This is a genomic window from Oscillospiraceae bacterium (assembly GCA_015065085.1).
GTDB lineage: Bacteria > Bacillota > Clostridia > Oscillospirales > SIG627 > SIG627.
Genome location: SVQW01000004.1, coordinates 57672 through 115342 on the forward strand (window position 1 = coordinate 57672; position 57671 = coordinate 115342).

A 57671-nucleotide genomic window follows, 5' to 3' on the forward strand; every position below is an offset into this window, starting at 1 on the left:
TTCGGACGGCGAAGAATTTCTCAAAAGAGCGTTAAATGCATCCGCACAAAAAGCCGGTGAAATAATGGCGGATTGCAATAATAAAATCAAGAACATTTCCGATCTCTCGCAAAAGTCCGTATCACAAAAAGTACAGGACTTAAAAAACACCACCAAAGATAAAATCCCCGAGGCGGTAAAATATATTATTGAAAGCATTATCTGACACTGCCTGTACGGATTGGAGTTGATAAACTTAGATGGCAATACTCAAAATGAAAAAGCTGTCTCTGATTGTTCCGCGTGAGGATACATCAAAGGTAATAAAAGAACTGATGTGGCTTCAATGCGTGGAAATAATTCAGCAGGAACCTGACGGACAGCTGAGTGCCCCTCCTCCGGACGAGGGTGCCTCATACACAGTGCGCCGCATGGACAAGCTCAAAACGGCGTTGGATACAATAGGAAAATACAGAAGCAAAAAAGGTCTTTTTTCTGCAGGAGAGGAAATTACCCGCAACCGGTTTGAAGATATAGGACAAAAAGCGGACGAAATATACGATTCGGCAAATAAAGTGCTTGACGTAAAAGACAAAACCGCAAAAACAAAAAATGAGATTAACACGCTGTATTCCTATATTTATCAACTTGAGCCGTGGAAAAATCACGATTTACGTCTTGATACGGTGCATACAGCTTCAGCGGAAATACTACGTGGCACGCTACCTCTTTCGTACCCGCTCGAAAAGCTGACCGAGCTTGAGGATTCAGACTTGTTTTTCGCAGAACAGGTCAGCCGTGACCGTGAACAGCAATATATTGTTGTCTACCATTTAAAGAAGGACATTGAAAAGGTAAATAACATTCTTAATTCGTCCGGGTTTGCAAAAACAGTGTTTCCCGTTACCGACGGAACGGCAGTTGAAATTTCAGACAGAATTGAAAAGAGAATTTCAGCTCTGAAAACAGAGCTTGAAGCTATGGACAGCCGTTTAAAAGAGCTTGCCGCACACGCAGAGGATTTTGAAAAGCTTTACGACTATGAAAATTCTCATCTGAATATTTACACTACTGCCGACCATTCGCTTTCAACTGCTTCCACCTCCGTCATCAGCGGATGGATACCCGAGGAAAGTGTTGAAAAATTTAAAAAGGCGCTCGAAAAATACACCTGTTATTATGAGCTTGATGACCCTTCCGAGGACGAAAAACCCCCGGTGGAACTGAAAAACGGAAAATTCGCCTCAGCTTTCGAGGGGCTGATAGGTCTTTACTCCTATCCTGATTATTACGGTTATGACCCATTGAAATACATGTCGGTATTTTACTGCATAATTTTCGGTATGATGCTGGCGGACTTTGTATACGGTGTTCTTCTTACGGTGGGATGCCTTGCCGCTATCAAGCTCATGAAACCGGGAAAGTCTATGAAAGCATTCCTTACAATGTTTGCCTGGAGCGGTGTTTCGACAGCCATCGCAGGGCTTTTGTTCGGAAGCATAATGGGTGATTTACCCTCTTCATTCTCGACCAACATGCTGGGGGGTCCTGCCATAAACACAGCTATCTGGTTTGACCCGACAAAAAATCCCATGGCGCTTTTGTATGTTTCGTTTGCTCTGGGCGGTATACATCTGCTGTGGGGTATGGGCCTCAAAGCGTATATGCTGTTCAGGAACGGCAAATGGGTGGATGCGGTATGTGATATTTTCACGTGGTATCTGTTATTTGCGGGTATAGGAGTATTCGCCGCAGGTGCACTGCTTTCAATACCTATTGTTTTCGAGGCAGGAAAATGGATGACTATACTTGGTGTTGCTTCCATTATACTGACCCAAGGCAGAGCGGAAAAGAACATAATCATGAAGCTTCTCAAGGGGATTATGGGGCTTTATGACATAGTAAATTACGTTTCCGACCTGTTGTCATACTCGCGCATACTGGCTCTGGGTCTTGCCACTGCGGTGGTTTCCAGCGTTATAAACATTATGGCGACCCTTGCGGGACCGTCAGTTATAGGCTTTATAATGTTTGTCCTTATACTGGCGCTCGGTCACGCACTGAACATTGCTCTCAATGTACTGGGAAGCTTTGTTCACGCAAGCAGACTGCAGTATATTGAATTTTTCGGCAAATTCTACGAAGACGGAGGAAAACATTTTTCTCCCCTCAGCGTAGGTGCAAAATACACAAGAATTAATACGGAGGAAAACTAAATGAACTTTTTTGAACAATTTTTAACAGGAACGAACCTGGCAATTCTCGGTGCGGCGCTCGCTGCGCTTATGGGCGGTATGGGCTCTGCAAAAGGTGTCGGTCTCGTGGGTGAAGCTTCCGCCGGCGTTATCACCGAGGATCCTTCCAAATTCGGTAAAGCACTGCTTCTGCAGGCACTTCCCGGCACACAGGGAATTTATGGACTTATAACCGCTTTTATGGTTATCTTCAATCTCGGAATTCTCAGCGGTACTCCCGCACAGCTTACGGTAGTTCAGGGCGGATATTATCTGTTTGCATGCCTTCCCATCGCGTTTGTCGGATATTTTTCCGCCATAAAGCAGGGTAAGGTTGCCGTTGCGGGCGTTCACATACTGGCGAAGCGTCCCGATGAATTTCTCAAGGGCGTTATCTCTTCCGCACTGGTTGAAACATATGCCATTTTCGCACTGCTTGTATCTCTGCTTCTTATCATGTTCGCACCCAAATAAACCAAGGTGATTGTAATGAACGATATAAAAAACATTACTGACAGAATTATTTCCGATGCAAAAGCGTATGCCGACGAAGTGATAAATTCGGCAAAAGCTCAGGCAGAGGAAATACTTGACGAATATAAGAAAAAATCAGATAAGCTTGTAACCTCCGAGCATCTCAAGGCTCAGCATACTGCCGCAGATATGGTTTCCCGCACCGAAAGCGCACAGAAAATGCTTGAGCGCAACGCACTGCTTAATGCAAAGTGCGAAATAATCGACGAGGTTTTTGAGCGTGCCCTCAAAGAGCTGACACAACTCAGCGCCGAAAAATATACCGTACTGTTGACAAGCATTTTTGAAAAAGCGGATATTTCGGAAAGCTGTGTTATTTGCATGAATCAAAAGGACCTTGGCACCGTTGGAAATTCTTTTTTGGAAAAAGCCAAGGAAATAATGCTTGGAAAGTATGCCGACAGCAGTGTAATACTGTCCGATGTACCTGCGAAAATAAGCGGAGGCTTCATTGTCAAGAGCGGTAATATTGAATACAACTGTTCTCTGGAAAACTGTCTTGCCGATTTCCGCAAGAGCCATGAGAACGACATACTGAAGCTTTTATTCAACTAAAACACGAAAGGCGTGGAACATTTGAATACAAAAAAAACGGCGGATACCGATTACCTGTACGCCGCCGCGCGCATACGTGCTGTTGAAGCGGCGGATGTGCTGGGCGAAAAAAACGAAAAGATGCTCAATGCTTCGGATTTTTCCGAGGCTTGCGAAATTTTCCGTTCAGGCAACACACAGGATATAAATTCAGGAAACTATCAGCTCATGCTTGACGAGGAATTGGTAAAAACCTATGATTTTGTAACCTCAATGATTGGTGACACCCCAATCGTTTCAATATTCAAGTACCCTTACGACTGCAACAATCTGAAGCTGGCAATCAAAGGTGAAATGTGCTCACGTGATTGCTCCGATTTATATTATTCCTTCGGAACCGTGAGTGTACAGGAGCTTTTAAAAGCCATAAGAGAACGCGACTTTTCCGTTTTTCCGGAAAGCATGGCTCGAGCAGCATTTGAAGCAATCGAAATTATCCCGAAAAATCCCGACCCCCAGATAATAGACATTTTACTTGACAAGGCATGCCTTGAAGATATGACGGAGTCAGCGCGTGAATTCGGATGTGAGTATCTCACCGACATTATAAAAACAAAAACCGATTCGTACAATATCCTCAGCTTTATACGATGTTCACGCATGAAAAAAAGTGCACTGTTCTACAAAAAGCTGACGGTAGACGGCGGAAAAACGTCTTCTGAATCACTTCATGATGCATATGACGGCGGTCTTGCGGCACTGGCAGATGTTTTGAAAATGACACCCTATTCCGATATTTCCGAATGCATTGAACGGCATCTCAGCCAGCCCGAGCCGGGATTCTTTGCATCCATCGAGCGGAGCATGGAGAACCTTTATACCTCGCGTGTGGATGAAGTGAAGTTTATTTCCTTTGGTCCCGAAATACCAATAAGCTACATCATCAACTGCGAAAAAAACATTAAAAACGCAGGTATAATCCTTGCCGGAAAAAGTGCCGGTCTTGACGCCAATACCATACGCGGGAGGCTGAGAATATGAGTGAAAAATTGTCCTGTGCCGTAATCGGTGCAAAAAGCAGTGTTTTCGGCTTTACCGCAGTAGGCTTCGAGGTGTTTTACGCCGACGACGCACACAGCTGTGAAAAGACACTGAATCAGTTGGTTTCTTCACAGGCATACGCAGTAATTTATATAACCGAAACTCTGGCAGAAAAAATCAGTGCAAAGCTGGAAGACTACTCTTCCCTGCCGCTTCCTGCCATAATCCCTATTCCCGATAAGGGCGCAAATGGATTCGGCATAAAGAATATCAAAAAATCCGTTGAGCGTGCCGTAGGCTCGGATATATTGTTCAAAGACAAATAAGGAGAACATATAAATGCAGAAAATTACAGGAAAGATCGTCAAGGTTTCCGGACCTCTCGTTGTTGCGGAAAACATGCGTAACGCAAATATGTTTGACGTAGTTCGTGTAGGTGACAAGGAACTCATCGGCGAAATAATAGAAATGCGCGGCGACAAAGCTTCAATTCAGGTCTATGAAGAAACCGCCGGCATAGGTCCGGGCGACACGGTGTATTCCACAGGTGCACCTCTGTCGGTAGAGTTGGGTCCCGGACTTCTTACCAACATTTACGACGGAATACAGCGTCCGTTGGAAACAATACGCATCAAGGCAGGTTCAAACCTTCCGAGAGGTGTGGACGAGCCAGCTCTTTCAAGAGAAAGTGTATGGCACTTTGTTCCATCTGTGAAACCGGGTGACAAAGTGAATGAGGGCGATATAATCGGTACGGTTCAGGAAACCGAAATTATTTCACATCGCATAATGATGCCCTTCAAATCAAGCGGCACTATCAAAGAAATTGCAGAGGGTGACTATACCGTTGATAAACCCGTCGGCAAGTATATAACCGCAGAGGGTACGGAAGAAAGCCTTTATATAATGCAGAAATGGCCGGTAAGACGTCCCAGACCTTACGCTGAAAAGCTTCCGCCTGCCGAACCTATGATAACAGGTCAGCGCATCATTGACGCTTTATTCCCTATTGCAAAAGGCGGAACAGCTTGCGTTCCAGGTCCTTTCGGAAGCGGAAAAACCGTAATTCAGCATCAGCTTGCAAAGTGGAGCAACGTCGATATAGTTATCTACATCGGATGTGGTGAGCGCGGAAACGAAATGACCGACGTTCTCCGCGAATTTCCCGAACTGGTTGACCCCCACACAGGTCATTCCCTTATGAAGCGTACTATTCTCATCGCCAACACATCGGATATGCCCGTCGCAGCGAGAGAAGCTTCCATATACACAGGTATAACCATTGCAGAATATTTCCGCGATATGGGTTATTCCGTAGCAGTAATCGCAGACTCCACCTCACGTTGGGCTGAAGCTCTCCGTGAAATGTCGGGAAGACTTGAGGAAATGCCGGGAGAAGAAGGCTACCCCGCATATCTTACCTCACGTCTTGCACAGTTCTATGAACGTGCGGGCATGGTGGTATGTAAAGCAAGTCAGCGCCGTGTGGGCACTCTCACGGCAATTGGTGCTGTTTCTCCGCAGGGCGGTGACATTTCCGAGCCGGTTACTCAGGCAACACTTCGTATAGTTAAGGTGTTTTGGGGTCTGGAAGCCTCACTTGCTTACCGCAGGCACTTCCCCGCTATAAACTGGTTGGTTTCTTACTCACTTTATAAAGACAGACTTGATCCCTGGTTCTCTGAAAATGTTGACAAGGAGTGGACAGCTACATCGGGTGAAGCGCTAAGAATCCTTCAGCTTGAAAGCGAGCTTGAAGAGATTGTAAAGCTTGTAGGTGTAGATGCACTTTCCGATTCCGACCGTCTCACACTTGAAGTAGCGCGCTCGGTGCGCGAGGACTTTTTACAGCAAAATGCATTCTCCGAGGAGGACGCGTTCACCTCACTGAAAAAGCAGTTTTTCATGCTTAAGCTTATTCTCGAATTCAAGGCACGCGCAGAAAAAGCCATTGAAAACGGTGCGGATATAGACAAAATAGTTGCAATCCCTGCGGCAGAACGCATAGGACGTATCAAGAACGTCGGGGAGGAAGCATTTGATGCTGAATACGCATCTATAATCAAGGACATAGATTTACAGCTTGAAGCTCTTACAGACAAGGAGGCTCTGATATGATAAAGGAATACCGTACAATACGTGAAGTCGCAGGTCCTCTTATGCTGGTTGAGCAGGTTGAAAACGTAAAATATGATGAGCTGGGCGAAATAGAGCTGCCCGGCGGTGAAATTCGTCGCTGCAAGGTCCTGGAAGTAAACGGAACAAATGCTCTGGTACAGCTTTTTGAAAGTTCTCAGGGGCTCAATCTTGCAGACAGCAAAGTGAGATTTCTGGGTCATGGAGTCGAATTGGCGTTATCCGAGGATATTCTGGGACGTGTATTCAGCGGTATGGGCACTCCCATTGACGGTGGTCCAAAGATAATTCCCGAAATGACAATGGACATCAACGGAACACCTATCAACCCCGCCGCAAGAAACTATCCCGACGAGTTTATTCAGACAGGTGTCAGCGCTATTGACGGCCTTAACACACTGGTACGCGGTCAGAAACTTCCGATTTTCTCCGGTTCCGGTCTGCCGCATGCCAACCTTGCGGCACAGATTGCACGCCAGGCAAAGGTGCTGGACGGCGACAGTAATTTCGCTGTTGTATTTGCCGCAATCGGCATCACCTTTGAAGAAGCGGACTTCTTTATTTCCGATTTCAAAAAAACAGGTGCTATCGACAGAACCGTACTGTTTATAAATCTTGCCTCTGACCCTGCAATCGAGCGTATATCCACGCCTCGTATGGCGCTTACCGCCGCAGAATACCTGGCGTTTGAAAAAGGAATGCATGTGCTTGTAATTCTTACAGATATTACAAACTATGCCGAGGCTCTGCGTGAAATTTCCGCCGCACGAAAGGAAGTGCCCGGACGACGCGGATATCCGGGATATCTTTACACCGACCTTGCGGGTATGTATGAACGTGCAGGACGAAAACTGGATTGCGACGGAAGTATTACAATGATACCAATACTTTCCATGCCGGAGGATGACAAAACACATCCCATTCCTGACCTTACAGGATATATTACAGAGGGTCAGATAATTCTTTCCCGCGATATTTACAGAAAAGGTTATCTTCCCCCCATCGACGTTCTACCCTCTCTTTCACGTCTTAAAGATAAGGGTATCGGTACAGGAAAGACACGTGAGGATCACGCCAATACCATGAACCAGCTATTTGCATGCTATGCTCGCGGAAAGGAAGCGCAGGAGCTGATGATAGTGTTGGGCGAAGCGGCACTCACACCTATTGACAGGCTATATGCAAAATTTGCAGACGAATTTGAAAAGAAATATATAAACCAGGGCTTCAACGAAAACCGTTCCATCGAAGAAACTCTCAATATCGGCTGGGAACTGCTTTCCATTTTCCCAAATTCCGAGCTCAAGCGAATTAAGCCCGAATTTATAGAAAAATACCGACCCAAAAATGACGGCGAATAAGGAGGGATAATTTTTGGCGCAAGCACGTATAAATCCCACCAGAATGGAGCTTACCAAGCTCAAAAAACGCCTCAAAACCGCGCGCAGAGGTCACAAGCTGTTAAAAGACAAATGTGACGAACTGATGAAGCAGTTCCTTGAAATCGTTAAAAAGAATATGGAGCTTCGCGTCAAGGTGGAGGAAAGTCTGAAAAAGCTGAGCAACGGCTTTGATGCCGCTTCTGCCGTCATGTCATCCCGTGTTATAGAGGAGTCACTTATGCTACCGAAGCTTTCGGCGGAAATATCGGTGGATTACAAAAACATTATGAGCGTAAACACTCCGGTGTTTGACATAACCACCCACGGCGATGCAAGCGATATATATTCCTATGGATTTGCCTTTACATCGGGCGAACTTGATTCATCCGTTGAATATCTGTCCGAAATACTGCCGGATATGCTGAAGCTTGCGGAATACGAAAAAACCTCTCAGCTTTTGGCGGATGAAATCGAAAAAACACGCCGACGCGTAAATGCGCTGGAGTATATAATGATTCCCGGGCTTATGACAAACATAAAAAACATCACAATGAAGCTTGAAGAAAATGAGCGCGGTAATATTACGCGTCTTATGAAGGTCAAGGATATGATGATACAGCAACAGCTTGAAATGAAATAACAAAAGTGACTGAGTCAATGACTCAGTCACTTTGTTTTTTATTGCAAGTAATCACAGCACAATATACAGCGCACCAAATGCCGCCGCCGCGGCAGGGACGGAAACTGCAACTCCGTATTTTATAAAGTCCCAATATCCGAATTTTACACCGTGGTTTTTCAGAATCATTGTCCAAATTATACCTGCAAGAGCGCCGATGGGTGTAACAAGCGCGCCCAGATTAGAACCCACAACAGCCGCATACACTGCACCCGTCCGGCATGTCGCGGAGGTGAACTCTATAACAGAACAAAACAATACACTCATGGGAATATTATTTATAACATTGGCACTAAGCATTGAAACAATACCGTATTTCCACACGGTTGCACCGTTTCCGAGAGCATTGCTTATCCACTGTGTTACACCATGCTCGGCTAATGCCAATATTAAAATGAACATTGAAACGACAAAGGGAACAAGCTGCCACGGAGCACGTCGCAGACAAGATACAAGCTGTGACGGATATCTGTGTCTGAAAGCAGATATAACGGAAGTAAATACAAAAAGTGAAACTGCCGACAAAAGCGATATAACCCACATTTGTGCGCCAATGTACGAACCTACTGCCAATGTTACCGTACACACGGACAAATGGATAATACCTACCGTGAGAAGTAATTTATCCTTTATTTTAATAACAGCAACATGCGGTACCAGCGGCAAAGACAGCTTTTTACGAAATATAAGCCACAGCACAACAAATGCCACTGTTCCGGCCGCAAATGTCGGAAACGCCATGATGCGCAGATACGACACAAAATCAACATCGTAAGCTGTGGCAAGGTATATATTGGTAGGATTTCCTATAACAAGCATCATACTCCAGGTATTAGCCGCCACAAACTGCGCTACCAGGTACGGAATCGGGCTTATCTCCGCATTTTTGGCAAAGTAACATATAAAGGGGGTAAAAGTCAGTATGATTATATCGTTGGATGTAAATACGGTAAGTACCGAAACGGTAATATAAAGTATCAAAAACAGTCTGAACTGGCTCTTCCCTGCCAGTGTCAACGCTTTATTTGCAAGATATGCAAAAAAGCCAAGTTCATCCAGGAATATAGAAAGTATGGTCATTGACACAAACAGTACAAGGATTTTCAACGGATTTATTGCCGTGTCGGCCAAAAGCGAACTTATCACAGCGGAAATATCTATCTGACCGTTTATTATCATTATTGCTGCGCCTGCCGAAACTATCAGCCAGTATGTGTCAACTCCCCATCTGCCGATACGCACACGGGGAAAAAACAAAATGCTGAGAATCATACATATGCAAGAAAGTCCGCATATTGTCAGTGAAGCTGTCATTATATATCTCCTATTATTACCTGAATAAAAACGGCAAAAAACAAAAGCGCTTTTGCGCTTTTGTTTTTTATTTCAGTTATTTGAGCCAATCGTTAAGCGCATTCTTGGAATCGTCATCATCCAGAAGCGTTCCAAGCAAGCCAAGCATACCGCTTGCGAGAAGAACATCTTCAATTTCATACTTGATAATCTCAACGGTAGGAGTTGTGTAATTCTTTTTCATTGTTGTATGTCCTCCTCTCAATTATTTCATGCTCACAGCATCTGCGGTTGCAAGCTTACGTGCGATGGGGTCGGAATAAGCGGTAACGGTTTCGCCTGTTGTCTTATCCTTATAGGTGATATAGGATTTAGCGGTAATGTACATATCCTCGGGGAGACCGGTGATAACGCCGGTGTATGTCATTTCTTTGTCGTTCAAGGTCTGATGACCGGTAGCGGGGATTTTGAGGGCGCCTTCGGTTTCAAGAGTGAGAACCTTGTCCTCGAGAAGCTCGGAGGGATAACATACAACACCGGCTTCGAGAATTTCTGCATCGTTATCAAAATATTCATCGCCCAGGAAGTAAACAGAGCCGAAACGAAGTGCGCCGTCTGCCTTCTTCATACCGCCTATAATGTCAAACTTAGGACCTGTGTAGTCGGGGTTGTAGTAGTATACGGGAGCTTCAATCTGGGGATAAAGGTCGTTTTTATTTGCATCGTCAACCTTTGTGAAATCAAGGTTAAGCTTTGTTCTGTACCAGTTGTTGTTTGTTGAATCGGTTTCGGTAAATGTCCAACGTGCGATTTCAACACCAAAAACACTATTCAAGTTAGATGCTTGTGCGGCAACCGCAGTGGTCATGCCGTCTTTAGAGCTGTTATTATAAAAATCAAGTTGCTTCTGTTTCTCCGTAGAAGTTGTCGCACGAAGATATTCAGCATAAGCAGCATTAGTTTCATACTGCACACCGTCTATCATAACATCGTATCCCGAAGCAGCAACAAGAGTCTGAACCGTATCACCGTTAACATATATAGTTTCATATGTCTGATCTTCAAGGGGAACCAGTTCAACAACCTCGGGGTTGAAGAAAAGACGAAGCTCGTATCCTGCGACAAACTCAGCCGGGTATCTGAACAAAGCTTTAACGTCAAACGCATCGGAAGGAATAGCAAAAGCTTTATCAACTTTAGCTACATTCTGCATAACAGATGGTTCAAAAGCTAATTTAGCGGTGTAAACATTTCCAGATGCATCAGAATACTGGCGCAGAATAGATTTTTCAACAAAATCAATACCCAACAAACCATTAGTGTACGTATACTCGGGAGAAGCCTTGGAAACAAATTCCGCAGCAGTAAGAGGAGCATTAAACGCCATTGCGGAAACCGCAAGCGTTGCAACAAGCAATAGGGTAATAAGTATTTTTTTCATATTCATTTCCTTTCCAAATAGTAAAATCAATCCAAATTAACGGCATTTCTTGCCGCAAGATACTGTGCTATACGTATCGCATCTGAAACATTCACAGCACCGTCACGGGCTGTGTCTGCGACAATCTCTGCAGTATTGCCAAGGTTGATACTGGAACTTGCAAGATACTGCAACAGATATATGGAGTCGGAAACGTTCACGCTTCCATCACCGTTGACGTCACCCTTAAGTGCAAATGGAACATCATTTTCGTTCATGTATGCCAGTGCGGCGGTTGCTTCCTGTTGGAGATATACCGTGAGAAGATCGCATCCCCAAAAAGCACTGTTGCCTATCTGACTGAGATTCTTATACATGAAAACGCTTTCAAGTGAGGAGCATCCGCTGAACACCGACTTACCAAGTGTCAGAACATTGATGGGTAAGGTTACGGTGGTCAGTGAAGTACAGCTGTTGAATGCCGAGTCATCGACATACGAAACACTGTCGGGAATAACAACGGTTTCAAGATTGTCACTGCAGGCAAACAGTCTGTTACCAAGCTTCTCCACTCCGGCGGGAATAGCGGCGGATGTCATTGTCTTGCAGGAATAAAATGCTGAATATCCGATGTTATTTACGCTTTGAGGAATGGTTACATTCTCCAGATTCACACATCCCGCGAAAGCGGAAGCACCGATGGATTCAAGCCCTTCGGAAAGAGTTACGCTTTCAAGATTGACACAATCAAAGAAAGCACAGTTTGAAATAGTTTTAACGCTTGACGGAACGGCAACCGATTTCAGTGCATTGCAACGCTTGAATGCGTAATATCCGATTTCGGTAACGTTGTAAATTTTTCCGTCTTTTTCGACTGTGGACGGAATAACAACATCGCCTGCGGAAGCCTTGTAGCCCGAATTATTATATGTGCCGGAGCCATCGCCCACCATTGCGGTAAGGGCCGTGTCATTCAGTGTATAAAGTACGCCCTGCAAATCCCTGCAGTTACTGTCCAGTGCGGCAGCAGAGGCCGTTATCACCATCAAAAGTGCAAGCATTGCCATAATGGATGCCAAAAGCAATTTTTTTAACATTTTATCCCCCTTCGTACAATGCGGATATTGAATGTCACAAATCAATATCATATATGTATATATTATATCACATAAATGTTTTTGTTGTCAAGAGCAAATGAGACAAAACAGCCTAATATTTTCAATTTGTGCAATCAAAACAACAGATACAGAATTTATTGTTCATTTTAACAGTGCCGCACATACACGTTTTGACATATTATTCATGAAAGCTGTGATAAAATCCACCTATAAGTTAAACAGAAAGGAATAATAAATATGGACAGAACAAAAGAATTATCTCTGGAAAAAATGAAGGTACTTTCCCAGCTCCGGACACTGTTGGGAGGTATGGCTTACGGGGTATTTGGATTTATAATTGCCGTCGCCGTGTTTCCTTTGTCTGTGCATCCGCTTGGTGTGGCACTGATATCGTTTATACCGAAAAAAACACACAGGTTCAAGCTGTACGGTGATTTTTCGTTTTATATGCTTTGCGGCGGGTGCATACTTTCCACACTTACATATCCCAAAAACGGTATTATATATTTCACCATGTATTGTGCACTGTTCTTTATAAGGCTGGCTCTTACAAGCGGGAAGTTCAATGAAAACCGCGTTACGAAAATGGCGTTGGCGCTGGCTTCATCCCTGTGCATAGGGCTGGTGGGCGGTGCCATAAAAGGTATTGGAATATGGGAAATACTGGGTATACTTATACTGTCGCTGTGTGCACCTGTTTTTGCATTTTTGTTCGATGGTATTTCAGACAGCGAAAAATCGCCGGTTTTTATTGATGCAGCTTCGGGTGCACTGCTCTTCGCGGTATTATACGGCATAAAATCCGTACACATACTGTCGTTCTCTCTGCCCATGGTAATTTCCGCTTTTATCACATTGGTTGCAGCAAGAAAAAGAGGCGCATTGTACGGTGCACTTACCGGTCTGGTATGCGGTATTGCTTCTGAAAGCTTCATCATGCCGCCCGTATTCGGTATACTTGGCTTTTGCGCCGGTATATTCTTTGAATACTCCGATGTATTTGCCATACTTATCGCCTATGTAGGTGCGGTCTGCTACGGAATATATTGCTCCGGGTTTGATGCGGTGGGATATCTTGCACCGGAATTTCTGATAGCGTGCGCTGCATTTTTTCCCGTAAAAGGTTTTATACCCTTATCCCCCACTGTCCCTCCGATGAATGACAACGGAGAATGGGAAACGGAAGAAACTCATAACGACACTGCGCAGCTTATAAAAATGTCGGACGCCTTCAGTGCCCTTTCACAGCTTGCCGTGAGCTCGGAAAAGCATGATCTTCCCGACAAAAATGAATGTGCCCATTTTGTAAACCGCGCTTTTGAGGATGTATGCGGGAAATGCGTAATGCAAGGCATATGCCTCATGAGCGAGCCTGCGGCGAACACACAGATACAGAAAAAACTGAGCGAAAAGCTGTACAACACCTCACTGAGTCATGACACCCTTCCCGAAGAGATGTCAACAAAATGCAGATACAGCGAAAAAATTATATCCTCCTGCCTCAAGCATTACCGCAATGCGGCGGGCAGACGCGGTATTTCCGGTCAAAGCCGAACACTTTCAGGTGAATACAACACGGTTTCCAAGCTTTTAAAAAATGCCGCTAAACCCGCAGAGTCTTACGATACACTTCCTCAGAGCTTCAAAATAAAGCGTGCGCTTGACAACTTGGGAATCACACATAAAACCTTCAGAATAAAAGGTTCACGACGTACGGTCATAGATGTTATGGGAATATGTGTTTCCGATATAGAAGTATCAGCCGAAAGAATCCGTGCGGAATTTGAAAAGGAATGTGGCTTTTCCGTTGCTGTTCCCGAGTTTTTTGTAAAAGGAAGCTCTGAAGTGATGCGTATAACACGCTGCCCGGCAATTTCACTGGAATTCGCCAAAGCTGCATGTGCAAAAAGCGGAGAGTCCAAAAACGGAGATTGTATATCGGTGTTTGAGGATGACAATGACTGCTTTTATTCGCTGATTTGCGACGGAATGGGCAGCGGACGGGATGCGGCAGAGGTATCGGGAATAGCCAGCGGATTCATGCAAAAGCTTATTATGTCAAGCTCTCCAAAGGATATTTCCATCGAAATGCTTAACAACTTTCTTATTTCAAAGGACAACGAATGCTTCTCCACCATTGACCTTGTGGAGATAGATAAAATGGACGCTACCGCTTCCTTTATCAAGGCGGGAGCTGCACCCGCTTTTGTTGTAAGAAAGGGAAAACTCCACAAAATCTCCTCCAACACACCGCCGGCAGGAATTCTTTACAATATGACAGCCGAAAAGACCACCATGAAGCTTGAAAAGAATGATATTATCGTAATGCTTTCCGACGGAGTAATTGAAAACGGCGAGCTTGCACCCGACATGATGGAGCTCATGAGCTACGGTCTGGAGGGTGATACACAAAACATAGCGGACAAAATAATTTCCGCCGCCTGCGAAAAAAGCGGACGTCCGGACGACATGAGTGTTGCAGTGATGCGTATAGCATAGTGGGAATTATCGCAAAACTTAACAGCGGCAAAAGGCGTTGTGGAGGATTTCTTTTGCCGCTTAACTGATATTTTGCCTAAAATGAAAAAGTTTTTATTATATTTTACCAAAATCTATTGACTTTTTGAAAATAAATGTTATAATGTATCTCAGACGATTGATAGAATAGGATGTGGCTATGCAGGACTACCGCGATTACGAAAATATTGCCGCGCTTATCGAAAAAACACGCCATACCGACAAAGAGGCGTTTAAGCACATATTGGTAATATATTCAGATATGCTGCACAGCATCATACATTCCTTTGATGCGCCCGGCTGTGACCACGACGATCTTTATCAGGAAGCGCAGATGGGGCTTTATAAGGCTGTTATGACCTTTGACAGCCGCTATTCGTCTTTTTCCACTTATGCGTATGTATGCATAAAATCCTCTGTTCTGTCCTTTTTGCGCAAGTACAGTGCAAAGGGAACTATTCCGCCGGGCCTTATATATTCCCTGTCGGATGAGGATTTTGATGTTATCAGCATTTTTGACAATCCCGAAAACGAAATAATCGACAGAGAGAGTCTTGAAATGCTGGTTGAAAAAATTAACGGTTTGCTTTCTCCGTTGGAAAAAAAGGTGCTTTCTCTGTATCTGTCCGACACATCTTACGCAAATATTGCGAAGTTGTCGGGAAAAACCGAGAAAGCAGTTGACAACGCAATTCAGCGCATACGGCGCAAACTCAGAACATTGGTGGATTGACAGCGTTATATATTTTATTTAATATATATTTTTCACTGAATTATGCCCATGTAGCTTAATTTAAGAGCGTTTGTACATTGTACTTAGGTATCGGTGTGACTCCGATCAAGGGCAAATAAAATTTTTTTTAAACCAAGCGAGGTAAATCATGTACGAAGACAAGACTCTAGTATGCAAAGACTGCGGCAACGAATTCGTTTTCACCGCAGGCGAACAGGAATTCTACGCAGAAAAAGGTTTCCAGAACGAGCCCCAGAGATGCAAGGCTTGCAGAGATGCAAGAAAAGCAGCAGGTAAGGCCCAGAAGGAACTGTTCACCACCACTTGCGCACAGTGCGGAAAAGAAGCTAAGGTTCCTTTCCAGCCGAGCGACGACCGTCCGGTATACTGCAGCGAGTGCTTTGCTGCTATGAAGCAACAGTAATATTGTAAAAAATAATTACTAAAAGAATGGGCGTTCTCACGGGAGAACGCCCATTCTGATTTTCGGACGCCAAAAACAGCCCGAGTGCATATCAATCATGGCACTCGGGCTGTTTTTGGCAATTATTACTTAAGTGTCTTGAACTGAGGCAGATACGCCTTGTTCTGCTCCATCATTTCATCTACCATCTGCTTGATTTCATCAAGCGAAAGAACAGCAGAGGTAAGCGGGTCAAACGCACATGCATAAAACACCTTTCTGGGATCGCCTTCCAGTGCAGCCTGAACAGCGAGCTCTTCTATTCTGGCGGTAGTGTTGATAAGACATGCCAACTGATCCGGCAGTGCACCTACCGCAACAGATTCCAGCTTGTTCCGACTCGCCACAACAGGCACCTCTACACAGCATCCGTACGGAAGGTTGTCAATGAGGTTAAAGTTACGCACGTTACCGTTGAATTTATAAATAGTGTTGTCTCCAAATACAGCATTAAAGATATATGCGGCATATTCGTTACCTCTGTTGAGATCGATTTCTTCGGAATTGAGGAATTCGTGTATGGAATCTCTCCATGTATCTTTACGCTTTGTATACGAATCGAGAATATATGCATGCTTTCCCGGATTCCAGTTTGTACCGTCAGTGCAATACTTTTCTATAAGGTCAGCACGCTTGCGGTACCACGCAACATATTCACTGTTATGGCCGCTGGATTCGGTAACATAGTAATCCAGATTGAGGAACATATTATTTCTTACCTGTTCGGCATTGAGTATTTCAGGCTTTTTCAGAGCTTCACGAATCATGGGATACATATCCTTGCCGTTCCACTTAAGGTCGAGATAAAACGCCTGATGGTTGACACCCGCACAGGTGTATGTGACTTCATTCGGGTCTGCGCCCACCCAGCCGGCAAGCATATTTGCTGTGCCCTGAACGCTGTGGCAAAGACCGGTTATCTTAAGCTTGGGGAATTTCTCCTGCATAGCTCTGCAAAGCATAGCCATTGGGTTGGTATAGTTAAGGAACACTGCATCGGGGCAATATTTTTCGATGTCAGCACAAATATCCAGCATAACAGGGATAGTTCTGAGTGCACGGAATATTCCGGATGGACCTCTTGTATCACCTACGTTAATATCAACTCCATATTTCTTTGGAATAGTGATATCGTACTGCCATACATCAACATCACCCGCAAGAATGGTGCAAAGTACACCGTCTGCACCCTTAAGTGCTTCCACTCTGTCGGTAGTGGCAGTGATTTTAGCGGGATAATTGCCTTTTTCGACAATTTTTTCGCAAGCACGTTTTATGTAGTCAAGTCTTTCGGGATCGATATCCATAAGAGCTATTTCGGCATCGCGGAAAGCAGGAAATGTGAGAATATCCCTTACAAGTGTACGGGTAAAGCCAAAGCTTCCGCCGCCGATAAATGCAAACTTTTTCATAATCACGTTCTCCTTTTATATTTTATGTTACAGTTATAATATCACCGTTTTAACAAAAAGTACATTGTTTTTTGTCACAACAATATGGTATAATGTCTTATAAAATACATTTATCAAATCAATTTCGGTTGAGGTAAAAAATGGAAAAATGCTTTGATACTTGCAATGTAAACTTTGAGATCGAGAAAAAAAACCGTCAATCCCTACGCCCTCTTTCCGCCGGAGAACAGCACTGTCCGCCGAAGCATACCTGGGGCGCAGGTGTAAGGTCATATATGGTAGTACACTACATAATTTCCGGGAAAGGCACATTTTACTGCGGAACAAACAAATTCTCCCTGGGCGCGGGAGATATGTTTTTCATATTTCCCAACACAATAGTGAAGTACCAGGCGGACAAAGAAGATCCATGGCACTATGCATGGATCAACTTTTCAGGCGACGATTCACAGGAAATTCTTTCGCATATAGGTGTGTCGGTACGAAATCCCGTTCTGAAATTCGGCGAGGGGTCTTCACTTCTCCCCATCATGCGCGCCATGCCGCGAGACCGCAGCGACAACCGTGCTGAGAACCTGCACTTTGCGTCGCTTTTATATGAGTTTATGTCGCTTATTCTCAAAAACAGAACCGAAAGTGAGGAAAGTGAAACTACTTATTTTTCGATCGCTACCCACTTTATTAAAAACCATTTCAGCGATGCCATAACCGTAAGCGATATTGCCGCGCACGTAAGGATAAACAGAAAATATCTCCACTGCGTGTTTAAAAAATCCTGTGGCAAATCGCCCAAGGAATATATAATCGAGTACAGAATGAAAAAGGCGTGTGAGTTTTTGCACGAGCCGGAGCTTTCAATAAGCAACATTGCCTATTCGGTGGGATATTCAGACCCATTGATGTTTTCAAAGATGTTCAAAAGAAAAACCGGCAAATCCCCCACAGAGTACCGCAAAGCCATACGTAATTCTTGAATATTTTTTATCATTTGTCTAAATTCGGTTTGATTGGTACCGATTTACTTGACAACAGGCAATTAATATTGTATAATGCAAATGTGGCGCAGTTGACACCATATAATGTAGAAAAGAGATAAAGATAATGAAAAAATCCGTCTTTTTCCTCATATTGCTTGTAAGCTTATTTTGTTTTACAGCCTGCAACACACCGGATGACGGTTTTATACACGTCAGAATCGCGTGCTTCCCCAACATAACCCATTCTCAGGCACTCATCGGAATGGCACAAAACAGCTTTGAAACAGCTTTGGGTGAAGATACAAAGGTTGAATGGCATACTTTTAATGCAGGTCCGTCCGAAATTGAAGCAATTTTTGCCGGAGAGGTGGATATCGGCTACATCGGTCCCATACCTGCCATAAACGGCTATTCAAAGTCTGAGGGGGAAATAAGAATAATCGCCGGTGCCACAGGTGCAGGCTCTCTGCTTGTGACTCGCAGCGGTCTAAAGCTTAAAGAACTAAAGGAGCTTGACGGCAAAAAGGTCGCCGTACCTCAATTTGCAAACACTCAGGACATTTTACTGCGCGACCTAATCTTAAAAGAAGGTCTGAAGGACAGGAGCAACGGCGGAACAGTAGACATTATAGCCTCGGAAAACCCCAATATAAAACTTCTTATCGACCGCGGAGACATTGATGCGGCATTTGTCCCCGAGCCCTGGGGAACACGTTTGGCGGAGGAGACCGGCGCGAATGTGCTGCTTGATTACGATGACATATATGACAACGGAAATTATCCCACCGCGCTGATCGTTGCAAGCAAAGATTTTCTCGAAAAGCATCCCGACAAAGTGGAAGCTTTCCTGCGCGAGCACATCCGTTTAACAGACTACATAAACGCAAACAAAAATGAAGCGGCAGTCATGGTAGCCGATCAGATAGAAAGATTGACGGGTAGCCGTCTATCAGAAGAACTGATAAAAAAATCATTCGGAAAGCTTATCGTAACCTCTGATCCGTACAAAAACGCCCTGGGTGAATTTGTGAATGCTTACCAAAAGCTGGGATACATGAGTGTGAAAACAGATTTTTCGTTTCTCACCGACACATCTATACTGGATAAAATCCTTTCGGAGTAAATTATGTTAAAAATTGAAAATATCTCACGATGTTATGAGGGAAGCGGGAAACGCTTCAACGAGCACACCGGTGTTCTGGACAACATTTCGCTTGAGATAAACGACGGCGAGTTTGTCAGCATCGTCGGCCCGTCCGGTTGCGGAAAATCCACGCTCATCAATATCATCGCCGGACTGTCAAAGCCATCGAGCGGTGCTGTTTACTACAACGGCAAGCCAATCACAAAACCATGCAAAGAGTTTGCAATGGTGTTTCAGGAAAGCTCTCTTTTTCCCTGGCTGAATGTCATGGAAAACATGACCTTCGGTTTGAAGGTGAAGGGTGTTCCCGAAAAAGAGGCTATCGAAAAGTCTCTTTACTATCTTGACATGGTAAACCTTTCACAATTCAAGGATTACCGAATACATCAGCTTTCCGGCGGTATGCGTCAGCGCATCTCCATTGCACGTGCGCTTGCGTTGGAGTCGGAGGTACTGCTTATGGACGAGCCCTTTGTAGCGGTAGATACTCAAACGCGCAGCATTCTTCATGAAGAAGTGCTGAAAATATGGCAGCTCACCAAAAAAACCATACTTTTTATAACTCATGATGTAGAAGAAGCAGTTCTTTTGTCAAACCGTGTTGTGGTTCTCGGATTTTCGCCCGATAACATCAAGGAAACTGTGAATATTTCTATACCCTACCCACGTACCGTAAATGATGATGTTATCGAACATGTAAACACTATAAAAGGTATAATCAACAGGTGTTCAAATGCAAAAAAGTAATATTAAAAAAGCCTTAAAAACGGTTCTTTTTTACATAATACTCATCGGTGCATGGCAACTTATATCATTCGTACTGGTAGATGTCACACATGTTATAAGGCCGTATATGTTTTCATCCCCAATACAGGTAGTAGCGCGTCTGGGCGTACTGTGCGCCAACGGTGTTCTGCCAAAAGCAGTGGGAATAAGTCTTTCCAGACTGTTTTCAGGCTTTATAATATCTTGCCTTGTCGGAATATTGCTTTCACTTGCGCTTTTGAAAAGCAAAACCTTCTACGATGATATGCGTTCCCTGCTTGCAGGCACTCAGGCACTTCCGAATGTGTGCTGGCTGCCATTTGCGATACTGTGGTGCGGAATAAATGACTCCGCCATCATATTTGTTATCGTGCTTGGTTCTGCGTTTTCATTGGCTCTGTCTCTTGATTCCGCAATAAAAAGCATAAATCCCATATACGTAAAAGTGGCAAAAACCATGTCCTGCAACATATGGACCATGGCGACGAGAATAATAATCCCCGCCGCCATGCCCGGAATAATAAACGGTCTGCGTCAGACCTGGGCATTTGCATGGCGTGCGCTTATGGCAAGCGAAGTACTTAATGCATCGGTGGGTCTGGGATACCTCATGACCATGGGACGTGAGCTTTCCGACATGAGTCAGGTTATGGGAGTAATGTTGGTAATAATGTTCATCGGTATAGTTTTTGACAAGCTGATTTTCGGCATTATTGAATCCCGCGTCCGCCGTGACAGAGGTTTATTTTAATTATTTCTGTTCTTTTCCGCTGAAGCTGCGCACAAATATCTTTTTGAATCCGTTTTTATCAAAGGGGATTATGGGGTATAAATATCCCGTATCCGCCACGGTTCTGTTCAAGCAAAGTATCAAAAGCCACACTGCCAGCACAGCCACAAACCCCCATATGTCAAACAGCCAGGTGAACACCACCAGGGAAATTCTCATAAATTTGAAACAATATCCCAGCTCGTAATTCGTAGGTGAAAAGGTGGCAATAGCCGAAAATGCGGTGTAAAGTATAACCGGAGAAATAAACCATCCGCTTTTTACTGCAAAGTCACCAAGAATAAGTCCACCAACGATACTGACTGAGTTCTGCAGCTGCGAAGGTGAATTCATGGATGCCAGCTTAAGTCCGTCGATGGCGGTTTCTATAATGAGTATCTGCAGTATTATGGGCACGGCATATTCATCCGTCACCTTTACAAAAGAAAGATATTCGGGCAATCGATGGGCATGATGAACCGCCAGATACCATATGGGCACAAGGAATACTCCCGCAAAATAAGTCAGTATTCTCACCACTTTAAGATAGCTTGCCGTGACCGGCGGGAAATAGTATTCCTCCACATCATCAAAAAAGTCCAGTATGTTGGTGGGAAACAGCATCACAGACGGAGAATTATCAACTATTACAAGCAATTTCCCCTCCATAAGCTCGGCGCAAGCGCTATCCGGGCGCTCGATATATTTCACCTTGGGAAAAGGATTAAGATTAAGCCACTTTTTATTTTTTAACAGCTGTTCCGCAAGGCTCTCCTGAGACATACAGAGAGCCTTGGTTTTTATTTTTGTGATTTTTTCGCGTATTTTGTCCACCAGTCTCATATCAACCCTGTCTGCGATATAAACCATCGCAACATCGGTTTTCGAAATATCTCCCACACTGAATCTTTCAAAAGACAGCTCCGGTGTACGGATATATCGCCGTATGAGAATGGTATTTTTGGTCAGATTTTCGTTAAATCCGATATGCGGTCCGCGCAATGTACGGCTTTTTTCCGGTTCCTCCACTCCCCTGTCGGGATAAGTTCTTACATCTATGACAAGTGCCTGCGAGTAGCCGTCGATGAACATAGCCACATTTCCGCACAGCACGGCATCAACTATCTTTTGGTCATCATCGCTCACAAAGCTTTCTATTCTGGGTACAACCGCCCTGGCATATTCGTCCATATCGGAATAGTCGCAGTCCTTGGTATAACATATTTTTTCATGGAATCTCAGCGTGTCCGCGCTGTTCACAAATCCCTCAATGTAGTAATAGCATGCCTCGCGGTTACCCGCCTTCATAGTAGTTTTGAGTACATCGAAAGTGCGGTCTGTGTGCAAAAGGCTGTCAAAAAGCTCAATATTCTTCTTAAGATTGTCTGTCATACGGTTTTCCCTCTCTTTTTATGGAAACAAAATCAAATATTTTGTGCTCAGATATTTACTTTTAGTTGTTTTTGTGGTATACTTATACAGATAATGGCGGAGTTTTTTAACTCACTGTAAAATATTATATCATTTAACAATTTTTATTGACACAGCGCACTGTTTTATGGTATAATATGTACAATACATATAGAAACACAGGTGGACTTTTTGGGGAATGTTATAATGATCACCTCCTGCAAAGGCGGTGTGGGTAAAACAACCGTAACCTCAGGCATTGCCGCGGCACTGGCATTGCAAGGCGCGAGCGTTATTGCGGTGGATATGGACTTTGGCGTACGCAGCCTTGACCTTGCTCTCGGCTTCGAGGACAGCGTATGCGCTGACGCTTACAATCTGATAACAGGCAAATGCGCGGTAGGAGATGCGTACACATCCGGATATTCTCTGCCTTCTCTGGCTTTTATGCCCGCACCAATAGGCTTTGACTTAAATATGCTGGAGGAAATAACTGCCGAGCAGGTCGATTCGTTTTTAAAACAGCTGAAAAGTGAATTTGACTATGTTCTTCTGGATATGCCGGCAGGCTTCGGAAAGCTTTTTGAACTGGTTGCTCACTCCGAGGCAGTGGACACGCCAGTTGTAGTGTGCTCCCACAGCCCATCTTCCGTACGTGCGGCGGAAAAAACCGCATTTGAACTTTGCCGTCTGGGAAAAAACAATCCACGTCTGGTTATCAATATGTTCAATATACCGTTTGTAAAAAAAGGCATTTACCCCGGCATAATCGACATAATCGAAAGAAGCTCCGTAAAGCTCCTCGGTGTCGTTCCTGCCGACAGCGGTATTGACGGTATTCAGCAGCATGGCGGTCTTATTAATTGTCTGACGCTGAAAACAGACGGAACAAAAGCCATAAATAATATTGCGTTACGACTCAGCGGACAGCGCGTAAGCCTTATGGACAGCATTATGAAGGCATCCAAACGCGAAAAACTGCTTTGACAAATTCTAAAAATAAAGGAGATTTTATATGGAAATTGCTTTAATCGCTCATGATAACAAGAAAGAACTCATGACTCAGTTTTGCATCGCATATTGCGGGGTCCTTTCAAAGCACAATATCTGTGCAACAGGTATTACCGGCAAGAATATTACCGATGCTACCGGATTGAAAATAGAGCGTCTTTTAAGCGGTACCCAGGGCGGCGATCAACAGATTGCATCCCGTATATCTTACAATGAAATTGACGTTCTCCTCTATTTCAGAGACACCTCTCCCAACAGCACTTTTGACGAAACAGAGATGAATATTCTTCGCCTGTGCGATATATATAATATTCCCGTCGCAACCAACATTGCCACCGCAGAGGCTATAATCATGGCTCTCGACCGCGGCGACCTTGATTGGCGCGAAATCGTTAATCCCAACAAACATTAAACTGTAAATCATTCAAAGTACAGTGCACATATGTGGCTGTACTTTGTGTACGTCAATACCAACTATGACAAAAGAAAGGATTGTTCACTTTGATACAGAAACCCAGAGGAACTATTGATATTCTCCCCGACAAAGCCGCAATATGGCTGGAGGTGGAGAACCGTATACGCAAGATCGCAAAACGCTACGGCTTCGGTGAAATACGCCTGCCCACCTTTGAGGTAACCGAGCTTTACAACCGCGGTGTAGGAGACACCTCCGACGTTGTGCAGAAGGAAATGTACACATTCACCGACAACGACAACCGTTCCATCAGCCTTCGCCCCGAGGGCACTGCGGGTGTTGTTCGCAGTATAATAGAAAACGGACTTTGCTCCGAAGCAATGCCGCTGTCTCTTTATTACATCATCTCCTGCTTCCGTTACGAAAAGCCACAGGCCGGCCGATCCAGAGAGTTTTTTCAGTTCGGTGTGGAAATGTTCGGCGCCGATTCTCCGACCGCAGATGCAGATGTAATAATGCTTGCTTCCGATATTTTTGACGAATTCGGACTCAACGTGCGTCTTGAAATAAACTCAATCGGATGTCCGGAGTGCCGTCCAAAATATCATGCGGCTCTCAAGGAGTATTTTGCCTCAAATATAGACGATTTATGCGATACCTGCAAAGGACGTCTGGAAAAAAATCCTCTTCGTATTCTGGACTGCAAAAGCCCCATTTGTTCTGCCATTGCTAAAAACGCGCCTCACACTATTGATTATCTGTGTGATGACTGCAAGAATCACATGGAGGGGCTCAAGGAGCTTCTCACCAAGGCAGGACGTGAATTCACCGTCAATTCCCGCATCGTACGCGGTCTTGACTATTACCGCAAAACGGTATTTGAATTTATCAGCGAGGACATCGGTGCCCAAAGCACCGTTTGCGGCGGCGGACGCTACGACGGTCTTGTTCAGTCTCTTGGCGGTCCCGCACTCAGCGGTATAGGCTTCGGCATGGGTCTTACCCGTCTTATGATGGTGCTTGAGGCTCAGAACAAGCTTCCTGCGGTCAGCGACAGCATAGATATATATATCGCCTCCCTCGGTCAGAGTGCCGTTTCGGAAGGTTTCAGACTTTCTTCCCGGCTTCGCAAAGCGGGCTTCAGAGCGCAATGTGACCTTGTAGGACGTTCTCTTAAAGCTCAGATGAAATATGCCGATAAAAAATCCGCCCGTTTTGTTTTGATTCTGGGCGACAGCGAAATAGAAAACCGCAAATGTATGCTTAAAAACATGCAAACCAGCGAACAAAACGAGGTTTCGCTGGACGATATTCAGTCAATAATAAATCATATTAAATAAACAGGAGATTATAAAAACCATGTACAGAACAATATACTGCGGAGAACTGCGAGAAGAACACATCGGTCAGCAGGTAAAGGTATGCGGATGGGTACAGCGTCAGCGCGATCTGGGTGCGCTCATATTCATTGATCTGAGAGACCGCACCGGCATAGTACAGCTCGCATTTGATGAAAACAGCAGCAAAGACGACTTTGAAAAGGCATTTACCGCCCGTTCGGAATACGTTCTCTGTGCAACGGGTACAGTTCGTTCCCGCGGTGAAAACGCCAAGAATCACAACATTCCCACAGGTCTTGTGGAAATCGCGGTTACAAAGCTTGAAATAATCACCGCAGCGCAGACACCTCCTTTTGAAATAGTTGACAACTCCAATGCACGCGATGAATTAAGACTTAAGCACCGCTATCTTGACCTGCGCCGTCCCGAGCTGCAAAGCAAGATAATTGCGAGAAGCAAAATCGGCACCATCGTACGTAACTTCTTTGCGGACAACGGTTTTATTGACGTAGAAACCCCTATTCTTGTAAAATCCACCCCGGAGGGTGCACGTGACTACCTTGTTCCAAGCCGTGTTCATCCCGGATCTTTCTATGCGCTCCCCCAGTCTCCTCAGCTTTACAAACAGCTTCTCATGGTATCCGGCTTTGACCGTTACTTCCAGATAGCACGCTGCTTCCGCGACGAGGACCTGCGTGCAGACCGTCAGCCCGAGTTCACACAGATAGATATCGAGATGTCTTTTGTTGACCAGGAAGACGTAATTGAGATAAACGAGCGTTTCCTCAAGCATCTTTTTAAGGAATACAAGGGCATCGACATTCAGCTTCCTCTCATGCGTATGCCTTATGACGAGGCTATGCTTAAATACGGCTGTGACAAACCCGATTTGCGTTTCGGTTTTGAAATAGTTGAGCTTACCGACATCCTTAAGGACTGCGGCTTCAAGGTATTTGCCGACACAATTCAGAACGGCGGAAAAGTACGCGCCATCAACGTAAAGGGTGGCGGCACATTTACACGTAAAGAAATTGACAATCTTACGGATTTTGTCAAGACCCAGTACAAAGCCAAGGGACTTGCATGGACAAAAAACAACAACGGAGAAATTTCTTCTTCCTACGCGAAGTTCATTACTGAAGAAGAAAACAAAGCAATTTACGATGCAATGGGCTTTGAAAGCGGCGATATTATATTCATCGTTGCCGACAAGACAAAGGTTGTTTGCGCGGCTCTGGGTGCTTTGCGCTGTGAGGTTGCAAAGCGCATGAACATTATTGACCCCAACGATTACAAGCTTTTGTGGGTAACAGACTTCCCCATGTTTGAGTATGACGAAGAGGAAGACCGCTATGTTGCTACCCACCACCCCTTTACCGCCCCCCGCGATGAGGATGTCCGGTATCTCTTAAGCGACCCTGCCAAGGTTTACTCCAAGGCTTACGACATCATTATCAACGGAAGCGAAGCAGGAGGCGGCTCGGTACGTATCCACACCCCTGAGGTTCAGAACAAGGTATTTGAAGCCATCGGACTTTCAAAGGAAGAAAGCGAAATCAAGTTCGGCTATCTGCTGGAAGCCTTCAAATACGGTGTGCCTCCTCATGCAGGTCTTGCTTACGGCTTTGACCGTCTGGTTGGATTACTGCTTGGTACCGATGCAATACGCGATGTAATTGCTTTCCCCAAGGTCCAGAATGCTTCGGAGCTTATGACCGACTGTCCCTCCGAGGTCCCCCAGAAATCTCTGGATGAGCTTTCCATCGCACTTAATCTCCCAAAAACGGAAGAATAAGATTTATTTGTTACACAGAGGCACTGTAAATGGCGCCTCTGTGTAATTTCACTTACGAAACGAGGGATATTTTGAAAAAGACTTATATTACCAATATGCCGGATCATATCGGCTCATTTCTGAAAGCCAGCAAATGTTTTGCGGAGCTTGGCATAAATATAACACGTGTAAGCTACAACAAAGCAGTTGATGTTCACACACTTTTCATCGATGCAGACGGCACACCGGAACAGCTCGAAAGGGCAGATGAAATACTTTCGGACTTTGGGTATCTTCAACAGAATGATAAAAAATCTCCCGGTGTTGTGCTGCTTGAATTCAGATTGGAAGACCGACCCGGAAGCGTAACAAATATACTGTCTCTTATAAACGAATTTGATTTCAACATTTCATATATAAGCTCTCAGGAAAACGGAACGGATTACCAGCTTTTCAAAATGGGGCTTTATGTAGAAGATGCGGAAAAGATATCGGAATTTCTTGCAGAAGCCGAAAAGCTGTGCCAGGCACGCATAATAGATTACAATCACTCCGAAAAGGTGTACGATAACAGCATATTTTATAATTCCTTTGTGGAGAGCATCGCAAAAGATCTTATGCTCACCGCAGATATGAAACAGCGGCTCATGATAAACACCAACCTTGCCATGCAGACTTTGGACGAGCAGGGACTTTCGCCTTACAAAACATTCGACAGTATCGGAAAATTTGCCCATCTTCTCATGGCATACAAAAATGACAATTTCATTCCCAGAATAACCACGCACTCTCTTACTGCCCAAACCGAGCTTATTCTGATAGAGCCGCCCTGCGGAAGCAATACCGCTATTATCAAGCATGAAAACGAAGTACTGTTTGTTGACAGCGGATATGCCTGCTATCGAAATGAGATGGAAGAAATATTCCGAAAAGCGCTTCCCGAATACGACACCATGAAGAAAACCGTTCTGGTAACACACGCCGATGTGGATCACTGCGGACTTCTGCCGATTTTTGACCGCATAATAACCAGTTACAAAACAATGGAATGTCTGACAGCGGAGTACGAGGGCGAAAACAGCCTTCGTGAAGAAAATCCGCTTCACAGACCGTATGTAAACATCTGCAAAATACTCACAGGATACATGCCTCCCTCCCCCGACAAAATTGAAGTGTTGTGGGGCGGACGCACAGACCAGAAAGAACCGCTTGTGCAAACGGGATTTTTCAATTTTGGTGATATGCACTTTGAAGTATATGAAGGTGCAGGCGGACATCTTCAAGGCGAAATAGTGCTCATTGATTATGCAAATCACGTTGCATTCACAGGTGATATATATATAAATGTGAGAGGGCTTACACCCGAGCAAGCACAATACAACCAATACGCGCCAATACTTCTCACTTCGGTGGATACAAAAAAGGAGCTTTCCGCTTTGGAGCGTAATGCTGTTTTACAGCGTCTTGGTACGGGAAAATGGCAGATATTCGGCGGACACGGATATAAAAAGGATTATTCAATATCACTTGAAAAATAAAAAATGCGGTGCTGAAAAATCAGCACCGCATTTTATCATATATTTAACACATCAATCAACAGTTACAAATACACCGTCGCCCTGTTCAAGCTTTACGGTGTACACGCCGTTTACGGGTGTAAGCTCCTGAGGTTCGCCATCGTAGTAAAGGGTTACCTTGCCCTGAGCCTTAAAGGTGATTACAGAGCCCTTGGGTTCTTTCCAGTCCTGCTGATTAACGAGAGTAAAGGCGTTGCCCTTTCCCTCTTTCTTTTCAAAGCATCCGACCAGAAGAGGTGTATCACAGGTAAGGTCGGTAATTGCCTTGAATTCTTTATACGGATTGTACATTTCAAGATAAGGAGTAGCTTCGGGAGTAGAGTTTACATTGAATGCTCCCACGTATTTATAAGATACATACAAATCAGACAGCTTATGAAGTCCCTGTGCCATGCGCTGAATGGCAAAATAAATTTTTGTCTTGTCTCCGCGCACGTCAAAGGCACATCCTGTATGAGATGTACAAGTAGCAAAGATATAGTAAAGAATAGTCTTGGCACCGAAAGACAGCATAGTGTATGCCTGCCATCTTATTTCAGCCTCATTGGGCTCGCGTACCCAGCTTCCCCAGGAACAGGTCTGGATATATACCCAGAAGTCACGTCCCGAATCCCGGCAGGCATTCGCAACGATTTCGATGTTCTTCACATAATCCTTATAGTAGGTAGGAGTATATTCTGCAGGGAACATTTCCGGATATTTTGGATGAGGCTCTCTCATGCAAGGGTAAATATCAACGCAGATATAATCCGTATCAAGCTTTTCAACGTATTGATCAACATATTCCTGATATGTAGCCGCCGCGGTATCAAAATACTCAATGGGTGCCATCCATGCACCTCCGGCCAGCTGGCGTGCGTTTGCATACATTGGCAAAAGGTTGATGTACGGACGCTTGCCCGGATGCAGTGCTCTGAAATCATCCACTGATTTTCTCAATTCGTCATAATGAACGGTGCCCGGTTCGTCGACAAACATGTAAGTGGTAAATGCGGGCTTGTCCTTAAACCACAGATTATCGTTTTTTTCCTTGTCAAACATATGTGCGCCCATAAAGTGCTTATCGGTGCTGTCGGCATGAGCTATTGCTTCAATACCGTACTTGGCAAGTAAATCGAGGAATTCTTCACGCTTATCGGTGGGAATATGGTCAACATTAATGGTGAGTATGTCAATTCCTGCTTCGGCAAGTGCTTTTACATGCGCCTCATCATAGTGAAGTGTTGCCAGCATCGCACCTGTGCGTATACGGTTATCCTTAAGGGTCTCAACAAGTGTTTTTTCAGCCATTTTTCTTTTCTCCGTTTCTGTTTGCAACAATTTTATAATACAGCGTTTTTAGCTGTGAACGTTTAAAAGCATCCGGCAGTACAACACCCGGCTCATAGGCTTCGGGAATTGCACCGACGGTATAGCCTGACAGCTTATCGGCAAGCACAGCCATTCTTTCAAACAGTGCATCCGTATTTTTATCATCACGGAGTGCATTGTAGTACTCAACGCAAAGGAGCATGAATTCATATACGTCCCTGCCGTATATCAAACCTCTTATATCCTCGTCGAGCTTTGAAATGACCTGCGGTCCTGCCATCAGCTTTCGCAGTTCGATTGGATTGACTGCATTTGCGATTCCGTCGAACATATCTGTACTAAGCTTTGAAAGCTCTTTTTTCTTGATTCTGCCAAGTCCGTCAAGTGCCTTTTCGAGTAAACCGAGCGCTCTTTTTCCGTCCTGCTCCTCTATGCCGTCCAGATGGGTTCCTTTGCCGACATTTCCGTCAGGCTTTTTACCATCCCAGCCTATAAGACGGGTAAGTATGGTATTTCCCCACCCGCGCCAGGAATAGACGGTTTCGCTTGCACTTTCCACCATTTCGTAACACTTTTTCGCCTCAGCCGCATTATCACCGAACAAATCGGAAAAATATTTATCAACCTGCGCATCTACATTACAATCAACATTTCTTGTGATTGCGGCATACAGATACTGCGTCAGCGTACGTACACCCCATTCAGCCATGGGGACGTGCATGTAGATGTTAGCTTTAACACCGCTTCTGATGTAATATTTCAAATCATTTTTAAGTCTTTTTGTGAAAAGAAGTGGCAGATCCTCATGCTTGGAAACGTTATAATATTCATTGACCTCTACATCAATGCCCGTTTTCAGCCATCCCTCGAGTGCACGCTTATAGCCTGCATTGCGGCCACAGCTTTCATCATCAAAGTCATGGGCGTAACATCTGAGTATGGGGGAATATATAAGGAAATCGCCTGCATCAATAAGATTCTGCGGCACAGGATTACGCGGTGGCTGCATACTGTCCGTACCCTCATATGCACTTACCTTGAGTTTAACCTTTCTTTTAAGCTCCCCGCTTTCATACGCACGGTTTATGCTGTCACGTACAGCAGAAGCGTAGTACAACGTCATATCGGCACCGTTGCCTAATGCTCTGCATTTTTCACAGTTACAGCTTGCCCCCCAGGTATCAAAGCCTGCCATCTCACAGGCATCCGCGTCCTTCCACTCATTTTTTAGTTTGTCGACAAAGATTTTTCCCAGTTCCTCAAGCAATCCCTCGTTTGTAGCACAAAACTGGACGTGCTGTGCATTTTTGTAAGTTATCTCGCCGTCCCTTTTGCCATACCAATCTTTATGTGCCTCAAGATATGTTCTTCCGTCAGCGGTTATATTGTAGGGGTTAAGCATATCTGTAAATACATGTCCGCCGTTCTGGAATACAAAGCCCAGCTTTTGCTGAAGCTTTTTGGAATTCGCATGGCAAAGATGTGTGTTAAGGCGATTGTGCGCCATCCACATAATAAACTTTACAGATTCCTTTGAAAGCTGTTCAAAATGAAAACCTCTGCCGTTGGGCATGTCGTACTTATAGTGCCTGCACTCAGGGAATACAAATCCGGTGCTTTCGGGAATATAGGTTTCATCCTGCGAATACCATCTTATCCCCTGAGCTTCCAAAAGCTCATATGCCGCATAAAGTGTTCCGATGCGTCCGTTGCCGACAAGGCATATATCGTTGCCGTCGCGGGTGATATCAAATTCTTCACCGCTCATACCGTTTTCACTCAGGATTATGTTTATTCCGTTGCCTTTTTTATTGGTGACATTCACCTCATATCCCATTTGCCCCAGATGATTGCACAATTCTTCGGCGGCAAAGCACACGGTGCATCTCGCGGCACAAAAAGCATCATTCTCGAAATCCACATTTCTTTCGTCATGTGCCCATAATTTATAAAATTTGTCCCCGTTTTCGTAGTGGATTATTATATTTATTCTCATCATAATATGCCTTTAATCCACTGTTACAAACACACCGTCGCCCTGAACAAGGGTAAACTCATAAAATCCGTCAACACCGGGTGTGCGCTTTTCGGGGACTCCGTCGTAATACACGGTTACATCGCCGTCAATTTTTGCTTTTATAACAGACGTTTCGGGGTTCTGCATATCCTGCATATTAACAAGAGTGAATGCTGTGCCCTTTCCCTCCTTCTTTTCAAAACAACCAACCAGAAGAGGTGTATTACACTGAATATAGGTTATTGTATCAAAGCTCTTCAGCGGCTCATGCATCTCAAGATAAGGAGTAGTTTCGGGAGAGGAATTTACGTTAAACGCACCGATATTTTTGTATGTAACAAAAACATCGGAAAGCTTGTGCAGACCATTGCAGGCACGCTTGGAAGCAAAATAGAGCTTGGTCTTGTCGCCGCGCACATCAAAAGAACAGCCTGTCTTGGCACCGTTGGGGGCAAAGGTATAATAAAGAATATTCTTTACGCCGAAAGACAGCATAGTATATATCTGCCAGCGCAGATCTGCCTCATCAGGGTCGCGCACACTTCTGCTCCAGGAGCAGGTCTGAATATAACACCAGAAGTCGCGTCCTGTCTCGCGGCAGGTTTTTGCCACTATTTCAATGTTTTTCACATAATCCTTATAAGTGGTCTTCACAAACTCCGCAGGAAACATTTCGGGACATGACGGATCGGGCTTTCGGTGACAAGGGTAAATATCTACGCAAATGTAGTCAGTCTTTACCTTTTGAACATATTCATCGAGATACTGCTGATAGTCGGTGGTGGGGGTTTCAAAGTACTCGATAGGTGCCTTCCACGCACCGCCGGTAAGCTGTGCGGAGTTAGCGTACATTGGAAGAAGATTTACGTATGCCTTTTTGCCGGGGAACATTTTTTCAAATCTTTCAACTTCCTGTCCTATAACGTCAAAGTGTTCTGTTCCGGGCTCATCAACAAACAGGAAATAAGTAAACGCAGGCTCGTCCTTGAACCATACCTCGTCGGCGGCTTCTGCATTGAAATATCCCGCTTTGTTATAATACTTCTTAAGAGATTCCTGGTGAACGCATGCTTCAATGCCGTACTTTGCCAGCCATTTGAAGACATCGCCGCGGATTTCTTCTTTTATACCGTCTACCACAAGTATTGCATAGTCTATACCTGCTTCCGCCACAGCCTTGATGTGCTCTTCATCAAAATGAAGAGTAGGTGTCCAGGCACCTATGCGGATACGGTCTTTTTTCAGCAGTTCAACTGCGGTTTTTTCTCCGGACATTATTATTCTCCTTTCAATCCACTGTTACAAATATACCGTCGCCCTGAACAAGGGTGAATTCATACCAGCCGTCGCATGAGGTACATTTTGTGGGTACACCGTCACGGTACATGGTGACATTTCCGTTAATTTTGGCTTTTACGCTTGCGGTTTTGGGGTTCTGCCAATCCTGCATATTAACAAGAGTAAACGCGCTTCCGCTACCCTCTTTCTTTTCAAAACAGCCCACAAGAAGAGGTGTTTCGCACTTGATTTCGGAAATTGCTTTGAAATCAGATGCGGGATAAGGATTTTCCATTTCAAGATAAGGAGTTGTCTCGGGGGTGGAATTCAAATTGAATGCACCCAGGTTCTTGTACTGCACATAGACATCGGAAAGCTTTTTAAGACCGTTGCACAAACGCTGGGATGCAAAATAGAGCTTTGTCTTTTCTCCGCGCACATTCAATACACATCCGCTGTGAGAGGTACGGGTAGCAAAGATATAATACAGCAGTGTTTTTGCGCCGTATGAAAGCATGGTATATGCCTGCCAGCGAAGCTCGGCGCCGTCGGGCTCGCGTATACCTCTGCTCCAGCTGCAAGTCTGTATGCATACCCAGAAATCACGGTTGGATGCGCGGCATACATCTGCAACTATTTCTATACTTCTGACATACTTGGGGTATGTGGTTTTTATGTACTCGGCAGGAAACTTTTCGGGGCACGCCGGATCGGGTGCTTTGCGGCAGGGATATATATCGGTACAGATATAGTCGGTATCTATTTTTTCAACATACTCATCAAGATACTGCTGAAAATCGGTAGAAGGCTGTTCATAATATTCAATAGGCGCCTTCCATGCACCGCCGGTAAGCTGTGCGGAATTTGCATACATAGGAAGGAGATTTATATACGCTCTCTTACCCGGAAAAGCTTTTTTGAAAGCCTCAACCTCTTTCCCAAGCACCTCAAAATGCTCTGTTCCCGGTTCGTCAACGTATGTATATGCAACAAAAGACGGTTCATCCTTGAAGAACATCTCGTCCTTTTTGTCAAGATCCAGCAAGCCCGCCTTTTCATAGTACTTCATGAGACTTCCTTTTCTGACAGTAGCCTCTATTCCGTATTTTGCAAGCCATTTGAAAACATCATTTTGCTTTTCCTCGGGAATAATATCAAGGTTAAGCACAGCAAAATCAACGCCTGCATCTGCCAGTGCCTTGATGTGTTCTTCGTCCGAATGAACAACAGGTGTATACGCACCAATTCTAATACGATTATCCTTCAGGGTCTCAACCAATGTCTTTTCCTCAGCCATTTTATTGTTCTCCTTTTGATACATTTCATTATTGAGATAAACTCAATATTATTTCAAGTCAATTCTACCATATAAATTATATCAAGTCAATACTTTACGTGAATTTATCAACAAAAAAGTCAAAAATACAGCAAAAAGCACGGCAATGCTTTTTGCATTGTCGTGCTGCTCACATCAATATCAGTTATTCGCGCCGAATTTCACAAAAGAATAATATCCATAGCCCTTTCCGCTTCGGTCTCGATGCCATATGACCGTACGGTCAAGAGTTTTTTCTACCCAGAATTTTGTAATGGAAGATGTGTTATACAGTATTCTGGCAGTATCGGAACGCTTAAGCGGATAGTCAAATGCTTCGCCGTCATCCACGAAGTCCAAGAGACCCAATTCGTATCCCAGATTGTAGTACGCAAGAGGATACCCGCCGCTCGCCTCAACATTCATGTTATGCGTAAAGTCCTTGACTATTGTTACTATTTTCATTGCCTGCTCTGCGGTAACCGTTTCATCGGGGGAAAATATGCCCGGATCAGTACCGTTGACGGCACCAATTTCCGCCGCCTTATCAATATAACCTTTTGCCCAGTGGTCGGCGGTTACATCGCTGAAAACAACCTCTTCGTTCTGTGAGGGCTGTATACCGAGATAGCGAAGGAGTGTCACTGTAAACTCGGCACGTGTTATCTCATCATGCGGGCGGAAGGTTCCGTCCGGATAGCCCACAAAAATTCCGGAGGCGGTCATATCGGCAACAGCGTTTTTGTGATGGGCTGCCACGGATTTTGCATCGGAATATCCGCCGAGTATGACATCATCAAGATTAAAAATATTTACGGTGTACTGAATGGAAGTTTCCTGTCCGTCGGCAGTTTTTATACCGAACACCGTAACATGTATGCCGTATTCCGAGAACTTTGACCATATCTCCGCATCCTGAGCAAGCGGCTTAAAAATCACGGTGTATGTGTCGGGATTTACACCGACGTACACGTCATCACTATTATAATAGCTATACTCGCCCTTGCCTGTCAGCTCTATCGTTTTATCGGTCTTAACGTTATCAAGGCGGATAACCAACTCTTCAAGCACGGGGACGGAATACTTTTTCGGATCAAGTGTTATGCTCCAGGGAATATTTTCCTTAAGAAGCGTATCGGGGAAATCACCCGATGCCGGCCAAGCCACATAGTCGTAATCGTGCACTTCTTCAGCTTCCTTTGTGCTTACGGCAGCATAACCGTCAAAAAAACCGAAGCTTACCGTTTCAAGTGCGGGAGAAAGAAGAATTGTGCGCGGCAAGACAGTTTGCATATTCCGTGCACGGCTGTTTATCAGTCCGGACACAGAAAGATCAAGTGTGTCAAAGCCAAATGAGGTAAGAGATTTTTTCAGTGCATTATAGCCTTGTCGGTAAAAATCCTCATTCATATACGGCGGAATGCTTTCAGCGTCCGAAAACACCGCAGCACTGTAAAGAAGCGCCGCTTTCTGCATCTCATCATACTGCTCGGCATTATACGAAACCTCGTCGAGTCCTGCAACAAAACGGCAGAAATTAAGATAATTCACCCCATCAGCAACAAAGCCGGGCTTGAGTCTTCCGGCTGTCCAGCCCTCGCCGCTTACCGGCTTTTCCTCGTATGGCTGAAGGTCGAAAAACGAGGGCTTTAACTGCTTCCATTTTTCCGCTATTTCATTTTTATCCGCAGCATAGGCGGTAAAAACCAGCACTGCGCAAAGCAGTACCGATACCAGAATTTTTTTCATATCCATTACCTCTTTTCAGTGTTTCTTATTTTATCACACATTGCAACTTTAATCAACGTTCAAATGTAAATATTCACACGCCTTGACAAATCCGCCAAAATATTATATAATTTAAAGCTGTAAATGTAGACTGAAAAACAGCGGTTAAGTTCCGCAATAAAGTAAAGAGGTAAAAAATGTTAGTACTTGTTATCAACGCAGGAAGCTCGTCACTGAAGTATCAACTGTTGGATTCCGAAACCTCCCGTCTCATCGCAAAAGGAAACTGTGAAAGAATCGGTATTGACGGCATTATCACCCACAAAATGCCGGGCAAAGACACCTACACAAAAAACATCGATATGCCCAATCACGCACAGGCAACAAAAATACTGGTTCAGACGCTCACCTCCACATGCATAAAATCCATGAACGAAATAGGTGCGGTGGGGCACAGAATCGTGCACGGCGGTGCATATTTTTCGCAGTCGGTACGTGTGGACGATGAGGTTATAAATAAGCTTGAAAAATGTCTGGATATTGCCCCTCTGCACACGGCGGCACATCTTATGGGAATACGCGGATGTCTTGAGGTAATGCCCGACACACCTCAGGTATTGGTTTTCGATACGGCCTTTCATGCCACAATGCCTCCGCACGCCTACACTTACCCCATTCCATCAGCGCTTGCTGAAAAATACAAAATACGGCGCTACGGTTTTCACGGCACTTCCCACCGCTATGTAACCGCACAAGCGCTCAAAATGCTTGACAAGCCCGCAGAGGACACAAGAATAATCACTTGCCATCTGGGTAACGGATCTTCGATTTCCGCTGTAAAAGGCGGTAAAGTAATTGACACCTCAATGGGCTTCACTCCGCTGGACGGTCTTATAATGGGAAGCAGATGCGGAAGCATCGATCCCGCCATCGTCACATTCATGTGCGAAAAGCTTAACATGTCCCCTTCCGACATGAACAACTATCTTAACAAAAACTGCGGTCTTATGGGCGTAAGCGAGCTGTCAAGCGACTGTCGCGACTTAGAAAGTGCCATGCTGGAGGGTAACAAACAGGCGAAGCTGGCAATGAATATACTTGTTTACCAGATTAAAAAGCTTATCGGCTCCTACATTGGCGCACTGAACGGTGCTGATGCGGTGGTATTTACCGCGGGAATAGGCGAAAACCGTTCTTTGTTGCGAGAAAAGGTGTGTGAAAACATGGATTTCTTCGGGATAAAGCTTGATAAGGAGCTTAACGCGAAAACGGTTTTACAATCCGATAATGTGGACATATCCGATAAAAATTCTGCCGTAAGAGTTTTTGTTATACCTACCAACGAAGAGCTTCTCATAGCACAAGACACTGCAAATCTCATCGGTAAAAAATAAAAAACTGGGCATTTTGCATAAAAATTCAAAAAGGTATTGATTTTTTTGCCGTTATGTAGTATTATATATCGAAACCTAAATATATTTATATGAAAGGATTTTGACTATGAAAACAAAGATTTCAGCGCTCATACTCGTACTCGCACTCGTTATGTCCTTCGCACTGGTTGCGTGCCAGCCCGAAGCACCCGCTCCTGTTGAGGATCAGCAGAATGTTGACGCAAACGCCGATGACACTCAGGCTCCCGTTGAGGACAACAAGGAAGCTGTTGAAGGCGACCAGACCCCCGTTGAGGACGAACAGGCTCCTGCAGATACCGCAGAGGATGACAATGTTATCATCATGGCTACCAACGCATACTTCAAGCCTTACGAATTCTACGAAGGCGAAAAGATCGTAGGTATTGATGCAGAAATCGCAGAAGCGATTGCCGCAAAGCTGGGCAAAACTCTCCAGATCGCAGATATGCAGTTCGACACCATCCTCACTGCAGTTCTTGAAGGCTCTGTTGACTTCGGTATGGCAGGTATGACTGTTACCGAAGAAAGACTTGAAAGTGTTAACTTCACCTCCAGCTATGCTTCCGGTGTACAGTCCATCATCGTAAAGGAAGGTTCTCCCATTGCTTCCGTTGATGATCTCTACGCTGAAGGCGCCGCTTACAAGGTTGGTGTTCAGCTGGGTACCACCGGTGATATCTACTCCACCGACGATTTCGGTGCAGAAAATGTTGTACAGTACTCCAACGGTAACGAAGCTGTTCTGGCGCTCGCCGGCGGTTCCGTTGACTGCGTTATCATCGACAACGAGCCTGCAAAGGCACTTGTTGCCGCAAACGAAGGTCTCGTTATCCTCGAAACCGCTTATGCGGAAGAAGACTATGCTATCTGCGTAGCTAAGGAAAACACCGAGCTTCTCAATGCTCTTAACACTGCAATTGATGAGCTTATTGCCGACGGCACCATCGATACCATCGTAGCAAAGTACATCAAATAATAGGTTTCAAAATTTAATAACTGGTGAACGGGAAAGCTAGCCTTTCCCGTTCGCAACATATGGAGAAGTTCAAAGTGAAAAACAAAAAACGACTTTTAATTTCCGTCGGAATATGTGTACTTGCTGTGGCAATATTCATCGCAGCGGTTATTATTGCGCAAAATATATCCGGAAGCGTTTCACGCGTTCTTTCGGTTGACGAAGCACAGAAAATAGTAAACGATACTCTCTGCTCCCTGCCATCAAATGTGGCGACGGGTGCAAAATTTATCGCTGAAGGTTCATTTGTTACCGTAAATTCGGTAGACAGCGGTAATGAAAAAGATATTATTTTGGATTGCACCTACTCCACCTACGATGTAGAAAAAGTGGTGCGAGAAAACATAGATCGATATGTCCTTGCGGCATATCAATTCAATATGACCAACGATGCCGAGGGTAAAAAGACAAATGCCACAAAGGTAAAACTGCTTGTGGCTGAGGACATGATCGGCGATCTTTCACTGGCAGAGAAAAAAAGCGGAGAAATCACGCTGTATATATACGAAGTCCGGGAAAACGTGTTTGAGCTGTATCTGTCCGACGACATTATAAACACTATATTCGGCGGTCTTCTGGATGCAAAAGAAATTATAAATAATGCCGATACCGTATCGGTAGACGGCGAAGAAATATCCATTGCCAACAAAAATACATTGCGTACCGGAATAAAGGACTGTGTGGCGCTCAACAACTACGACAGCCGCAAGCCTGACACCAGCATCGGCATTATCAAGGCATGGAACACCTTCAAGTACGATTTCCACAGAAACTTTATTGTCAACAACCAGTGGACTTACCTTGCAAATGGTCTTCTTACAACATTACAGATAACCGCATTGGCTGTTCTTATCGGTATAATTATCGGTTTTATCGTAGCAGTTATCCGTTGCACCAATCAGAAAACCGGCAAGCTCAGGTTCCTGTCTGCAATATGCAAGCTTTACCTTTCCATAATGAGAGGCACACCTATTATGGTACAGCTTCTTATTGTATATTTCGTAATACTTCTTCCCATCGGAGTTGAAAAGTTTCCCGCGGCGGTCATCTGCTTCGGACTCAACTCGGGTGCATACGTTTCCGAAATCGTCCGCGGCGGTATAATGTCTATTGACAACGGTCAGACCGAGGCAGGACGTAGTCTGGGCTTCACTTACATGCAGACCATGCTTTACATTATCATCCCACAGGCATTCAAGGCGGTTCTGCCCTCTCTTGCAAACGAGTTCATCACACTTCTTAAGGAATCCTCGGTTGCATTTTACATCGGTGTTGCCGACCTGACACTGGGCGGTCTTAAGATACGCTCCATCACTTACTCGAACTACATGCCGCTTATAGCAGTGGCACTTATATATCTTGTATTGGTGCTTGGTCTTTCCAAGTGCGTTGCAATACTCGAAAGGAGGCTGCGCAAAGGTGATAACCGTTAAAAATCTTTACAAGGATTTCGGGGAAAAAGGCGAAATCAAAGTATTAAAAGATGTAAACACACACATTCAAAAAGGCGAAAAGGTTGTTATCATCGGTCCCTCCGGCTCAGGAAAATCCACGCTTCTGCGCTGTCTCAACCGTCTTGAAGAGCCTACATCCGGTGAGATATATTTTGAGGACAAGCTTATCACTTCCCCGAAAAGCGATATAAACAAGCTGAGAATGAAAATGGGAATGGTTTTTCAACACTTCAACCTTTTTCCTCACCTTTCCATAATGGAAAACATAACCCTTGCACCGATTAAGCTGTTAAAGAAGTCCAAGGCTGATGCCGAGGCACATGCAATGCAGCTTCTGGAGCGTGTAGGACTTCCCGACAAAGCTAACGCATATCCCAACCAGCTTTCCGGCGGTCAGAAGCAGAGAATTGCTATTGCGCGTTCTCTTGCGATGAATCCCGCTGTTATGCTGTTTGACGAGCCTACATCTGCACTCGACCCCGAAATGGTAGGCGAAGTTCTTGATCTCATGAAGGAGCTTGCCTCGGACGGCATGACCATGGTGGTGGTAACACACGAAATGGGCTTTGCACGCGAGGTGGGCACCAGAGTGATGTTTATGGATGAGGGCAGAATAATCGAGGAAAATACGCCCGCCGAACTGTTTTCAAATCCCTCTCATCCGCGTCTTAAAGACTTTTTGGCAAAAGTTTTATAATTCTAATATACTGATAACGCGAAAGCAAATTTTTTCTTGCGATTGGAGCATCATAAATGAACAAGCTTAATATCGGGCTTATTTTTGGCGGAGAGTCAAGTGAGCATGAGGTATCCTGTGCCTCCGCCGCGTCTATCATCAGAAATATCGACAATCAAAAGTATGACGTCACAAAAATATGGATAGACAAGAACGGTGTATGGTACGTGTATGAGGGTCCCGTGGAGTATATTGACAACGCACAGTTGGCCAACAAGCCGTCTGACGCAAAATTTATTCCCGCGGTTCTGAGCCCCTGCAGTATTACGGGCGGACTTTTCATACTGGATAAAAAGAACAGCTCTTATTCCGTGTTGAAGCTGGACTGCATTATCCCCATAATACACGGTACAACCGGTGAGGACGGAGTTCTTCAGGGCATACTGGAGCTTTCACACATTCCGTATGTCGGTTGCAGAACTGCTTCCAGTGCAGTGTGTATGGATAAAGCTATAACGAAGGTAATTTTGGATTCAAAGAACGTAGTCCAGGCAGACTGGCTTATATTCTACAAATCCGAGTTGGAATCCGATATGGAAAATGTGCTTGACAAGACTTGCACCAAATTTGAATTTCCCATATTTGTAAAGCCGGCGAATACCGGCTCATCGGTAGGTGTTTCAAAGGCGTACAACCGTGAAGAGCTGAGAGAAGCCTTTACCAAAGCCGCAATGTATGATGTAAAAATAATTGCTGAAGAATTCATAGACGGAAGAGAAATAGAGCTGGCGATTCTTGAAACTGAAAAAGACGGCAGCTACGAGCTTATGGTTTCGGAATGCGGCGAGGTAAAACCCGGAAGTGATTTTTACGACTATGACGACAAATACAAAAACGGTGTTTCCTCCACTGTTATACCCGCAGATATTCCTCATGATATTTCAGAAAAGCTGAAAAAGACCGCTGTGGAAATTTTCCGTTTTCTGGAGTGCAGAGGATTTTCCAGATGTGATTTTTTCCTCAGAGGGGAACAAATCGTTTTCAATGAAGTCAATACATTACCCGGCTTTACAAAAATCAGCATGTATCCCCAGCTGATGTCGGCCGTAGGAGTAGGCTACACCGAGCTTATCACACGACTTATAGAGTTTGCAATGAAACAGAAGCATTAATCACAGGAAGTTATGAAAAAGGATATCAACATTCGTATTAAAGAAATCTGGCACAATAATATCGACGAAGGATTATTTGATGTTATGCCTTCCGAAGATGAAGAAGAATCCGCCGATTCATTTCTTGAAGCCATTATGTCGGGCTTAAGCGATCCGCCCGGCACACCACAGGTGGAGTTTACCACTTGCGGTGTAATGGAAGAACAGAACGGCGGAATTTCAATTACATACGAAGAAAGCGAATTGACGGGAATGAAAGGCGCTGTAACTCAGTTTTTCATTGCTGACAGCGGAGTGGTAACCATGTCGCGAAGCGGAGCAAATTCGCTCAATCTCGTATTTGAAAAAGACAAGAATTACATATGTCCCAACGGTGATGAGCCTTTTCTGGTTACCACCCGAGAGTTGAAAAACACCATTTCACCGTCCGGCGGAACACTGGGTATTGCGTATACCATAAATGTCGGTGGAAGTCTTACGGAGCATAACGAATTCAATATAGATATACTGTAAAAACGGAGGAAACAATGAGAAAGCTCAGAATTGCGTGTGTATTCGCACTTATTGCGGTGACACTGGCAACACACGCATTTGCCATCGGAGCACAGCTCCGCCAAATGTCTGTCACCAGTGATACTACGGTAAGTGAATTTCTTGACGGACTTGATTGGCTGAGCGGCTCAAGCCACGGTGCACAATCCAAAAAGTTCAGCAGAATAACCGATATCATATCCCAAAGTTATTACTTCGGCATTACCCGTGAAGAGCTTTATCAGACAATAACCGACGGATGTCTGCTGCGTCTTCCTCACAACAACATAGATTATATTTATCTGCTTATGTTCCGTGCACTGGATAAGTTCAGCTACTATGTGCCTCCGGTGCTTTCTTCACCCTTTGAGGATCCTCACTACACCGGATACGGTATTGTGATTTACGACACCAAACGCAATAAATATTCTTTAACCGGTGAAGGGCTTTATATCGAAGAAGTTTATGCCGACTCCCCTGCCGCGCAGGCAGGAATACAGCCTCATGACAAGGTAATTTCGGTTAATGGCATAAAGGTGGAAAATCTCACTCTCAATGCACTCACCACACTGTTATCCTCTTACGGCGACACGGATGACTGCACACTGACACTTGAGCGCGATAACTCACTTATTGAGTTTACACTGCACAAAAAAAGCATCCCGTCAAGTGAGCTGATGACCTCCTTTTATCCGCAATACTCCACAGCAAAATTTGACATAACCGCTTTCAGCTCCTCTACTTTGGAAGGGCTTTTTGAGCAAGCGGTCAAGCAAACCTATGAAATGGGTTACAAGAATATCATCATAGACTTACGTGACAATCCCGGCGGAGTAATTGATTATGCCATGAACGTCACCGACACTCTCATCACCCAAGAACACAATCTTTTCACATTTGAAACCAAGTACGACCCGTACTTCATGAAGTACGATTCCGACAAAGACGGTTATTCTTTTGAAAAGATTTACGTTATGGTAAATGAAAATACCGCCAGCGCGTCAGAAGCCATGACCATTTCACTCAAAACGCTGGCAAACGCGACAGTTGTGGGCACAAAGACCTACGGCAAGCAGGTAGGACAGGTAATTCATGCGCTGGAAGACAATTCTTCCTTTGCCGTAACCACAATAAAGGGCTACGGTCCCAACGGAGAGGATTATAATACCGTGGGTATTCAGCCGGATTACGTTATAGCTAATAAGCCTGAAGAATTCAAATTGCCCGAAGGTTATCTTCCCCTTACCGTCCAACAGCTTCCGCTTATTTGCGACGGTGGAGACCATGATGCGATTCTGGCTCTGGAGCAGCGTTTTGCCGTTATGAATCATTTACCCGACGAATATGTTGACGGCGTTTATGATGAAAACCTTGATGCCTGCATAAAAATTTTCCAAAATCTTGTAGGTGAAGAAAACTCACAGGTAAGTGAAAAAATCCTCACTTATCTTGATAAAAGTATAGAGAGCTATCCGGGAAGTATTTCGTACCCGAATGACGATCAGCTGGATTTTGTGATAGATCTTATATCCGGTAAAATTCCTGAGCAAAGCAATGCGGTACAGAGCTGAAACCGTGTAGACACCTGACAAACACAAATCACTTCCGGAATTCATCTGGATTCCGGAAGTGATTTTTATTATATATTTATATTTCTGATGTACCAAGATACATACTGCGGTATCTCTGGGGAGATACACCTTTGATTTTCTTGAAAACATCGCCAAAATAACTGCTGTTGTTAAATCCGCACAGTGACGATATGTCCGAAATGCTTTCTTTGGTACTAACCAGCATTTTGGAGGCTTCATTTATTCTGAGATATGTAAGATACTCGCTGAAACCAAATCCCGTACACTTTTTGAACTTTTTGGAAAAATATGTGCTTCCCGTATATGCCATTTCAGCCGCTTGTGCGAGTGTTATATTGTCGCGGAAGTTAACATTAAGAAAATCCACAACCCTCTGAATATTTGCCTCATATTTTCCAAGCATCACGGTGGGCACAGTGTCCTCGTCGCAAATCCTGTTCAAAGTTACCATAAGCTCTGTGAACAGGGAAAATATGACATATTCCGAATACTCATCATCACGTCGGTACTCATTCATTATTTCCACCAGTATGTCCCCTATCTGCTTGCGCTTTTCATAAGGAACACTGATATGAATCTTATCGAAGCATTTCAACAAATTTCTCACCATTGAGTTTTCCGATATGAACTTACGTAGAAATTTATCATTGAAGCTTATAAGATATCGCTCATGCACATCGCTGGAAATCGGCGACGTTTTATGCAACACGTGTTTATCTATAAGTATAAAATCCCCCGGATTCACCGTACAGATGGAGTGACCGACAAAATACTTTCTCTCGCCGGAAATGAGATAATACAACTCATAATGGTCATGAAAGTCGTCGGTTTTCATTTCGTACTTTTTGCTTCTTTTTATTCTATCTATGCTGAAATATGATGTTTCTGCCATAATTAATCTAATTTAACCTCTTTATTTGCCAGATGTTGCAGCAATCGCACTGCATCGCTTATATTTAGAAAGCCATCCGGCACACATTCTGCCGCTTTAAGCTGATTTTTTGTGAGCTGTACTGCATTTGATGCCAGCTTCTGCATGAGAAGAATTGCATCGGATATATTTACATTTCCATCCTGATTTACATCCCCGTAAAGCACAGCGTCATTTGCCGTTATACCGCTGATGTCCGGCTTAAGAAATAATACAGTGTCACTTCTTGAATCGGTTGCCGCGTATACATCATTACCGAAAAATACGCCTCCTCCGTTAAGCGCATCATTTCCGCTGTACACCAAAGACAGAAACGATCCGTCCGAAAAATCTTTTTCTATTCTGAAGGTATTACGGTCGATTTTTTCTCCTTCCAGAACTCTGAAAAAGAATGAAAACAATTCGCTTCCCTGCGAGGCGTCAGTTTTTTCGAGTGAATAAACAGTTATTTTGAAAGAAGTCCGTTCTTCACTTGTGAGCCATTGCACAGCAGCAATATTCATGAAGGATTCAAACGGAGCAATACTGCCCTGCAATGCTGTTTCCACCTCAACATCGCTGTAATCGCTTCTGTCAACAGGAACAACAACCGTAGTATCGTAGGACATAAACACCTCCGCCGTATTTATGAGAGAATCAGAAGTGCCCGTGGCGGTCAGCTTATATATTCCGTCATGCGCCGTATGGGTTGTCAGTTCAAAATCCGTAACAGCATACACCGGCAACGTCACAACGCTCAAGCAAAATATCAAAAACAAAATCTTAGTTAATAATCTCATTTTTTCACCAATCGATGACAACATTGTTTTTATTGGCAAGGTGCTGACAAAGTCTTATTGCATCCGAAGTGTTTAAAGCACCGTCAAAGTGCGTATCCGCACTTTCCTTTTGCTCTTGCGAAAGGATAATGGAATCGCGGGCGGCAAGATATTGTAAAAATAAGATAACATCTGAAATATTCACGGCACCGTCTGCATTGACATCTCCGCCTTTTACATCCAGTCTTACATGAACATCAAATGTGTCGCTTTTTCCGTAATACGAAGCGGAAACCGTACATTTACACTTTTGCGTACTGTCAAAGCCCTGAATAATCGGGTGAATTTTCATTTGCTTATTATCACGTCCCACATATGCCACCGTTTCCATACCATCGGGCGAAAAGTCAGCCCCCAGGCGGTACACTGTTTTATCCGGCATTGACGTAATCTCCAGGGAAGATACATAAAAATGCTCCACAGCCTTTAATTGAGGATATTCATAACCGCCCTGAACATCAATATGCCATTTGTCGGGCGAAAATCCCGTAAACTTTGATAAATCCGTAAGCTCGATCGGACTATTTGTATAACCATCGGCGTAGCAGTACTCCTGCTCCGTTGCATTATCCATGTACCCGCAAATACCGTCACTCACAGCATAGCCATCAGGATAAACGGAAATATCCGGCGAAGCATAGCAACACGACACCTTTCCGTATATCGTCTGCTGTCCGTCACTGCCGTGAGAAACCGTCGCGGTGGTATTTCTACCGACAATTCCTCCGACCAAGCCTACTGCTGCATTGGGGTCTACAGTTGAAACACTTCCGTCAAAATAGCAATCGCTTATTCTTCCTGAGTTCAATCCCGCAATTCCGCCGACAACGGCATTTTGGTTCGTAGCTGTACAAGCCGCCGCAAGTGCACCGGTTACATAGCAGTCACTTACTGTTCCGAAATTCAAACCGCAGATACCACCCAACGACGTAACGCTTGAAGAATTAAGGCTGAAATTCACATCATAAAGTCCGAGGCTTTTTATAATTCCGTTATTGGTTTCCACAAAACCGCAGTATTGGCGTTCCGAGTCGATATTAAGCCCTGCCAAGGTATAACCGTTTCCGTCAAAAGTCTCGGTAAAATCCTCAATGGGCTTAAAACTGTCCAAAGCAGTGCAGTCTATATTATTCGAAAGTTGCGCATTGAACATATAGTAATCACATACGTAATTTTGCAATTCTGCGGCGTCGGATATTTTAACAATATACTTTTCATCACTTATTACCGGGTAATTGAGTACTGAATAATACGTCTTTTCATCAAATATCATAACATCATTGGTATCACGGCAGACATGGGAATCGCTGAATTTATCACTGCGGTAACCCAGGCTGTTATTACCCGCCAAAAGGAACTTGTAATACACTGTTCCGTCATCCGAATCATCCCAGGTGCAGTCAACCGCATACCAGATACCGTCAATATTAACACTGTTCCACATATGAGGCTCGGAGCTTCCGCTTCCGTTATCGGCATCACCCGTTACAATGACACAAGGTATGGAATACTTATCGCATAATATTTTGAATGCTTCGGCATAACCCTCGCAGACAGTTTCGCCTTTTACCAGCATTCCGTACGGCTCGTGGGCATACACGCCTTCAAGAACATATTCCGCGTTATCGCATATATATTTATGTATTTCAAGCAAAACACCGATTGTGTCGTCCGATACAGCATTGAAAGCCTTTGACGCGCTTTGAACAGCATTGTATGCGCCTATCGCATCATCCGAATATCGTTGCTTTACCCTTATACCGATTGACGATTTTATCGTTACCTGACTGCCGTTGGTCTGCAAGGATTCACCAATTGCATAGCTTTGGGCAAAAATCTCGGCATGGTCATATTCAAAAGCATTTACAGCATCACAGTATGCCTGAACCACACGGTCAAATTCCGCCAATGCCTGTTCCTCGGAATTCTGCGTAATGTCAGGTAATTTTATTGAAACATTTTCGGAAACGGGAGAAGCATCCTTGATAATATCATAATACACCTTTGCTTCATCGCTTAACTGATTGTAATAATGCTCATAAACACTCGTTTCGGCGCTCATCAGCTTCGCATCAGGCACAAATTCGGGATAATTAAACACACTGTTATCAAAAGCAACGGCGTATCCCTCTTTACGTGCCGCAACAACGGTAACAAATAACGTGAGTAACAAAACCAATGCACAAATCTTCTTAATCATTAATGTTTCCTCCGTCAAAATAACACAACACTGATAAAAGTGATAAATTATGTATATTGTGTATATATTATATCAATATATTATCTTCTTGTCAATACCCGATTGCAATTAAACCACCGATACATGCATAGGACGATTTTCCGCAATTGCAGATTTCTTTTCAAAAATTTACAAAATATTCATCTATGTGTTTCTCACCCTATTGACAAACGCAGTGTTGTTGTGATATAATGTATGTACCTCTTGTGGGTCTTTTTTTATGGCCTTTAGAGGGAGGTACAAAAATTCGGAAAATAATCAGGAGGTGCCGTATGAGAGTTAAAATTACTTTGGCATGCAGCGAATGCAAGCAAAGAAATTATGACACAATGAAAAACAAGAAGAATGACCCCGACAGACTTGAAATTAACAAGTATTGCCGATTCTGCCGTAAGGAAACTCTTCACAAAGAAACCAAGTAATTCCCTTTATTTACTTTACTAAGAGGAGGTATTATTTTGGCAGAAGAAAAAAATGTTCAGCCTCAGGCTGAAAAGAAACCCGCCGCAGTAAAACCTGCTAAGGAAAAGATCCCCTTCGGCGTTCGCGTCAAGAACTTCTTCAAAAACTACAAAAGTGAGCTTAAGAAGATAGTTTGGTCTTCCAAGGAACAGGTTGTTAAAAATACTTCGGTTGTCGTTGCTCTGGTTGTTGTATCAGGTGTTGTTCTTGTGCTTCTCGACTTAGCATTCAACATGGGTATAACCGCGTTGGGCAAACTTATCTAAAATCCATTTTAAAAGGAAATTGCCATGTTAGAAGATTACGATCCCAGTCCCCGGTGGTACGTTGTACACACCTATGCCGGATATGAAAACCGCGTTGCTGCCAACATCGAAAAAATAGTTGAGAACCGCAACATGGGTCATCTTATTTTCGAGGTCAAGATTCCTACCGAAACAGTGGTTGATCCCGCTGCGGAGGAAGGTGCGAAGGGCGCCGAAAAAGAGGCTCTGCTGTTCCCCAGCTATGTTCTGGTCAAAATGATCATGAATTACGAAACCTGGCATGTAGTGCGTAATACCCGCGGTGCTACGGGCTTTGTCGGCCCCGAGTCCAAGCCGGTCGCTCTTTCCGATGAGGAAGTTAAGCAACTTGGTGTTGACACTACCGTTATCACGCTGAGCTACAAAGTCGGCGATTTGGTTAACATTACCGAGGGTTTTCTTTCAGGTCACACGGCAGTTGTCAAGGAAATCTCGGACGATTTCAAAACCATCAAGGTTGTCGTTCCGATGTCCAACAGAGAAACGCCTGTTGAGCTTTCCTCTTCAAGCGTTAAAAAAATCCAGGAAATATAGCAGTGTTTTCTGCTCGGCCGTTATTATTTGTGCAGTTCTTGCCATGATTGCAGATGTATAACGGTAGCGTGGGAGGGAATAAATTCCCGAAAAATTATTTACCACATTACGGAGGTGTATTAAAATGGCAAAGAAAATTATTGGTTACGTAAAACTCCAGCTTCAGGCAGGAAAAGCCACTCCCGCTCCCCCCGTAGGTCCCGCTCTGGGTCAGTACGGTGTTGCAATTCCTAACTTCACTAAGGAATTCAACGAGCGCACCAAGAACGACATGGGTCTTATCATCCCTGTTGTTATCACCATCTACTCCGACCGCACTTTCTCCTTCATCACCAAGACTCCGCCTGCAGCGGTTCTTATCAAGAAGGCTTGCGGTATCGAAAGCGGTTCAGGCGTCCCCAACAAGACCAAGGTTGCTAAGATAACCAAGGATCAGGTCGCTAAAATCGCTGAACAGAAAATGCCCGACCTTAACGCAGCTAACCTCGAATCCGCTATGAGCATGATCGCCGGTACTGCACGCAGCATGGGCGTTACTGTTGAAGAATAAGGAGGGGTTAAACAATGAAGCAGGGTAAGAAATATACCGAAAGCACTAAAATCGTTGACAGAGCAAAGCTGTACGATGCTGAAGAAGCTGTACAGACCGTTTGTCAGACTGCAAAAGCAAAATTTGATGAAACTATCGAAATACACATCAGACTGGGCGTTGACTCCAGACACGCTGACCAGCAGGTAAGAGGCGCTCTCGTGCTTCCTCACGGTACCGGTAAAACCGTACGTACCCTCGTTTTCGCCAAGGGCGACAACGCTAAGGCTGCTGAAGAGGCAGGTTCCGATTTCGTAGGCGCAGAAGATATGGTCGAAAAGATCCAGAAGGAACAGTGGTTTGATTATGACGTAATCATCGCTACTCCCGATATGATGGGTCTCATCGGTCGTCTCGGTAAAGTCCTCGGTCCTAAAGGCTTGATGCCTAACCCCAAGGCCGGCACCGTTACCCCCGATGTTGCTAAGGCTGTTAAAGAAGCCAAGGCAGGTAAAATCGAGTATCGTCTCGACAAAACCAACATCATCCACTGCCCTATCGGCAAAGCTTCTTTCGGTCCCGAAAAGCTTGCTGAAAACCTTAATGCCATTATGGGCGCTATCGTAAAAGCCAAGCCCGCGTCCTCTAAGGGTCAGTACATCAAGAGCTGCGTAATCGCATCTACAATGGGCCCCGGCATCAAGCTTAACGCACAGAAATTTATGTAATTAAAACATTAACCCGAACCGAGTACATGCTCGGTTCGGGTTAATAATCCACAACCGGATTTCGAGTCGGTCCGTCTGTGACCACTCGTGTAACTCTCCGCATTCCCATTTTTTAAAATATTTACCTCGGGGTGTAGCGCAGTTGGTAGCGCGCTTGCTTTGGGAGCAAGATGCCGCAGGTTCGAATCCTGTCACTCCGATAAAATGATAAAGGCCGATGAGGTGTTTTAGCTTCTCATCGGCTTTTTTATTCTCATTACATGATTGAGTTTTACGTAAAATTAATACTAACGCACATCAGATCAATATCCCATTACAGTGATCCACCTCGTGCTGGATTATTTGTGCCGCAAAGCCGATGTAGCTTTTGATGCGGGTCTGCATTTCCAAGGTCTGATACTTCACCTTGATAGATTTATAGCGTTTACAAGGACGCGGACCGCCGAGAAGCGACAAGCAGCCCTCTTCGGTGTCATACGCACCGTCCTTTTTTATAATTTCCGGATTGAGCATCACCGTGTATGTTGAGGTTCGTCCGCTTTCGTCCAAAAACGCAATAATGCGTTTTTTCACACCTATCATATTAGCCGCCATACCAACGCAGCTTTCCTTGTGCGCCAGTAATGTGTCAAGCAAGTCCTGTGCTGTCTGCAAATCATCTTTCGTGGCGATTTCCGACTTTCCGGCAAGAAAAATCGGGTCGTGCATAAGTTCTTTAACCATTGTTTTTCACCTCACCAATCCGTCAAATACTTAATATGCGTTTTTGTAATTTCACTAAAAATTCATCTGCTTGATTTCGTTCTGTAAAAATAAAAATGCTTTTATCGCTGTACTTACCCAACAGTTCAAATACTTCAGGTCTGTTTTGCAATCGGTATCTTTTTATAAACTCAATAAATTCGCTGTCACTGTCGTCACTCTCAATCCACGGAATATCACTCCGCGGCTTTCCGCGTCTTTTAGTTATACCGTCCAGGCAAATTTCGGTCGGGTAATCCAGAAAAAACACCGTATCGCTCTTACGCAGACGCAGTTCCATTGTGGAGGCATAATTTCCGTCTATTATCCATTGTTCCTTTTCCAGCACATCTGACAGCCGTTCATAAAAAGTATTTTTATCTACCGTTGTTTTATCCGCATTCCAGTACATCATATCCAAATGAAAAAGAGGAATATGGGTAATTCTGTTCAGTTCTCTTGAAAATGTACTCTTGCCGCTTCCCGGGCAACCGACAACAATGATTTTCTTCATACTCTGCACCTGCAATTCATCCTGCAAAACCCATTTATATATTAATATCTATCACCACACGAACGGAACAAGCCTGTATTTCACGCGCTTTTTATAGTCCGTATAGCCTTCAAGCTTTGCCTCCAGCACCTTTTCTTCGTTGATTATTCTGACAACAATTACAGCTATATATGGCAAAAAACAAGCAAATGACCACCATGAACCAAGTGTGAGAGGAATAGAGAAAAACAACCACAGCGTAACTGCGTACATAGGATGCCTGATAATTGAATAAAGCCCGGTATCCGACACTTTCTGGTTCTTCTGTACCTCCACAGACCTTGAAAGCCACGCATTTTCACGCATTACCTCTGCGTAAACCGCATAAGAAACAATCAAAACAACACAAGCCGTTGCAACCAACCATTTCGGTACCTGCGACCATCCGAATCTGAAATCCAGTCCTGCAACAACAAAGCCTGCCGTAAAAAGAAGTGCCGACACAGCTACAACGGCCTTTTGAGTGTTTTCCGTTTCTTTTACATCAAGGCGTTTTTCAAGTAAATTCGGGGCTTTAACATAAAGAACGATGCCAAGAATAAGCATGGGAACAAAAAGCAAGCCGATGAAAATCCACGCGTTCATATATCTGAAAGTGCCTGCGGGCAAAAACAGCAGCATACCCACCGACGCGAGTCCTGCAATATACTTAATAAACGCTTTAATCAAAAGCATTTTTTTGCCCTCCGTATCATTTTAAATAATTTAATAAACTACGTGTTTATATTATACTATATCGCATTGAATTCTGCAAGTTTTTTTACACTGATATATTGCAAAAAATGTAAAACTGTGCTATACTTGAAACAAATAAAAGAACTAAAGAGGTGTTACCATGGATTTCAGACTTGACATAAACCGCGAGGGCGATATCAGAATACTTCAGATTACAGACATGCAGACAATAGACGCATACCAGAGAAGATTTCCCGACAGAATCAAGGGTTGGAGCGTAGAAGCATGGGTGCCTGAAAATAATGAGAAAAACCTTTATTCTCAAATAAGATATGTAGTGGAAAAATCCAATCCGGACCTTATCATCATCACAGGCGATATTATTTACGGAGAATTTGATGACGCAGGCACTTCCTTTGAGGAATTCTGCAACTTCATGGATTCCTTTAAAATCCACTGGGCGCCCGTTTACGGCAACCATGACAACGAAAGTGCAAAGGGCATCGAATGGCAGAACAACAGATTTGCCTCCTCCGAATACTGCTTCTTCAAAAAGGGTGAAACCTTCGGAAACGGCAACTACACCATAGGTATTTACCAAAAGGGTGAACTGCAGAGAGTCCTTATAATGCTGGATAGCCACGGATGCGGCGGAATCGGCGGTGTAAAGGGTGTACACGTAAATGCGGGTCTCAGACCTGAGCAGATGGAGTGGGCTGAGGGTGAAATGAAAAAGATATTTGCCGAAAATCCCGATGTACCTTCGTTTATGTGCTTCCATATTCCTACCGCAGAATTCTGCGAGGCGCTGACCGCAGCAGGCTATCAACCGCAAAAGGATGCTTCCCATACCGAATTCTACTCCTACGAAATCGGAAAGGATGTTCCCGCAAGACCGGGCGAGTTTGGCAAAAAACTGGAGCCCCTTGCTTCAAATGTGCACATAATGCCTTCCATAAAAGCCTGCAACACAGACGGTCTTTTCACAGGGCACGAGCACAAAAACAACTTCAGTGTTGTTTATGACGGCATACGCTTCACTCAGGGACTCAAAACGGGTCTTTATGACTACCACGACAAAGAATGCCTGGGCGGAACGAAAATCACACTCAGCGGACATGATTTCACCGTTGAGCACGTATACTACCCGCTGGAAGAAAAATAATGAAATACACCCAGAATCTTCATACACACTGCACCTATTGCGATGGCAAGAACACTCCGCGTGAAATAGCGGAGTGCGCGCTCAAAAAGGGGTTTGACAGCCTGGGTTTTTCCTGCCACTCTCCTATGTTTTACGCCCCTACCTATACAAAATTCGCACCGGTTCATGAAGATTACAAAAAGGAAATTCTCACGCTGAAGCAAGAATACAAGGACAAACTTGATATTTTTCTCGGGCTTGAATTCGACATATTTTCAAAAGTAGATTTGACCGGCTTTGATTACATAATCGGTGCAGCGCACTATTTTCACATAGGCGATGAATACATAGCTTATGACCGCGACAGTGCAACGGTAAAAAGAGTTATAGACGAATATTTCGGCGGTGACGGATTAAAATACGCCCGCATGTATTATGAGGATATGGCAAGGTTGCCGGAATATGCCCATATTGACATAGTGGGACACTTCGACCTTATAACAAAGCATGTTGAAAACACGGACTTTTTTGATACCGAATCCCCCCTATACCGTTCTTACGCACTTAATGCCCTGCACACTTTGGCAGAAAAAGTAAATATTTTCGAAATCAACACCGGTGCTATCGCGCGTGGATACCGCACTTCGCCCTACCCCCAGCCTTTTATACTCAAGGAACTTAAAAAGCTTGGAATGGGTATAATAATAAGCTCAGACTGTCATGACATGAATTTTCTTGACTGTCATTTTGACAGCGCGTTACAGCTTCTGACAGACTGCGGATTCGGAGAGGTGTATATTCTGACAAAAAGCGGATTTAAATCCGTTCCGCTTTACTAAGAGGAGAATATGAATTACATATCATTAGTAATGGCTGTCTTCGCCGTTATTGCGGCAATTGACAGAATTTTCGGTAACCGCTTGAAGTTGGGCTTGGAATTTGAACGCGGGCTTATGATGCTCGGACCGTTGGCTCTTTCCATGATAGGAATGATTGTTATTTCTCCTCTCATTTCGCACGTGTTACAGCCTTTTCTCGGTTTTATCTCAGAACATGTTCCCGTAGACCCGTCTTCTGTGATTGCCATAATCTTTGCCAACGACATGGGCGGAGCACATCTTTGCGTCGAGATGGCAAATGATGCAAAAATCGGGCTTTTAAATGCAATGGTGGTTTCAGCTATGATGGGAGCTACTGTGTCGTACACCATCCCGGTTTCGCTGGGAATGGTAAAAAAAGAACAGCATCGCGAAATGACCATCGGGCTTTTGTGCGGTATTGTGACAATTCCCATAGGGTGCTTTGCCGGCGGAATTATGCAAGGAATACCATTTATCCCGCTTTTGATTAACCTATTGCCTCTTATAATTGTTTCAGCGTTGATAGCAATAGGTCTTATAAAAATCCCCGATACGTGCGTAAGAATTTTCAACGTGTTCGGTGTTTTCATAAAAATACTCATAACCGCAGGGCTGGCGGCAGGAATTTTTGAAATGCTTACGGGCATAACACTTATACCGTACACTGCACCGATTTCAGAAGGTGCCGACATTGTATTCAACGCAGCAGTAGTCATGACGGGAGCTTTCCCCATGATAAAAATACTTTCTGCCCTGCTTTCAAAACCTCTTTCTTTTCTGGCGAAAAAAGCACATATCAATGAAACATCTGCGACCGGCATCGTATCCTCCATGGCGTCCAGTCTGATAACCTTTGATTTGATAAAGGATATGGACAGAAAAGGCGTTGTACTCAATGCGGCATTTGCCGTATCCGGTGCTTTCACCTTTGCGGGACATCTGGCATTCACTCTGGCATTTGAAGCAAGTTATCTGCCGTGTGTTATAACAAGCAAGCTGATAGCAGGCTTTACAGCAGTGGTTATCGCCTTTCCCGTTTATAAAATAATTTATAAAGACAAAGGCATATAAAAAAGTTCCCGTTAACCCGGGAACTTTTTTATATGTCAATTGTATTTTTGTAGGGTGTGCCGATAAATCCCACTTGTTTGAAATCTTGCATGTTATGACGGATTATGTAATCGATGTATGACACCACCATTTTGGCTGTGAAGATATAGCCCGTCGGAGTCATATGTCCCCCGAGATAGAAATTCTTGCGGAATTCTTCGTCATACACGGGTGCATATTCACGTATATCAAGCACATATGTATTTGAAAAGCATTTTGCCATTTCATACATCAGCTTACGTTGGGCATCACCTTTAGGGCGCCATTCCTCATCCTTTCGGGTGTCGTAAGGGAAGGTCATAAGGAAAAATTTTGCATCCGGCTGAATTTCCTTATAACGCTGAATTATTTTTGCATAGTACCCAGCATATGTAGCACCGTTTTTATTGTAATCCTCAAAGCAGACATCCGACATGGAGCCGATTTCCTGATTCTGACCATAAAGGTCATTGACTCCAAGTGCAATTATATAAGCTTGAGCCGCCTTATCGGAATCCCAGAAGCCTTGGGACCCGGCAAAACTTTCACAGTAAGCCTTGGCGCTCATTCCGCCCTTTGAAAAATTATACACCTTGCATCCTGCCATGCGCGCAATATACTGTCCCCAGGAATAATCGTAAATGTCATGGTATGCCTTCGTTCCGTCCTCACGGGTAGACTCAAATTCACCTGAAGAAAGGCTGTCGCCTACGCAAGCAATGGTGCGAAAAATCCCGCAGTAACCGCCGTCGGTAACTATTCTGTCGAGAGGCTTCTCTCCCGAAACGGGAAGAAATTGAGACATATCCATATATCATTCTCCTTATATCAGTTCTTACGTACCGATTATACATCAAACCGCAAGAAATGTCAATTCTTTTTTGATATCAATTACTCTTACCGCTTGAAAAAAGTAAATCAAAATATAAAATATCGAAGCCAGCTATTGACTTGAACGCCGATTTGCTGTATAATGTATATAATTATATATTCTATTCCAATACTATTTTTCAAAGGGGTATCAATATGTCTGATGCATATATCACACTTGGCGCATCCGCAACAAAAAGCGAAGTACATAAAGCTATAAAAAAGCAAGATAAAGGCGTTTTTCCGGGTGCATTCTGCAAGCTGTGCGAGGACGTGGCAGGCGACAGCAATTATTGCTCCGTCATGCACGCGGACGGCGCAGGTACAAAATCCTCGCTGGCGTATATTTACTATAAAGAAACAGGAGATATGTCCGTATTCGCGGGAATCGCGCAGGATTCCACCGTTATGAATCTGGATGACCTTCTGTGCGTCGGAATTACGGACAACTTCATAATGAGCAATACCATCGGCAGAAACGCTCACCGCATAAGCGGAGATATAATTGCCGCTGTTATAGACGGATATTCTTCTTTTGTTGAGAAAATGAAGGATTTCGGAGTTAATATCACCATGTCCGGCGGTGAAACCGCTGACGTGGGAGACCTTGTTTCCACACTCATTGTAGACTCAACATTCTTTGCACGTGTACCTAAAAACAAGGTTATCGATTGCGCTAACATAAAGCCCGGTAACGTTATTCTGGCACTCGCCTCATCGGGTAAAGCAACATATGAGGATGAATATAACTCGGGTATTTCTTCAAACGGTCTTACAGGTGCAAGACATCTCGTGCTTTCAAGCGTTTACCGTGACAAGTATCCCGAAAGCTTTTCATCAACAATCGAGGCAGGCAAAGCTTACAGCGGAAAATCGCTTCTCACCGACAAGTTGCCCGGAACGGATATTACCGTGGGCAAGGCATTGCTTTCCCCCACCAGAACCTACGCACCCATACTCAAGGAGCTGCTTGACGATAAAGATGCAAAGGTTTCGGGTCTTATCCACTGCACCGGCGGTGCACAGGCCAAA

General features: G+C 44.3%; 54 protein-coding genes and 1 tRNA gene (2 of these 55 cut by a window edge). 38 read left to right on the top strand and 17 right to left on the bottom strand.

All coding sequences use genetic code 11. The features are described from left to right. The 9 genes in view from E7588_04650 to E7588_04690 are tightly spaced (at most 34 nt apart) and all read left to right on the top strand, a layout consistent with a single transcriptional unit that may run on beyond the window. Positions 1–205, top strand: the 3' portion of a protein-coding gene (locus E7588_04650) for a hypothetical protein (GenBank protein MBE6688553.1). Its footprint begins 104 nt before the window's first position; the window shows 205 of its 309 coding nt (coding positions 105–309); its start codon lies beyond the left edge, outside the window; the stop codon is at positions 203–205. Positions 206–239: 34 nt separating this feature from the next. Continuing rightward, the gene (locus tag E7588_04655) at positions 240–2195 is read left to right on the top strand and encodes a V-type ATP synthase subunit I (protein ID MBE6688554.1); all 1956 of its coding nucleotides are present in this window, start codon (positions 240–242) and stop codon (positions 2193–2195) included. Beyond that, a complete protein-coding gene (locus E7588_04660; GenBank protein MBE6688555.1) occupies positions 2196–2687 on the top strand; it encodes a V-type ATP synthase subunit K in 492 nt (163 codons plus the stop codon). 15 nt (positions 2688–2702) lie between these two features. Beyond that, on the top strand, positions 2703–3302 hold the full coding sequence (locus E7588_04665) for a hypothetical protein (GenBank protein MBE6688556.1): 600 nt from the start codon (positions 2703–2705) through the stop codon (positions 3300–3302). A gap of 12 nt (positions 3303–3314) precedes the next feature. Continuing rightward, positions 3315–4322, top strand: a complete 1008-nt coding sequence (locus E7588_04670) for a hypothetical protein (protein MBE6688557.1) — start codon at positions 3315–3317, stop codon at positions 4320–4322. Then, a complete protein-coding gene (locus tag E7588_04675) occupies positions 4319–4648 on the top strand; it encodes a V-type ATP synthase subunit F (protein ID MBE6688558.1) in 330 nt (109 codons plus the stop codon). The genes E7588_04670 and E7588_04675 overlap by 4 nt, the downstream gene beginning before the upstream one ends. 13 nt (positions 4649–4661) lie before the next feature. Further along, a complete protein-coding gene (locus tag E7588_04680) occupies positions 4662–6440 on the top strand; it encodes a V-type ATP synthase subunit A (protein MBE6688559.1) in 1779 nt (592 codons plus the stop codon). After that, entirely contained in the window at positions 6437–7819 is a 1383-nt protein-coding gene (locus E7588_04685; GenBank protein ID MBE6688560.1) for a V-type ATP synthase subunit B, read from the top strand. The genes E7588_04680 and E7588_04685 overlap by 4 nt, the downstream gene beginning before the upstream one ends. Before the next feature lie 13 nt (positions 7820–7832). Beyond that, the gene (locus tag E7588_04690) at positions 7833–8480 is read left to right on the top strand and encodes a V-type ATP synthase subunit D (protein ID MBE6688561.1); all 648 of its coding nucleotides are present in this window, start codon (positions 7833–7835) and stop codon (positions 8478–8480) included. A 51-nt stretch (positions 8481–8531) separates the two neighbouring features. On the opposite strand, the gene E7588_04695 is transcribed toward E7588_04690, so the two are convergent. From E7588_04695 to E7588_04705, 3 genes are all read right to left on the bottom strand, one after another. After that, the gene (locus E7588_04695; GenBank protein MBE6688562.1) at positions 8532–9833 is read right to left on the bottom strand and encodes a hypothetical protein; all 1302 of its coding nucleotides are present in this window, start codon (positions 9831–9833) and stop codon (positions 8532–8534) included. Positions 9834–10077: 244 nt separating this feature from the next. Then, positions 10078–11253, bottom strand: coding sequence for a hypothetical protein (locus E7588_04700; GenBank protein MBE6688563.1), 1176 nt, complete (start codon positions 11251–11253; stop codon positions 10078–10080). 26 nt (positions 11254–11279) lie between these two features. Next, a complete protein-coding gene (locus E7588_04705; protein MBE6688564.1) occupies positions 11280–12380 on the bottom strand; it encodes a hypothetical protein in 1101 nt (366 codons plus the stop codon). Between the two features lie 207 nt (positions 12381–12587). Here E7588_04705 and E7588_04710 point away from each other — a divergent pair, with 207 nt between their 5' ends. The 3 genes from E7588_04710 to E7588_04720 all read left to right on the top strand — a co-directional run bounded on the left by E7588_04710 (position 12588) and on the right by E7588_04720 (position 16024). Continuing rightward, complete coding sequence (locus E7588_04710; protein MBE6688565.1) at positions 12588–14849, top strand: hypothetical protein; 2262 nt, start codon at positions 12588–12590, stop codon at positions 14847–14849. Between the two features lie 178 nt (positions 14850–15027). Next, positions 15028–15600, top strand: coding sequence for a sigma-70 family RNA polymerase sigma factor (locus E7588_04715; GenBank protein MBE6688566.1), 573 nt, complete (start codon positions 15028–15030; stop codon positions 15598–15600). A gap of 148 nt (positions 15601–15748) precedes the next feature. Next, a complete protein-coding gene (locus E7588_04720; protein MBE6688567.1) occupies positions 15749–16024 on the top strand; it encodes a zinc-binding protein in 276 nt (91 codons plus the stop codon). 125 nt (positions 16025–16149) lie between these two features. Here the strand turns inward: E7588_04720 and melA are convergent, their stop codons facing one another. Then, on the bottom strand, positions 16150–17475 hold the full coding sequence (gene melA / locus E7588_04725; protein MBE6688568.1) for an alpha-galactosidase: 1326 nt from the start codon (positions 17473–17475) through the stop codon (positions 16150–16152). Between the two features lie 140 nt (positions 17476–17615). Here melA and E7588_04730 point away from each other — a divergent pair, with 140 nt between their 5' ends. From E7588_04730 to E7588_04745, 4 genes are all read left to right on the top strand, one after another. Continuing rightward, positions 17616–18449, top strand: coding sequence for an AraC family transcriptional regulator (locus E7588_04730; GenBank protein MBE6688569.1), 834 nt, complete (start codon positions 17616–17618; stop codon positions 18447–18449). Between the two features lie 127 nt (positions 18450–18576). Next, positions 18577–19575 (top strand): aliphatic sulfonate ABC transporter substrate-binding protein, encoded by a 999-nt coding sequence (locus tag E7588_04735; GenBank protein ID MBE6688570.1) that lies wholly within the window; start codon positions 18577–18579, stop codon positions 19573–19575. 3 nt (positions 19576–19578) lie between these two features. After that, on the top strand, positions 19579–20343 hold the full coding sequence (locus E7588_04740; protein MBE6688571.1) for an ABC transporter ATP-binding protein: 765 nt from the start codon (positions 19579–19581) through the stop codon (positions 20341–20343). Beyond that, positions 20330–21112 carry an ABC transporter permease gene (locus E7588_04745; GenBank protein ID MBE6688572.1) on the top strand — a complete coding sequence of 261 codons (783 nt, stop codon included), beginning with the start codon at positions 20330–20332 and terminating at the stop codon, positions 21110–21112. The genes E7588_04740 and E7588_04745 overlap by 14 nt, the downstream gene beginning before the upstream one ends. Here E7588_04745 and E7588_04750 read toward each other — a convergent pair whose 3' ends face one another. Continuing rightward, complete coding sequence (locus tag E7588_04750) at positions 21113–22522, bottom strand: spore germination protein (GenBank protein MBE6688573.1); 1410 nt, start codon at positions 22520–22522, stop codon at positions 21113–21115. A 210-nt stretch (positions 22523–22732) separates the two neighbouring features. Here E7588_04750 and E7588_04755 point away from each other — a divergent pair, with 210 nt between their 5' ends. From E7588_04755 to E7588_04775, 5 genes are all read left to right on the top strand, one after another. After that, the gene (locus E7588_04755; protein MBE6688574.1) at positions 22733–23527 is read left to right on the top strand and encodes a hypothetical protein; all 795 of its coding nucleotides are present in this window, start codon (positions 22733–22735) and stop codon (positions 23525–23527) included. A gap of 28 nt (positions 23528–23555) precedes the next feature. Next, a complete protein-coding gene (locus E7588_04760) occupies positions 23556–23963 on the top strand; it encodes a methylglyoxal synthase (GenBank protein ID MBE6688575.1) in 408 nt (135 codons plus the stop codon). Positions 23964–24052: 89 nt separating this feature from the next. Next, positions 24053–25306: a histidine--tRNA ligase gene (locus E7588_04765; protein MBE6688576.1), complete on the top strand. Its 1254-nt coding sequence runs from the start codon at positions 24053–24055 to the stop codon at positions 25304–25306. Positions 25307–25325: 19 nt separating this feature from the next. Then, positions 25326–27101: an aspartate--tRNA ligase gene (gene aspS, locus E7588_04770; GenBank protein ID MBE6688577.1), complete on the top strand. Its 1776-nt coding sequence runs from the start codon at positions 25326–25328 to the stop codon at positions 27099–27101. A gap of 71 nt (positions 27102–27172) precedes the next feature. Then, entirely contained in the window at positions 27173–28618 is a 1446-nt protein-coding gene (locus tag E7588_04775) for an MBL fold metallo-hydrolase (protein MBE6688578.1), read from the top strand. A gap of 51 nt (positions 28619–28669) precedes the next feature. On the opposite strand, the gene E7588_04780 is transcribed toward E7588_04775, so the two are convergent. The 5 genes from E7588_04780 to E7588_04800 all read right to left on the bottom strand — a co-directional run bounded on the left by E7588_04780 (position 28670) and on the right by E7588_04800 (position 36333). Continuing rightward, positions 28670–29947 carry a hypothetical protein gene (locus tag E7588_04780; protein ID MBE6688579.1) on the bottom strand — a complete coding sequence of 426 codons (1278 nt, stop codon included), beginning with the start codon at positions 29945–29947 and terminating at the stop codon, positions 28670–28672. Further along, entirely contained in the window at positions 29940–31967 is a 2028-nt protein-coding gene (locus tag E7588_04785; protein ID MBE6688580.1) for a DUF4838 domain-containing protein, read from the bottom strand. Before E7588_04785 ends, E7588_04780 begins: the two co-directional genes overlap by 8 nt. Positions 31968–31976: 9 nt before the next feature. Next, positions 31977–33260 carry a hypothetical protein gene (locus E7588_04790; protein ID MBE6688581.1) on the bottom strand — a complete coding sequence of 428 codons (1284 nt, stop codon included), beginning with the start codon at positions 33258–33260 and terminating at the stop codon, positions 31977–31979. Between the two features lie 13 nt (positions 33261–33273). Then, on the bottom strand, positions 33274–34560 hold the full coding sequence (locus E7588_04795) for a radical SAM protein (GenBank protein MBE6688582.1): 1287 nt from the start codon (positions 34558–34560) through the stop codon (positions 33274–33276). 180 nt (positions 34561–34740) lie between these two features. Further along, on the bottom strand, positions 34741–36333 hold the full coding sequence (locus tag E7588_04800; protein ID MBE6688583.1) for an S-layer homology domain-containing protein: 1593 nt from the start codon (positions 36331–36333) through the stop codon (positions 34741–34743). Between the two features lie 170 nt (positions 36334–36503). Between E7588_04800 and E7588_04805 the strand changes: the two genes are divergently transcribed. The 7 genes from E7588_04805 to E7588_04835 all read left to right on the top strand — a co-directional run bounded on the left by E7588_04805 (position 36504) and on the right by E7588_04835 (position 44140). Continuing rightward, positions 36504–37700 (top strand): acetate kinase, encoded by a 1197-nt coding sequence (locus E7588_04805; protein MBE6688584.1) that lies wholly within the window; start codon positions 36504–36506, stop codon positions 37698–37700. Between the two features lie 106 nt (positions 37701–37806). Continuing rightward, complete coding sequence (locus E7588_04810) at positions 37807–38697, top strand: amino acid ABC transporter substrate-binding protein (protein MBE6688585.1); 891 nt, start codon at positions 37807–37809, stop codon at positions 38695–38697. Positions 38698–39182: 485 nt separating this feature from the next. After that, entirely contained in the window at positions 39183–40169 is a 987-nt protein-coding gene (locus E7588_04815) for an amino acid ABC transporter permease (GenBank protein ID MBE6688586.1), read from the top strand. Beyond that, positions 40156–40887 carry an amino acid ABC transporter ATP-binding protein gene (locus E7588_04820; protein MBE6688587.1) on the top strand — a complete coding sequence of 244 codons (732 nt, stop codon included), beginning with the start codon at positions 40156–40158 and terminating at the stop codon, positions 40885–40887. Before E7588_04815 ends, E7588_04820 begins: the two co-directional genes overlap by 14 nt. 56 nt (positions 40888–40943) lie before the next feature. Further along, positions 40944–42038: a D-alanine--D-alanine ligase gene (locus E7588_04825; GenBank protein ID MBE6688588.1), complete on the top strand. Its 1095-nt coding sequence runs from the start codon at positions 40944–40946 to the stop codon at positions 42036–42038. A gap of 12 nt (positions 42039–42050) precedes the next feature. Then, entirely contained in the window at positions 42051–42551 is a 501-nt protein-coding gene (locus E7588_04830) for a DUF1934 domain-containing protein (GenBank protein ID MBE6688589.1), read from the top strand. Positions 42552–42565: 14 nt separating this feature from the next. Continuing rightward, on the top strand, positions 42566–44140 hold the full coding sequence (locus tag E7588_04835) for a PDZ domain-containing protein (protein MBE6688590.1): 1575 nt from the start codon (positions 42566–42568) through the stop codon (positions 44138–44140). Between the two features lie 76 nt (positions 44141–44216). On the opposite strand, the gene E7588_04840 is transcribed toward E7588_04835, so the two are convergent. Genes E7588_04840 through E7588_04850 form a run of 3 tightly spaced genes read right to left on the bottom strand, consistent with a single transcriptional unit; the run spans position 44217 to position 48110 of the window. Beyond that, a complete protein-coding gene (locus tag E7588_04840; GenBank protein ID MBE6688591.1) occupies positions 44217–45053 on the bottom strand; it encodes an AraC family transcriptional regulator in 837 nt (278 codons plus the stop codon). A gap of 2 nt (positions 45054–45055) precedes the next feature. Continuing rightward, positions 45056–45871 carry a hypothetical protein gene (locus E7588_04845; GenBank protein MBE6688592.1) on the bottom strand — a complete coding sequence of 272 codons (816 nt, stop codon included), beginning with the start codon at positions 45869–45871 and terminating at the stop codon, positions 45056–45058. A 4-nt stretch (positions 45872–45875) separates the two neighbouring features. Then, positions 45876–48110 carry a hypothetical protein gene (locus tag E7588_04850; protein MBE6688593.1) on the bottom strand — a complete coding sequence of 745 codons (2235 nt, stop codon included), beginning with the start codon at positions 48108–48110 and terminating at the stop codon, positions 45876–45878. A 311-nt stretch (positions 48111–48421) separates the two neighbouring features. Here E7588_04850 and rpmG point away from each other — a divergent pair, with 311 nt between their 5' ends. From rpmG to E7588_04880, 6 genes are all read left to right on the top strand, one after another. Further along, positions 48422–48571, top strand: a complete 150-nt coding sequence (rpmG, locus tag E7588_04855) for a 50S ribosomal protein L33 (GenBank protein ID MBE6688594.1) — start codon at positions 48422–48424, stop codon at positions 48569–48571. 36 nt (positions 48572–48607) lie between these two features. Then, on the top strand, positions 48608–48877 hold the full coding sequence (secE, locus tag E7588_04860) for a preprotein translocase subunit SecE (GenBank protein ID MBE6688595.1): 270 nt from the start codon (positions 48608–48610) through the stop codon (positions 48875–48877). 24 nt (positions 48878–48901) lie between these two features. Beyond that, positions 48902–49450 (top strand): transcription termination/antitermination factor NusG, encoded by a 549-nt coding sequence (nusG, locus tag E7588_04865; protein ID MBE6688596.1) that lies wholly within the window; start codon positions 48902–48904, stop codon positions 49448–49450. Positions 49451–49574: 124 nt separating this feature from the next. Then, positions 49575–50000, top strand: coding sequence for a 50S ribosomal protein L11 (gene rplK / locus E7588_04870; protein MBE6688597.1), 426 nt, complete (start codon positions 49575–49577; stop codon positions 49998–50000). Between the two features lie 14 nt (positions 50001–50014). Then, the gene (locus tag E7588_04875; GenBank protein MBE6688598.1) at positions 50015–50707 is read left to right on the top strand and encodes a 50S ribosomal protein L1; all 693 of its coding nucleotides are present in this window, start codon (positions 50015–50017) and stop codon (positions 50705–50707) included. Between the two features lie 127 nt (positions 50708–50834). Next, positions 50835–50907, top strand: a tRNA-Pro gene (locus E7588_04880). A 97-nt stretch (positions 50908–51004) separates the two neighbouring features. Here the strand turns inward: E7588_04880 and E7588_04885 are convergent. From E7588_04885 to E7588_04895, 3 genes are read right to left on the bottom strand one after another with little or no spacing between them, the layout of a single operon-like run. Further along, complete coding sequence (locus E7588_04885) at positions 51005–51430, bottom strand: peptide deformylase (GenBank protein ID MBE6688599.1); 426 nt, start codon at positions 51428–51430, stop codon at positions 51005–51007. A gap of 22 nt (positions 51431–51452) precedes the next feature. Next, positions 51453–51962, bottom strand: a complete 510-nt coding sequence (locus E7588_04890) for an adenylate kinase (protein MBE6688600.1) — start codon at positions 51960–51962, stop codon at positions 51453–51455. 51 nt (positions 51963–52013) lie between these two features. Next, positions 52014–52676: an isoprenylcysteine carboxylmethyltransferase family protein gene (locus E7588_04895; protein ID MBE6688601.1), complete on the bottom strand. Its 663-nt coding sequence runs from the start codon at positions 52674–52676 to the stop codon at positions 52014–52016. Positions 52677–52836: 160 nt separating this feature from the next. On the opposite strand from E7588_04895, the gene E7588_04900 reads away from it, so the two are divergent. Genes E7588_04900 through E7588_04910 form a run of 3 tightly spaced genes read left to right on the top strand, consistent with a single transcriptional unit; the run spans position 52837 to position 55751 of the window. Continuing rightward, a complete protein-coding gene (locus E7588_04900) occupies positions 52837–53841 on the top strand; it encodes a hypothetical protein (GenBank protein MBE6688602.1) in 1005 nt (334 codons plus the stop codon). Further along, positions 53841–54659 (top strand): histidinol-phosphatase HisJ family protein, encoded by an 819-nt coding sequence (locus tag E7588_04905; protein MBE6688603.1) that lies wholly within the window; start codon positions 53841–53843, stop codon positions 54657–54659. The genes E7588_04900 and E7588_04905 overlap by 1 nt, the downstream gene beginning before the upstream one ends. A 9-nt stretch (positions 54660–54668) precedes the next feature. After that, on the top strand, positions 54669–55751 hold the full coding sequence (locus E7588_04910) for an ethanolamine utilization protein EutH (GenBank protein MBE6688604.1): 1083 nt from the start codon (positions 54669–54671) through the stop codon (positions 55749–55751). Between the two features lie 28 nt (positions 55752–55779). Here the strand turns inward: E7588_04910 and E7588_04915 are convergent, their stop codons facing one another. Beyond that, complete coding sequence (locus tag E7588_04915) at positions 55780–56580, bottom strand: SGNH/GDSL hydrolase family protein (protein MBE6688605.1); 801 nt, start codon at positions 56578–56580, stop codon at positions 55780–55782. A 215-nt stretch (positions 56581–56795) separates the two neighbouring features. On the opposite strand from E7588_04915, the gene E7588_04920 reads away from it, so the two are divergent. Further along, positions 56796–57671 carry the 5' portion of a phosphoribosylformylglycinamidine cyclo-ligase gene (locus tag E7588_04920; protein MBE6688606.1) on the top strand. The gene runs 291 nt beyond the window's last position, so 876 of the gene's 1167 nt are visible here — the first part of the coding sequence; its start codon is at positions 56796–56798; its stop codon lies beyond the right edge, outside the window.

Bases quoted from the DNA above. Each gene is read 5' to 3' on its own strand.
- E7588_04900 (MBE6688602.1), top strand. From the start codon at position 52,837: ATGGATTTCAGACTTGACATAAACCGCGAGGGCGATATCAGAATACTT.
- E7588_04710 (MBE6688565.1), top strand. From the start codon at position 12,588: ATGGACAGAACAAAAGAATTATCTCTGGAAAAAATGAAGGTACTTTCC.
- E7588_04730 (MBE6688569.1), top strand. From the start codon at position 17,616: ATGGAAAAATGCTTTGATACTTGCAATGTAAACTTTGAGATCGAGAAA.
- E7588_04885 (MBE6688599.1), bottom strand. From the start codon at position 51,430: ATGGTTAAAGAACTTATGCACGACCCGATTTTTCTTGCCGGAAAGTCG.
- E7588_04750 (MBE6688573.1), bottom strand. From the start codon at position 22,522: ATGACAGACAATCTTAAGAAGAATATTGAGCTTTTTGACAGCCTTTTG.
- E7588_04675 (MBE6688558.1), top strand. From the start codon at position 4,319: ATGAGTGAAAAATTGTCCTGTGCCGTAATCGGTGCAAAAAGCAGTGTT.
- nusG (MBE6688596.1), top strand. From the start codon at position 48,902: ATGTTAGAAGATTACGATCCCAGTCCCCGGTGGTACGTTGTACACACC.
- E7588_04825 (MBE6688588.1), top strand. From the start codon at position 40,944: ATGAACAAGCTTAATATCGGGCTTATTTTTGGCGGAGAGTCAAGTGAG.
- E7588_04805 (MBE6688584.1), top strand. From the start codon at position 36,504: ATGTTAGTACTTGTTATCAACGCAGGAAGCTCGTCACTGAAGTATCAA.
- E7588_04695 (MBE6688562.1), bottom strand. From the start codon at position 9,833: ATGACAGCTTCACTGACAATATGCGGACTTTCTTGCATATGTATGATT.
- E7588_04720 (MBE6688567.1), top strand. From the start codon at position 15,749: ATGTACGAAGACAAGACTCTAGTATGCAAAGACTGCGGCAACGAATTC.
- E7588_04795 (MBE6688582.1), bottom strand. From the start codon at position 34,560: ATGGCTGAGGAAAAGACATTGGTTGAGACCCTGAAGGATAATCGTATT.
- E7588_04810 (MBE6688585.1), top strand. From the start codon at position 37,807: ATGAAAACAAAGATTTCAGCGCTCATACTCGTACTCGCACTCGTTATG.
- E7588_04800 (MBE6688583.1), bottom strand. From the start codon at position 36,333: ATGGATATGAAAAAAATTCTGGTATCGGTACTGCTTTGCGCAGTGCTG.
- E7588_04665 (MBE6688556.1), top strand. From the start codon at position 2,703: ATGAACGATATAAAAAACATTACTGACAGAATTATTTCCGATGCAAAA.
- E7588_04655 (MBE6688554.1), top strand. From the start codon at position 240: ATGGCAATACTCAAAATGAAAAAGCTGTCTCTGATTGTTCCGCGTGAG.
- aspS (MBE6688577.1), top strand. From the start codon at position 25,326: ATGTACAGAACAATATACTGCGGAGAACTGCGAGAAGAACACATCGGT.
- E7588_04660 (MBE6688555.1), top strand. From the start codon at position 2,196: ATGAACTTTTTTGAACAATTTTTAACAGGAACGAACCTGGCAATTCTC.
- E7588_04780 (MBE6688579.1), bottom strand. From the start codon at position 29,947: ATGGCTGAAAAAACACTTGTTGAGACCCTTAAGGATAACCGTATACGC.
- E7588_04685 (MBE6688560.1), top strand. From the start codon at position 6,437: ATGATAAAGGAATACCGTACAATACGTGAAGTCGCAGGTCCTCTTATG.
- E7588_04740 (MBE6688571.1), top strand. From the start codon at position 19,579: ATGTTAAAAATTGAAAATATCTCACGATGTTATGAGGGAAGCGGGAAA.
- E7588_04790 (MBE6688581.1), bottom strand. From the start codon at position 33,260: ATGTCCGGAGAAAAAACCGCAGTTGAACTGCTGAAAAAAGACCGTATC.
- E7588_04715 (MBE6688566.1), top strand. From the start codon at position 15,028: ATGCAGGACTACCGCGATTACGAAAATATTGCCGCGCTTATCGAAAAA.
- E7588_04705 (MBE6688564.1), bottom strand. From the start codon at position 12,380: ATGATATTGATTTGTGACATTCAATATCCGCATTGTACGAAGGGGGAT.
- E7588_04910 (MBE6688604.1), top strand. From the start codon at position 54,669: ATGAATTACATATCATTAGTAATGGCTGTCTTCGCCGTTATTGCGGCA.
- E7588_04915 (MBE6688605.1), bottom strand. From the start codon at position 56,580: ATGGATATGTCTCAATTTCTTCCCGTTTCGGGAGAGAAGCCTCTCGAC.
- E7588_04850 (MBE6688593.1), bottom strand. From the start codon at position 48,110: ATGATTAAGAAGATTTGTGCATTGGTTTTGTTACTCACGTTATTTGTT.
- E7588_04890 (MBE6688600.1), bottom strand. From the start codon at position 51,962: ATGAAGAAAATCATTGTTGTCGGTTGCCCGGGAAGCGGCAAGAGTACA.
- E7588_04680 (MBE6688559.1), top strand. From the start codon at position 4,662: ATGCAGAAAATTACAGGAAAGATCGTCAAGGTTTCCGGACCTCTCGTT.
- E7588_04700 (MBE6688563.1), bottom strand. From the start codon at position 11,253: ATGAAAAAAATACTTATTACCCTATTGCTTGTTGCAACGCTTGCGGTT.
- E7588_04840 (MBE6688591.1), bottom strand. From the start codon at position 45,053: ATGGCAGAAACATCATATTTCAGCATAGATAGAATAAAAAGAAGCAAA.
- E7588_04760 (MBE6688575.1), top strand. From the start codon at position 23,556: ATGGAAATTGCTTTAATCGCTCATGATAACAAGAAAGAACTCATGACT.
- E7588_04835 (MBE6688590.1), top strand. From the start codon at position 42,566: ATGAGAAAGCTCAGAATTGCGTGTGTATTCGCACTTATTGCGGTGACA.
- E7588_04735 (MBE6688570.1), top strand. From the start codon at position 18,577: ATGAAAAAATCCGTCTTTTTCCTCATATTGCTTGTAAGCTTATTTTGT.
- E7588_04830 (MBE6688589.1), top strand. From the start codon at position 42,051: ATGAAAAAGGATATCAACATTCGTATTAAAGAAATCTGGCACAATAAT.
- E7588_04745 (MBE6688572.1), top strand. From the start codon at position 20,330: ATGCAAAAAAGTAATATTAAAAAAGCCTTAAAAACGGTTCTTTTTTAC.
- E7588_04905 (MBE6688603.1), top strand. From the start codon at position 53,841: ATGAAATACACCCAGAATCTTCATACACACTGCACCTATTGCGATGGC.
- E7588_04815 (MBE6688586.1), top strand. From the start codon at position 39,183: ATGATCGGCGATCTTTCACTGGCAGAGAAAAAAAGCGGAGAAATCACG.
- E7588_04895 (MBE6688601.1), bottom strand. From the start codon at position 52,676: ATGCTTTTGATTAAAGCGTTTATTAAGTATATTGCAGGACTCGCGTCG.
- E7588_04845 (MBE6688592.1), bottom strand. From the start codon at position 45,871: ATGAGATTATTAACTAAGATTTTGTTTTTGATATTTTGCTTGAGCGTT.
- rplK (MBE6688597.1), top strand. From the start codon at position 49,575: ATGGCAAAGAAAATTATTGGTTACGTAAAACTCCAGCTTCAGGCAGGA.
- rpmG (MBE6688594.1), top strand. From the start codon at position 48,422: ATGAGAGTTAAAATTACTTTGGCATGCAGCGAATGCAAGCAAAGAAAT.
- E7588_04785 (MBE6688580.1), bottom strand. From the start codon at position 31,967: ATGATGAGAATAAATATAATAATCCACTACGAAAACGGGGACAAATTT.
- melA (MBE6688568.1), bottom strand. From the start codon at position 17,475: ATGAAAAAGTTTGCATTTATCGGCGGCGGAAGCTTTGGCTTTACCCGT.
- E7588_04875 (MBE6688598.1), top strand. From the start codon at position 50,015: ATGAAGCAGGGTAAGAAATATACCGAAAGCACTAAAATCGTTGACAGA.